The following is a 57,671-nucleotide window of genomic DNA, read 5'->3' on the forward strand; positions in this document are numbered from 1 at the left end:
TCTTCCTTAGCTTTTTATCAAATTACGGGTTGAATAGTGTGCGGACTGTATATTATTTAAAAAATAATATGATTATAAGGAATGAAATTTAATTTTAATAAAAAAAAATAGCCTATTTATAATTGTATTGGGATTTGGAATATGATTACAATAAAGGACAGGAAATCTGTTTTAAGTTGTGAATTGATCTCTGATGCCGGCAGAACAGGCCTGATCCTGCAGAAGCTATTCAGATGCTTTAAAATCGGTCTTAAATAAAGAAAGGATCACGTTTTAACGTAATCCCTGTATTTTGTTGTACTCAGAGCGGGAATCGAACCCGCACGACTTTTAAGGTCACAGGATTTTAAGTCCTGCGTGTCTACCAGTTCCACCATCTGAGCAGGTGTAAAACCTTTTAAAATTAAAAGCCTTCAATAAAGAAGGCTTTTAGAGCGAAAGACGAGATTCGAACTCGCGACCCCGACCTTGGCAAGGTCGTGCTCTACCAACTGAGCTACTTTCGCATTGGTATGGTAATTAAGTCCTGTATAGCTTTATACAGGTATTTTGTTGTACTCAGAGCGGGAATCGAACCCGCACGACTTTTAAGGTCACAGGATTTTAAGTCCTGCGTGTCTACCAGTTCCACCATCTGAGCAGGTGTTAACCTTTTAAATTAAGTTCCTGGTAAAGGAACTTAGAGCGAAAGACGAGATTCGAACTCGCGACCCCGACCTTGGCAAGGTCGTGCTCTACCAACTGAGCTACTTTCGCATTGGTTGTATTCAATCATCATCCGATGATGCCCTTTAGAACAACGTTTAAATGATTAACCTTGTTTCCGTTTGGGATTGCAAATATAAATACTTTTGTATTACTGTCAAGTTATTTTTTACAAAAAAAACCGATCTCAGCTTAAGTTATTGTCATTCAGTACTTCAGAAATTAAATTACTTTCAAATCCTTTCCCCAAAAGGTAGGTCATCAGCTTATATTTCCTTTTGTACTTATCTTTTTCCGTTAAAACAGCTGCTTTTTTTTCTGCGGCGGCGAGTATAACCTTCAGATATTCGTCGTAATCTATCGTATTTAAAGCTTTCATGATCATCTTATCCGGCACTTTCTTTAGCTTCAGCCCCTGTTTGATTTTAATCTTGCCCCATTTTTTGATGTTGAACTTACCGGAAACATAAGCATTGGCGAAACGCTCTTCATTCAGAAAGTTGTTTTGGATCAGTTCTGAGATTACATTTTCTACATCATCCTTCCACAGACCCCAGTCATACAGCTTATTTCTCACTTCCTGCTGTGAGCGTTCCTGGTAGGCGCAGTAACTTTCCGCTTTCACTAAAGCAGATCTCTTATCTAGGACAATAGGTTTAGATGGTTTTCGTTCCAAGGGCAGCTGATTTTTATTCCGTGCAAATATCCACAAACATCGGTACATATTGGTTAACTTATTAACTTTGCTGGCATAGCTAAATCATCCTGATCCATGAGCGAAAGGAATTATACCATTCAGCAGATCGCTGGAATCTTACACATCAACCTGCAAAATGCGAAGAGCACGACTATCATCAATAACCTGGTGATTGACAGCAGAAGCATTGCAGACCCTGAAGGCGCTTTATTTTTCGCCATACCTGCTCAGCGGAATGGGCATGAATTTATCAGGGAAGCCTATGAAACCGGCGTGAGGAACTTTGTGATCAGCGACCGGGATTACGCTGACCGCTATCCTGACGCTAATTTTTTACTGGTTCCTGACGTACTAAAAGCATTGCAGGCTATTGCTGCTTATAAACGTGCACAATTTAACAATGAAGTGATTGCAATCACCGGCAGTAATGGCAAAACTGTGGTAAAGGAATGGTTATATCAACTGCTGGCGGCAGATTTTAATATTGTAAGAAGCCCGAAGAGTTTTAATTCACAAATAGGTGTACCCTTGTCCGTATGGCAGATGGAGCCTGAGCATACACTCGGGATTTTTGAAGCCGGCATTTCTCGTCCGGAGGAGATGGCGCATTTGGAGCAGGTAATCAGACCCACAATCGGCATCCTGACTAATATAGGGGAAGCACATGCAGAAGGCTTCTCTTCAGCAAAGGAAAAGCTGCAGGAGAAACTGAAACTGTTTAAAGATACGCGGGTATTTATCTATTCGCCGGAATATACAGCTGGTATTGCTGCCAAAGATTTACCTGGCCAACAAAAGTTCTGCTGGAGTATGAACCAGAAAGCGGATCTTCAGATTCTATTTGTAGAACCTATAGAGGGCAAAAACTACATCAGGGCACTGTATAAGAATGAAGAGATAGAGTGTTTGATTCCTTTTCGCGACCGTGCATCGGTAGAAAACGGCATTATTTGCTGGGCCACCTTGCTGGCCATGGGTTATAGTGCTGACGAGGCCGATATCAGGCTGGAGAAGCTGACCACTGTAAATATGCGGCTGGAACTGAAAAATGGGATCAACCAATGTTCTGTAATTGATGATTCTTACAGTGCAGATATTTCTTCACTCGCTATCGCACTCGATTTTTTGAAATTGCAAAATCAGCATGTCATTAAAACCCTGATCCTATCAGATTTATATGAGACCGGAAAAAAGGATCAGGATCTCTATGCCGAAATTGCTTCCCTGCTGAAGCAAAAGCAGGTGAACAGGCTGATTGGAATTGGTCCGCATATCTCTGCATGCGCCGCTTCATTTGAGATTGAAGCCTCTTTTTATCAAAGTACGCAGGACTTTATCACGCATTTACCGGAAGTACACTTTGCTAATGAGACCATCCTTGTTAAAGGTGCGCGTAGATTTCAGTTTGAGAAGATAAGTAAATTGCTGACGCAGAAAGTGCATGATACGGTATTGGAAATTGACCTGAACGCTTTAGCGAGTAACCTGCGGTTTTATAAATCCAAGTTAAAACCCGGGGTGAAGGTAATGGCTATGGTGAAGGCTTTCTCCTATGGCAGCGGAAGTTTTGAGATTGCTAATTTATTGCAATATCATAAAGTGGATTACCTTGCTGTGGCTTATGCCGATGAAGGTATTGCGCTGAGAAAGGCCGGGATTTCACTGCCAATTATGGTCATGAGTCCGGAGCCATCTGCTTTTGAAGCCATCATCAAATATAAACTGGAACCTGAGTTATACAGTCTGGATATTGTTAAAGAGTTTATCGGGTTTTTACCGGAAACGGTAAGTGATTATCCTGTACATATTAAAATTGATACAGGCATGCACCGTCTTGGTTTTGAAGAACTTGATTTATCACTTTTATTGCCATTGCTTACAGACACCAAAAAACTAAAGATTGTATCTGCGTTCTCACATCTGGCGGCAAGTGAAGATGAAAATCATGATGAATTTACCAGGTATCAGGTAGAAAGGTTGCTGACTATGGTTGCACAGTTGAGAGAGACGCTGGGGTATGACTTTATCAGGCATATTTCGAATACCTCTGCTATTACACGCCATCCTGCTGCGCAACTGGACATGGTGAGAATAGGGATAGGGCTGTATGGTTTTGATTCGGGTTTGAAAGGCAACAGGGGATTACAAACGGTGGCTGTTTTAAAAACAACTATCACGCAAGTCAAAAACATTGGTCCCCTGGAAACTGTGGGTTATGGCAGGCGTGGCGTATTGCCCGAAGGAGGGAAAACCGCAACAGTTAAGATCGGTTATGCTGATGGTTATCGCCGTGCATTTGGTAATGGCGTGGGCAAGATGCTGGTGAATGGAAAGCTGGTGCCTACGGTAGGTTCTATTGCGATGGACATGTGTATGATCGATGTCACAGGTATGGATGTGAAATCTGGTGATGAAGTAGTTGTATTCGATCATCAGCTCACCATTGCGGCTTTGGCGACACAAATTGATACCATTCCGTATGAAATTCTGACTAATATTTCTCAAAGGGTTAAACGAGTCTATTTTTATGAGTAATTTTGTGTGATGAATAGAATTGGCAGAGCTTTACTGAACTATCTGATTAAAGGTTTACTGATTGTATTGCCTATCGCATTAAGTATTTACATCGTGATATGGGCAGTGACTACGGTAGACAGCTGGCTGAATGTGAACAATATTCTGGGTGTTGATCCAAGAACGGGAGCAAGCAGGAATATACCCGGATTGGGGCTGGCATTGGTGGTGACACTCATTTTGCTTGCAGGTATAGTCGTGACGAATTTCGTGACGGAGCCGATGTACAACTGGTTTAACCGCTGGATGAACAGACTACCGGGATTGAATTTCCTGTATTCGTCTATTAAAGATCTGGCGGAAGCCTTTGTAGGAGATGAGAAAAAGTTTAATCATCCTGTACTGGTAGAAGTAGAAGGGGATTTAAAGAAAATCGGTTTTCTGACTAAGGATGATCTGAATGCTATCGGTTTACCCGGTGAGGCAATTGTTTACTTCCCTTTTTCTTATTCTTTTGCCGGACAGGTTTGTGTGGTTAAAAAAGAAAAGATACAAACATTACATATGAGTGCTGCTGAAGCAATGAAATTAGTAGTGTCTGGTGGGGTAAGCCATATTTAACCCCACCAGTTGAATACTAAAAGTTAGGTTTCAATACATATTTATCATAGAATCTGAAGATATGCTCTGCTGCTTCTTCTGCAGTATCAGCAAGTCTGAACAGGTTCAGGTCTTCTGCATGAATATTATGCTCTTTTTCGAGCATGGTATTTTTAATCCATTCTACCAATCCTCCCCAGTAATCCTTACCAACAAGAACTATTGGGAAACGGGCAATTTTACCCGTCTGGATGAGGGTAATCGCTTCAAAAAGCTCATCCATGGTGCCCATGCCGCCGGGCAGTACTACGAACCCCTGTGAGTATTTCATAAACATTACTTTCCTCACAAAGAAATAATCAAACTCCAGTAATTTATTGTGGTCGATATATTTATTATGGAACTGTTCAAAAGGCAGATCAATATTTAAGCCTACAGATTTACCTCCATTGGTATGTGCACCTTTGTTCCCCGCTTCCATGATACCGGGGCCTCCGCCAGTAATTACACCATAACCACGGTCGGTCAGTAACTTCCCGCATTCTACAGCAATCTGATAATATTTATTGGTTTCTGCAGTTCTTGCTGAACCGAATATGGATACACAGGGACCAATTTTAGCCAGTTTCTCGAATCCATCTACAAACTCGGCCATGATCTTAAAGATGGACCAGGAGTCTGTTACTTTTATTTCCTGCCAGTTTTTGTTCTCAAAAGCACTTCTTATCTTTTCGTCGCTCGTCATTCTCTTCTAATTTATATTTAAAACCTGGTTTGGGTAACAGATGTTTTGCCAGTTACCCATAATAATACAAAGGTGATCAGCCCGTTTAATACGATCAGTTCAAAACCCAGCTCGTAACCGAACCAATTTACACTATTACTTTTGATGAAAAAAGACAATAGCGGGGAGGCGATACAGATATAGGGTACCAATTTATCCAGCACCGCCCTTTTGGTCAGCATCCCAAAGGTAAATAACCCTAATAATGGGCCATACGTATAAGTTGCAGCAATAAACATGGAATTCACTACCGAATCATCATTTATCACTTTAAATATCAGTATCACGATCACCATTAACACTGAAAAACCGATATGCACTAAATGTCGTTTGCTCACTAACTCTGGTGCATTCTGATCCTCCTTTTTGTCGAAATGCAGAAAATCCATACAAAAGGAAGTCGTCAGCGCCGTTAGTGCAGAATCAGTAGTTGCAAAGGTCGCCGCCGTAAGCCCAAGCATAAATATAATCCCGGGAATAACATTCAGGTGATTTAAAGCAATTTCAGGATACAGGTTATCAGGTGTTTTTAATGCTGCAACATTTATACCGTTTTTAGCAGCAAAAATATATAACAGCGCGCCTACACTGAGGAAAAATATATTCATTACGACAAAAACACCGGTAAATGTGAACATGTTCTTTTGCGCTTCACCAATAGTTTTCATACTGAGGTTCTTCTGCATCAGGTCCTGATCCAATCCTGTCATAGCTATAGTCACAAAGATCCCGCCCAGGAATTGTTTCAGGAAGTGCGATTTAGTACCCATAAAATCTTCCCAGAAGAATATTTTTGAATAACTGCTGTTTTTTACGGCTTCAAATGTGCCTGAAACATTCAGGTCTAATGCTTTTGAGATGAAAATGATTGATAAGACAACAGATAAAAGCAGGAAAACTGTTTGCAGTGTATCTGTGATGATAATCGTTTTCAATCCTCCCTTATGTGTATATAGCCAGATCAATACCAGGCAGATTACTATAGTGATCCAGAAGGGTACGTTCCATGCATCAAAGATAAAACGCTGTAAAACAATGGCTACCAGGAATAAGCGCAAGGAAGAGCCTATTGTTCTGGAAACAAGAAAGATTACAGCTCCTGTTTTATAGCTATGCGGTCCGAGCCTTCTTTCGAGATAAGTATAAATCGAAATCAGGTTCATCCTGTAATACAGCGGGAGCAGGACAGTTGCAATAATAATGAAACCAACTGCGTTACCTAGAACGAACTGGAAATATCCAAATTCACCTTTTCCTACGGCACCCGGCACAGATATAAATGTTACCCCGGAAAGCGCGGTTCCGATCATTCCGAAAGCCACCAGGTACCATTTTGAATTCCTGTTTGCAATAAAAAAGGAGGCGTTGTCTGAGGAATTCCTGGAAGTGAAATAAGCGACACCGACTAAGAGTGCAAAGTATCCCAATAAGAAGGATAAAAGGATGGCTGGAGTCATATTCAGGTAATGGTTTAGGAGCTAAATGTAAGAAAATGATATTTTAAAAATCAAATAACAGAAGATAAATATAAATTTGTAAGATGAACTTTTCTTCCAAGCTTCTAGAGGATGCTGTTAACGAATTTTCGAAACTACCTGGTGTGGGACAAAAGACCGCATTGCGTCTGGTGCTTCATTTACTGGGCAAAGAGCAGGAGGAAGTAGACATCTTTGGTCAGTCGGTCATCAGACTGAGAAGGGAAATCAAGCATTGCACCATCTGCCATAACATTTCAGATCATACGGTTTGTGAAATCTGTACTTCGCAGAAACGAGATAAAGAGATTATCTGTGTAGTAGAAGATACCAGGGACGTAATGGCGGTAGAAAACACTTCGCAATATTTTGGCGTGTACCATGTTTTGGGCGGATTGATTTCGCCGATGGATGGTATAGGCCCGTCCGACTTATACATTGATTCCCTGGTGCAGCGTGTAGCGACTACGCCTGTTAAAGAAGTGATTCTGGCATTAAGTGCTACAATGGAGGGGGACACGACACTTTTTTACCTGTATAAAAGGTTGAAAGAATTCCAGATACCGATCACAACGATTGCCCGGGGAATTGCTTTTGGTGGTGAACTGGAATATGCTGATGAGATTACCCTTGGCCGCTCTATCGTAACCAGGGTGCCTTATGTCAATTCAATAATCAAATAATCAGAATGGATTTCAAGAATAAAGTAGTCATTATTACCGGAGCATCTTCCGGTATAGGAAAAGCTTGTGCAGAAGAATTTGCCAGGCGCGGTGCAAACCTGGTATTAGGAGCAAGACAATTTGTGACTTTGTGTGAGGTTACGGCAGATCTTGAAAAAAAATACGGGATTAAAGCTTTGGCGGTACAGACGGACGTAACGAAAGAAAGCGACTGCGAAATGCTGGTTAAACAGGCAGTAATGACTTTTGAAAGGGTTGATGTACTGATCAATAACGCTGGTATCTCGATGCGTGCATTGTTCAATGAGCTGGATCTTTCGGTATTAAAAGACCTGATGGATGTAAATTTCTGGGGTACTGTTTATTGTACAAAATACGCTTTACCGGAAATCCTGAAAACCAAAGGTAGTGTTATTGGCGTATCTTCTATTGCAGGTTACAGAGGTTTGCCGGGAAGGACTGGTTATTCTGCTTCTAAATTTGCGATGAATGGGTTTATGGAGGCACTGCGGACTGAACTGCTGCATAGTGGCGTACATGTGATGGTAGCTTGTCCTGGTTTTACCACCTCTAATATCCGCGTTGCTGCATTGGCGAAAGACGGTTCTGCACACGGTGAAACGAGTATGGAAGAAGGTAAAATGATGTCGGCCGAAGAGGTTGCACGCCATATTACTGACGGAATTGCTGCCCGTAAGCGCACTTTAGTGATGACGGGACAAGGGAAACTAACAGTCTGGATCAATAAGCTGTTGCCTGCACTTGCTGATAAACTGGTATTTAATCACTTTACAAAGGAGAAGAATGCCTTAATAAAATAAGGAATGATCAATTTAAAAAACGTACTGATGCTATTTGCTTTTCTGGGACAAATATCTGTTTTATGTGCCGGGGTAAAAGTGGAGAAAAACATAAATTACACAGAAAAGAATGATGAAAGAAGGCAGCTGAACGTTTATTACCAGCAGGATAGGTCGCCCGCGGATGTGATCATATTTATCCACGGCGGATCCTGGAGCAGTGGCAAAAAAGACATTTACTGGTGGCTGGGCAGAAATATGGCCCGTAAAGGTGTGGTGACGGTAAATATTAATTACGGACTGGCACCTGAAAACCAGTTCGGACAAATGGGGGATGATTGTGCGCAGGCGGTAAAATGGGTACAAAAGCATATTGCTGCTTACGGTGGGAATCCTGAGCGGATCTTTTTAATGGGGCATTCTGCCGGCGGACATCTGGCAGAGCTGATCAATGATGATCCGCGTTATTTCAAAAAAGCCGGGATAGTTAATCCTGTTAAGGGTGTGATTCTTAACGATCCTTTTGGACTTGATATGGAAGAATATATGTCTGAAGCAGAGAAGGATGACAGCTATTTTGATTTCCTGAGAACTTTCAGCAAAGATCCGGCAGTGTGGGAGGAGGGATCGCCACTACATTATGTGCAGCACAGCAGAAATCCTCATCTGATTTTTTACGGTGCAAAAACTTATCCCGCTATCCGGATACAGTCGGCCAGGCTCCAGCAATTACTCACTGCACAAAAAGTACCCAGTACTTTACACATCATCAAAGGAAAAAAGCATGTAGGTATGATTACGCAGCTGATATTTGGCGGTAATCAGCTCTATGATTTTATCCTTGACTTCCTGAAGACAAATTAAATTCAGAAATATTTGCTGCTTTGCAAAAACAATTCCATATTTGCCAGACGATGATACAAACAAACGGACTTAATAATTGGTGGTGGCACAACGCAGCAGCGTAGTGTAACCCAATTGTGTACGTTTTATTTTTTATAAATAATATTGGAGGGTTGCTTTTAGAGCAACCTTTTTTGTTTTATACCCATGAAGAAAATTCTGAACCACTTATTCGAAAACAAATCATTTAGCAGGGAAGAAGCTCAGCGTATCTTAACCGCTATCGCTTCCGGAGAGTTCAACACTGCTCAGATTGCTGCATTTATAACCGCTTTTGGCATGCGTAACATTACTGTAGCCGAACTGCAGGGCTTTCGAGATGCGATGCTGCAGTTATGCGTAAAGGTAGACTTCTCTGATTTTGAGCTGGTAGATCTCTGTGGTACCGGGGGGGATGGAAAAGATACCTTTAATATCTCCACCTTAGCGTCTTTCGTAGTTGCCGGTGCGGGTTATAAGGTAGCCAAACATGGTAATTACGGTGTATCTTCCGGTTGCGGCTCGTCTAATGTGATGGAATACCTGGGCTACCAGTTTACCGGTGATCAGGATGTGTTGAAACGCAGTCTTGATAAAGCCGGAATCTGCTTTATCCATGCGCCTTTGTTTAACCCGGCTATGAAAATTGTGGCGCCTATCCGTAAGGACCTGGGCGTTAAAACGTTTTTCAATATGCTTGGTCCTATGGTCAATCCGGCGCAGCCGAAGAATCAGATTGTAGGTGTATTTAGCCTGGAACTGGCTCGTTTATATGCGTATTTGTACCAGGAAACTGATAAAAACTATACGATTTTGCATGCGGTGGATGGCTTTGACGAAGTTTCCCTGACCTGTGACGTGAAAACGTTCAGTAAAAAAGGAGAGGCACTGCTAAAGGTTTCCGATCTCGGTTTTCAGGAGATTGATGAACATGAGATTACAGGAGGAGATACAGTGGAGTCTTCTGCGAAAATATTTATGAATGTGCTGGAAGGGGTGGGGACTTATCCGCAAAATAATGTGGTTTTATGTAACGCTGCTTTAGCCATTCAGACTATTGCTCCGGAGCAGTCGTTTGCTGATTGTTATTATGAAGCAGAGACTTCCCTTATCGGCGGTAATGCATTACGAAGCTTCAAAAACCTGATTGGATGATCGCGAAATTGAAAATCTGTGGAATGAAAGATCCCCTGAATATAAGGGATGCAGTAGCGCTGAAACCGGATTACCTGGGTTTTATTTTTTACCCGGCTTCAAAACGGTTCATTGCCGACCTTGATCCTGTTGTGATACGACAGATTCCATTGCCGGTAAAAACTACAGGTGTATTTGTTAATGAGGAGCTGGATGTGGTGAAAAAAGCAATTGCAGATTACCAGTTAAAAGCGGTGCAACTGCATGGACAGGAAAGTCCGGATTACTGCAGGGCACTTTCAAATGATGCAGAGGTAATTAAAGCTTTCGGTATCGATGCTGCTTTTAATTTTGCATCATTGAAACCCTATGAAGATGCTGCAGATTATTTCCTGTTTGATACGCAGACGGCTGAACATGGTGGTTCCGGAAAAACTTTCAGCTGGCAATTGCTGGAGCAATATAAAATGGATAAGCCTTATTTTCTAAGTGGCGGAATTGGCCCGGAAAGTGTAGCCTCTTTGAAACAGCTTAGTGATCATCGTTTATATGCGATAGATGTAAACAGCAGGTTTGAAACTGTACCGGGATTTAAAAATATAGAAGAACTGACAAAATTTAAAAATCATACTATGAGTTATTTTGTAAATGAAAAAGGTTATTACGGTGATTTTGGCGGAGCATATATTCCGGAGATGCTTTATCCCAATGTAGAAGAGCTGAGAGAAAATTATCTCAAGATCATCAATGACGCAGATTTCCAGAAAGAATTTCATGCCTTACTTAAGGATTATGTAGGCAGGCCATCGCCACTGTACCTGGCAAAACGCTTGTCTGCTAGATACAATGCAAATATCTTCCTGAAAAGGGAGGATTTAAATCATACTGGTGCCCATAAGATCAACAACACCATCGGTCAGATTTTACTGGCAGAGCGATTGGGTAAAAAGAGAATTATTGCAGAAACCGGCGCTGGTCAGCATGGTGTGGCAACAGCGACCGTATGTGCGCTGCGTGGTCTTGAATGTGTGATCTATATGGGTGAAATTGATATTCACAGGCAGGCACCGAATGTAGCCAGGATGAAAATGCTGGGTGCAACGGTGGTTTCAGCTGTGTCTGGCAGTAAGACCCTGAAGGATGCTACCAATGAGGCGATGCGCGACTGGATCAATAATCCGGTGGATACGCACTATATCATTGGTTCTGTGGTGGGACCACATCCATATCCGGATATGGTTTCTATTTTTCAGTCAGTTATTTCTGAAGAAACCAAAAAACAATTGCTCGAGCAAACCGGTAATGATCAGCCCGACTATGTGCTGGCCTGTGTTGGTGGTGGAAGTAATGCAATGGGCATGTTTTATCATTTTATAGATGATGAAAAAGTAAAACTTGTTGCTGTGGAAGCGGCAGGAAAAGGCGTAAGCAGTGGCTTTTCGGCTGCAACGACTTATCTGGGCAAAGAAGGTGTGCTGCATGGGAGCAGAAGTATCCTGATGCAGACAGCAGACGGGCAGGTAGTAGAACCACATTCGGTATCTGCTGGTCTGGATTATCCAGGTATTGGTCCACAGCATGCACATTTATTCAAAACTACACGTGCTGAGTATGTCTCTATTACAGATGACGAATCCTTACAGGCAGGTTTATTATGCACGCAGCTGGAAGGAATAATTCCTGCGATAGAGAGTGCACATGCATTGGCACATTTAGAGAAAATGACTTTTACAGGCGGAGAAAACGTAGTTGTCTGTCTTTCGGGCAGGGGAGATAAGGACATGGATACTTATATGAAGTATTTCGGACTTTAAGGGCAACATTTTTTAATAGCAAATATCCATTAAACAGCAGATGAACAGGATTAATCAATTATTTCAGGAGAAAAAAAACAATATACTTTCTATTTATTATACCGCAGGTTACCCGGGTTTAGGTGATACAATTGCCATTGCTGAGGCATTGGAAAACGCAGGTGCTGATATTCTGGAGATAGGTTTTCCTTATTCAGATCCCGTGGCAGACGGACCAGTTATACAAGCCAGCAGTAAACAGGCGCTCGATCTTGGTATGGACTTAAATCTGCTTTTTGAGCAGCTGAAGGAGTTGCGCAAAAAGGTAACTATCCCCGTTTTACTGATGGGTTATGTGAATCCGGTATTGCAGTATGGTGTAGAAAGATTTTGCAAAGCCTGTGCTGAGGTTGGGATTGATGGCTGTATAGTGCCTGATCTGCCCATGGTTGAATATGAGGAGTTTTATAAAGATACTTTCCTGGAAAATGGCCTGAGCAATATCTTTTTGGTTACCCCACAAACATCAGTGGACCGTATCCATAAAATTGATGGTTTGAGCAATGGATTTATCTATTTGCTGTCTTCATCTGCAACAACGGGTCAGAACCTTCAGGTTTCAGATCAGACAGAAACCTATTTTTCCAGGATTGCCGCAATGAAACTAAATAATCCTACCATGATTGGATTTGGGATCAGCAGCAAGGAGACTTTCGATAAAGCCTGCCGTTATGCCAATGGCGGTATTATCGGTACTGCATTCGTTAAATCAATCGCGGAGGGAGATATTGTAGAAAATGTAAACGCTTTTATGCAAACTTTCAGGTCTTAATCTTTGTATATCTTAAAAACATAAAACCAAGAATTCCAGCGATCACAGAAGCACATAAGATGGCAAACTTAGCTTCTGTGATTTGCATTTCATCGCTGAAAGACAGCATAGAGATGAAAATCGACATTGTAAAACCTATCCCGGCAAGCATTCCCAGCCCGATGATATGCTTCCAGCCCGAGCCGGTCGGCAGTGCTCCGAACTTACATTTTACGGCCAGCCAGGAGAAAGCGGTAACCCCTATCGTTTTCCCGGCAAATAATCCCACAATAATTCCTGCACCTAAAGGAGAAAACAGGCCCGTCAGCATCTCCTTTTGAAAAGTGATATTCGTATTTGCCAGGGCGAAAAGTGGCATGATGAGATAGTTAACTGGAATATTAAGGGAATGCTCCAGTTTTTCTAAGGGAGAAAGCTCATCTGTATCGTTAGTAGGGATGGTAAATGCGACCAGCACACCAGCAATGGTGGCATGTATGCCTGAGTGGTGAATCAGGTACCAGAGCAGCACGCCTGGGATCAGGTAGGCAATGATCGCTTTTACCTTAAAATAATTCAGTACACATAGCAGTAAAAATACCCCTGCAGCCATCAGCAAATAATTGAAATGCACTTCAGAAGTATAAAAAACAGCGATCACCAATATCGCCCCCAGGTCATCCACTATAGCCAGTGCTGCAAGGAAAATCTTTAGTGATGCCGGGATCCTTTTACCCAACATAGCGATGATCGCCAGGGCGAAGGCAATATCAGTGGCCATCGGGATTCCCCAGCCTGTTGCGGTTTCTTTTCCATTGTTAAACAGGAGGTAGATGATAGCCGGTACCAGCATGCCACCTAAAGCGGCAATAACTGGCAATGCAGCTTGTTTTACAGATGATAACTCCCCTTCAATGAGTTCTCTTTTTATTTCAAGCCCTACCAGGAGAAAGAATATTGCCATTAAACCATCATTAATGAAGGCCGCTAAGGGGAAATCGATGGCTTTGCTGCCAATATTGAAATGGACGTTAGCTAAAAAAGAAGCAAAACTGGTACTATAACTTGTATTAGCGATGAAAAGCGATAGAGCTACACAGACTAATAAAATAATTCCACCCAGCTTGCCTGCATTGTAAAACGCTTTGAATACATTCAGATGAATCAGTTTTGGCATTATAAGTAGTTCTCCAGGATACCTTTTCCTTCACGGATAATTTCGAAGTCGCCCGAAGTACAATCTACAACAGTAGAAGCCTCATTGTCGCCATACCCGCCATCCACAACCATGTCTACCAGGTCCTGGTATTTTTCATAAATCAATTCCGGATCTGTAGAGTATTCGATTAGTTCATCATCATCTTTAATTGATGTGGATAGGATTGGATTACCCAGCACCCTCACAATTTCTCTGGCAATATTGTTATCAGGAACCCTGATACCTACCGTTTTTTTATTGGAGCTGAGTAATTTCGGAACGTTATTATTGGCGTTGAATATAAAAGTAAAGGGACCCGGCAAAGCTTTTTTGAGTAACCTGAATACTGTTGTGTCTATTGGTTTGATAAAATCAGCTATATGACTCAGATCCGAGCAAATAAAAGAAAAGTTTGCTTTCTCCGGTTTGATGCCTCTGATTTGGCAGATTTTTTCAATGGCCTTCTGATTGGTAATATCGCAACCCAATCCGTACACAGTATCAGTAGGATAAATGATTATTCCACCTTTTTTTAGTACGTCAGCTACCTGCTGAATGGTCTTCTCGTTAGGATTTTCCGGGTATATTTTAATAAGCATATGGTAAATTTACTAAAAAAATCAAACCCATAATTGATAATTGTCGTACTATTGATACGTATTTAGTAAATTGACAATATGAGAAAAGCATTTATTGCAATTGCCGCCTTCCTGGTGACGGCAATTCTGATGATCAGCCTGGCATGGCCACCATTTTTTTGGGCGTATATATTTGTAGGGCCCATCATAATTTTGGGTGTTTATGACCTGTACCAGCCTAAACACAGCATCGTAAGAAACTACCCTGTTATAGGCAGGTTGCGTTATTTTGCGGAAGATCTGCGACCAAAAGTTTACCAGTATTTTGTGGAGAGCGATATTAATGGTACACCCTTCAGCAGATTAAACCGCTCACTGATTTATCAAAGAGCTAAAAAAGATAATGATACTATTCCTTTTGGAACACAACTGGATGTTTATCAGAACGGATATGAATGGTTAAGCCATAGCATTGCTGCAATTAGTCACCATGATCTGGAAGAAGATCAGCGTGTACTCATTGGTGGTCCCGAATGTGCAAAACCTTATTCTGCCAGTATTTTTAATATATCTGCCATGAGTTTTGGCTCTTTGAGTCAGAATGCTATTCTCGCTTTAAACGGCGGTGCATTTATGGGGAACTTTGCTCATAATACCGGAGAGGGTGGAATTAGTGATTATCATGCACAGCCTAAGGGCGACCTGATCTGGCAGATTGGTACAGGTTATTTTGGCTGTCGTCATCACGATGGGACATTTAATTACGAAGCTTTCGGTGAGCGGGCTAAAGCTGAGCAGGTAAAGATGATCGAGATCAAATTATCTCAGGGCGCCAAGCCGGGGCACGGTGGGATGTTGCCAGCTAAAAAAGTAACACCCGAGGTGGCACGGATCAGGCTGGTAAAAGAAGGATATGACATCATTTCTCCTCCTGCACATTCTGCCTTTTCGACACCCCTGGAGTTAATTGCATTCGTGAAAAAACTCAGGGAGTTGTCGGGCGGCAAGCCAGTAGGCTTTAAGCTTTGTATTGGTCGTAAAAGTGAATTCTTCTCTATTTGTAAAGCCATGGTAGAAACCAATACTTATCCTGATTTTATCACTGTGGATGGGGGAGAGGGCGGAACCGGTGCGGCACCGCAGGAGTTTTCTAATGCTGTAGGTATGCCATTAAGAGAAGGTTTAGCCTTTGTATACGATGTACTGACTGGCTTCGATCTGAAAAAACATATTAAAATCATTGCATCCGGTAAAATATCCTCAGGTTTTGATCTCGTTAAGAATATCGCTTTAGGAGCAGATTTATGTAATTCTGCACGTGGGATGATGTTTGCTTTGGGTTGCATTCAGGCATTGGAGTGTAATAGCAATACCTGTCCTACCGGTGTGGCTACGCAAGATCAGAGTCTGATGAAAGGTTTAGTTGTAGACGATAAGAAGGTGCGTGTTTTTAACTACCACAGGCTTACGGTAGCCAGTGCCGTTGAATTATTGGGAGCTGCAGGTCTACGTCATACTTATCAGCTGACAAGGGCTTATATCAACAGAAGGACTGCAACGAATATGGTACAGTCCTACATGGAGACCTATCCTTACATCCCGGAAGGTAGTTTGTTACAGACGCCCTATCCTCTACGCTTTGAGTTAGGTATGGCCTTAAGTACGGCCAGTAGTTTTGCGCCTACAGATTATAAGGTTACTTCAATAGACTATGCACATGCTAATTCGTTCTCAGATACGTTTACCCAGCATAATTAATCATTATAAGCTATAAAATAATAAAGCCTTGCTGTACAGCAAGGCTTTATTATTTTATAGCTTATTCAGTACTTACTCTTTAAAACTCTGCATTTTTAGGGAAACGTGGGAATGCAATTACATCCCTGATGTTCGTCATACCCGTCACGAATAAAATGAGACGCTCAAAACCTAGTCCGAATCCTGCATGTGGTGCAGAGCCGAATTTCCTTGTATCTAAATACCACCAAAGTTCTTCCTCAGGAATATTCATTTCCTGCATACGCTGGGTAAGTTTGTCTAAACGTTCTTCTCTTTGTGCACCGCCAATCATTTCACCGATTCCTGGGAATAGCACGTCCATTGCAGCTACAGTTCTTCTTCCTTCTGCATCTGGTTCGTTCTGGCGCATGTAGAAGGCTTTAATATCCGCAGGATAATCTGTAAGGATTACCGGTTTTTTAAAGTGTTTTTCTACCAGGTAACGCTCATGTTCAGATTGAAGATCAGCACCCCATTCATTGATCAGGTATTTAAACTGTTTCTTTTGATTTGGTTTTGATGAACGCAGAATAGCGATAGCTTCTGTATAGGTGAGTCGCTGGAAATCGTTGTTCAGACAAAAGTTTAACTTGTCAATTAATGAAAGCTCACTACGCTCATTCTGAGGTTTTGTTTTTTCATCTTCCAGTAAACGGTTATTTAAAAACTCAATTTCTTCTTTACAGTTTGCAAGCGCGTAAGTGATGACATATTTCATCATGTCTTCTGCCAGCTGCATGTTGTCTTCCAGATCTGCAAAAGCAATTTCCGGTTCAACCATCCAGAATTCTGCAAGGTGACGTGTTGTATTTGAATTTTCCGCTCTGAAAGTGGGGCCGAAAGTATAAATCTGTCCAAATGCCATTGCTGCAAGTTCGCCTTCCAGCTGACCAGAAACAGTCAGGTTGGTCGCGCGGCCAAAGAAATCTTCAGAGAAGTCAACCTTACCATCTTCAGTTCTCGGTGTTTTATCAAAGTCCAGCGTAGTTACTTTAAACATTTCACCTGCACCTTCAGCATCAGATGCTGTAATCACAGGCGTATGCATGTATACGAAACCTCTATCGTTATAAAATTGATGTATCGCAAAAGCTAAAGCATGTCTTACTTTAAAAACAGCATTAAATGTATTGGTGCGGAAACGCAGGTGCGCAATTTCTCTTAAAAATTCCAGACTGTGCTTTTTGGGTTGCAAAGGGAATTTATCCGGGTCACTGTCCCCAAGAATTTCTATCGTGCTGGCCTTAACATCAACACGCTGACCTTTACCCAGAGATTCAACGATAGTTCCTGTAACAGCAATAGCAGCACCCGTAGTAATTCTTTTTAATAGTTCTTCTGGAGTATTGGCGAAATCGACAACGATCTGGATATTTCCCATACAGGATCCATCATTGAGTGCAATAAACTGGTTGTTGCGGAAAGTTCTTACCCAACCCATTACAGTAACTTCTCTATTGAAATCGATAGTCTCTAGCAGACTTTTTATTTTTTCTCTTTTAATCATGATTTTCTTGTGGAGCGCCCAAAAATAAGAAATTTCATCAGTAAATATTGGTTTTTTTCCGTGCCTTCTCAGATTTAAAAGATAATCAAGCCGTGCTACCTTAATCATTTATGTCGAGAATAATAAGCTGAATAGCTTTTCTTTTTAAGTATTTAATCTCATTTGAGGCTTCATATTGGTTGAAATTTATATTTAAATAGATTTATTTTTCATATTTAACGACTTTTAGCTCATTTAATATCATTTTTTCTGTTATTATTAATCGTCTATCTTATTTTAAAGATTTTTTTGTTCGTTTTTTACTGTTTTTAATTGTTTTATTGTGTTTTAATGAGTCTTATTTGATAATTATACCATATTTTTGTGATGAAAATAAATAAAAACATACAATAAGTATTGTTTTTGCAAAAAAATATCCATATGTTTGTATTGCTCGTTTAATTTATATTTGGTTTTAAAAATCCTCCGGTCACAAGCTGGAGGATTTTTAATTTTACAGCCTTCCTGAAAAATATGAGGCATAAAAAAATGCCGGCTGTAAACAACCGGCATTCTGTAAGAAAGATAATAATCTTATTATTCTATTAAGCTAAAACTTCAGTAACTAAAGCAGCAGCATCAGCCAGCGCTATAGCAGAGAAAACTTTCAGACCTGAGTTATCAATCAGTTCTTTTGCTTCAGCAGCATTAGTACCTTGTAAACGGCAGATAATAGGAACAGGGATATCACCAATTTCTTTATATGCATCAATTACACCTTGTGCAACGCGGTCACAACGAACAATACCACCGAAGATATTGATCAGGATAGCTTTCACATTCGGGTCTTTTAAGATGATGTTAAAACCAGCTTTAACAGTTTGTGCGTTTGCAGTTCCACCAACGTCAAGGAAGTTTGCCGGTTCGCCACCTGCAATTTTAATAATATCCATTGTTGCCATTGCTAAACCAGCACCGTTAACCATGCAGCCAACGTTTCCGTCTAATTTAACATAGTTTAGGTTAGATTCACTTGCTTCAACATCAGTTGGATCTTCTTCCAGTTTATCACGCATCGCTGCATAATCAGGATGACGGTATAGTGCATTTTCATCTAAATCAACCTTAGCATCTACAGCGATGATTTTGTCATCAGAAGTTTTCAATACAGGGTTAATTTCAAACATTGCAGAGTCAGTATTGTCGTATGCTTTATAAAGTGCAGTAACAAATTTCACCATGTCTTTGAAAGCAGCACCGCTTAAACCTAAGTTAAAAGCTACTTTACGTGCCTGAAAAGCCTGAAGACCAACTTTAGGATCAACTTCTTCTTTGAAAATTAAGTGCGGAGTATGTTCAGCAACTTCTTCAATGTCCATACCACCTTCAGTAGAATACATAATGATATTTCTACCAGTTGAGCGGTTTAATAGAACGCTGACATAGAATTCTTTTGTTTCAGAAGCACCTGGGTAATACACATCCTGTGCAACAAGAATCTTATTTACTTTTTTACCTTCCGGACCGGTTTGAGGAGTTACCAGTTGCATACCCAATATATCTGTAGCTCTTTGTTTAACCTCGTCAAGGTTCTTGGCAAGTTTTACACCACCGCCTTTACCTCTACCACCAGCATGGATTTGCGCTTTAATCACTACCCAGTCAGAGTTGTAGTCTGCTTTCATTTTTTTAGCAGCTTCTACAGCCTGCTCAACAGTTTCGGCAACTATGCCTTCTTGTACGGCAACACCAAAACTTTTAAGTATTTCTTTACCTTGATATTCGTGTATATTCATTTGCTGAAAAAATTTGATCCAAATCTACAATTTCAGATTGGTTTTAAAAACTTATTCATCTATTAATTCCGCTACAGAAGGGCTTATAATTTGGCTTAACATAAAATTAATTCCAAATTTTGTAAGTTTGCTTCATGCTAAAAGCCACAGGTATAAAAAAAGCTTATGGGAATCTGCCCATCTTGAAAGGGGTAGATTTTGAAGTCGCAAAAGGAGAGATTGTCAGCATCATCGGTGCTTCAGGAGCAGGTAAAAGTACCCTGTTGCATATATTAGGAACGCTTGACAAGCCTGATGCTGGTTCTGTAGAATTAAACGGGACAAAAGTTGATCGGCTTTCTGGTGAGTTATTAAGTATCTTCAGGAACCAGAATATCGGTTTTGTGTTCCAGTTTCATCACTTATTGCCAGAGTTCAGTGCGATAGAAAATATCTGTATTCCGGCTTTTATCGCTAAAAAAAGTAAAAAAGAGGCAGAATTGCGGGCTTTGGAGTTAATGGATTTGCTGGGTTTAAAAGATCGCGCATTACATAAGCCAAACCAATTGTCAGGCGGTGAGCAACAGCGGATTGCAGTCGCCCGAGCCTTAATTAATAATCCGGCGATCATTCTAGCAGATGAGCCATCAGGGAATCTGGATTCCGAGAATGCAGAATCACTCCATCAGTTTTTTATCACGTTAAGGGATAATTTTAAGCAAACATTCGTGATTGTTACCCACAATAAAGATTTGGCAGAGATTAGCGATAGGGTAGTCACAATGAAAGACGGTTTAATAGTTTAGAATAATGAATATACTGATTACAGGGGCAACCCGTCCCCAGTCGTTTAAAACGCTGAAGGCTTTTGAAGGAGACCGCGTGGTCATGGCTGATTATGGCGATGTGCCCTCATTTCCATCCGCTAAGTATTCCTTTATCAGTCTTGGCGAAAGAAATGATGATATTTTGGCGCATAATTTATTAAATGCCTGTCTTGATAACGATATAGATCACCTCATGCCTCTTTATAATTTTGAGATCAAAGCAGTAGCCAAAGCGGCTGTTTTATTCAGCGAATTTAATATTGAGGTGCTGCTGCCTGATATAGCTGTACTTTCCAAATACAACAGAGTTTATAATCCTGTGACGGAACATTATGTTGTTTATATCAAAGGTAAAGTCTTGTATTCTTCGGAGCCATGGGCCCCTAAACAAGAAGATATATTGAGTGGTGCTTTTTACATCAGACAGGAGAATGAAGAGGTGATTACCAATCTATTAACAGTTTATTAATGAGCAGTAACGAATACATCAATACTCATGAAGCGTTCATCTTTGAGCTGGATGATGTTTTATATCCTGAAAAAGATTACCTGCTGCAGGTATATTATTTGTTTGCCCAGTTTATGGAGTATACAGAGCAGACAGATGGTGCACAAATGATCCATTTTATGCAGGACACCTACACAAGAGACGGTGAAGCTGGATTATTTGCGAAAACTGCCGTTCATTTTAACCTTCCTGAAAAGTACCAGTCCAATTATGATCTGTTGCATCAGAATGCTAGACTGCCCCTTAAATTATTGCTGTTTGGTTCTGTACTTTCTTTTATGCAGGAAATTATAGCAGCAGGGAAGCGACTGTTCCTGTTAACGAATGGAGATCCTGAGATGCAGCTGAACAAAATTAAACAACTGGAATGGAACGGTATAGAACAACATATCGCAGTTTATTTTACAGAAGAAATAGCTAAAGGTTCAACGCCCCAAGCCATAGAGGTGATTGTCAATTTCAATAGTCTTAATCCGGAGAAAGTCATATTTATTGGGAAACACGGTCAGGATGCAGCAAAAGCATTTAGCAAGGGTATTAATTTTTTGCCGATTGATAAACTATTACTACTTTAATTGCGTAATTACCAATACCATACACCTCACATCACATGAAGTCAACTGTTAAAAATATAGGCAAGCTCGCTGCGGCGCTGTGCCTGCTCGGTATTGTATCCAGCTCTTGTAAAAAGAGTAAGGCTGAAATTACGCCCGATGAATCCACTTCGAGAGCAGCGGCAACTCCTGAAGGTACGCGTGCGCAGCTTACTCAGGATTCTATTTTTCTATATGCTAAGGAAGTTTATCTCTGGAATACATCCCTGCCCGAATACGCAGCTTTCAATCCCAGAAAATATGCTGTTACGCCCACTGGTTTTGATCAGGAACTATTCGATCTTACACAATACAGCCCAAAAAATTCAGCTACAGGTAGTCCTTACGAATTTCCATTAAATGGAAGTACTATAGATGCAAAGTATTCCTATATAGATGATATTTCTACCCATAATGTGCTTGCCGCAGCAAATAATGAAAAAAGTAGCGTGGATCTTGAAGGTATTGGTGACGATCTGGGATTAAAAATAGGTGCTTATGGGCCAGCAAATACAGAGGCTTACACCATTTTGGTACAGGCAGTTTTTCAGGGCTCACCAGCTGCGCTGAAAAATTTAACCAGAGGATGTACTATATCTACTATCAATGGGCAGGCTTATGGCGCTAATTTTACCAATGAAATTAATGCTGTCAATAATGCGCTTAATGCTTCTTCGATAACACTTGGAGGTTTATTAAAAGATGGCGTGACTCCGTTTAATGTGACGCTGACAAAGACGACCTACAGAAGCAGTCCTATATATAATAGCCAGGTTTTAGCTGTTAGTGGTGTTAAGGTTGGATACCTGGCCTATGCGCGCTTTTCTAGTATGGACAATTCGAAAGCAGGATTTGATGCCGCCTTTGCAGCTTTTGCTGCCCAGGGTGTTACTAAATTGGTAATTGATCTGCGTTATAATGGGGGTGGTTATGTGAACACTGCTGAATATCTCATCAACCTGATCTTGTCTTCTTCTCAAAATGGGAAAGTGATGTTTAAGGAGCGATATAATACATTGATGCAAACCGGTATGGCTGCTATCATGAAAAACCAGCCGTTATTTAATAGTGATGGTACTTTCCAAAAATCTACTACAGGCCGTGTGCTTAATTATAGCGATCTGGCTAAGGACTATTTTAGTGAAGCTAAGCAAACTACCAACATCAGTAAGGCTGGCCCGTTAAATGGTGTGACAGATGTTGCTTTTATTGTAACCAGAAACACGGCTTCTGCAAGTGAACTGGTGATCAATAGTTTGAAGCCTTATGTTAACGTTAAAATTGCCGGAACAAAATCTTACGGTAAACCAGTCGGCTTTTTTCCTATAACCATAGACTACAAGATAGATGCTTCATCTAAGAAAGAAACGGGCTACGATGTATATTATTCCATGTTTCAGACTACAAATGCGACAGGTGCGGGAGACTATTTCGATGGATTTACCCCTGACCTGAGTGTTACCGGTGATGATGCATCGCATGATTTCGGAGATTTGAAAGAGAATAACCTGGCGAAAGCATTATCGCTCATTGTGCCCGCTGCACCGACTGCAACCGCCAGTACCATGTCGATTCAAGGTAAAAGAGTAAGTGCTACTTCCGTATCCGTTAAGAGTACGGTTGGTGGAAAAGAATTCAATGGGATGATTACAGACAAACCGAGATTGAAACAATAGCATTAAAACAAGCAAAAGGGGCTGTCTTTCAAATGAAAAACAGCCCCTTTTGCTTTTGTTTATTTTTTCATCTGGATTCTGTCTCGCGGCATCGCGAGTTCGAAGGTGAGGTTTTTATCTATATTATCAGTAATCTCCAGGATCGCATTTGCTGAATTGATAAAGAAGGTCTGATTGATGTTTTCAAATTTATCAGACTCCTTGTGATAGTCTTTATGGTCTTCTACACCAAAATAGATGAAAGGGATGTTCTTTGCGTTAAAGGCCGACTGATCGCTTTGATCTGTCCAGTCATCTATCCCCAGTTTAGGATTGTCATGACCAAAAATAATGTTTAAGTCGGTGTTTGTAGTGGTAATATACTTTTTCAGCTGTGGATTTCTGTAAGTACCAGTTGCATATAATTCTCCTTTATCATTATGACTGATCATATCCAGATTGATATTTAGTTTGATCCTTTTGATATCGATTGGTAAATGATCTACAAAATAAGCCGATCCTTTTCTTCCGAATTCTTCTGCATCAAACGCAGCAAAAATAAGGGTATAGTCAGGTTTATTTTTAGCGAAATGTGCGGCGATTTTAAGTATTCCTGCTACGCCGGAAGCATTGTCGTCTGCCCCGTTAAAGATCTGGCCGTTAATGATACCTAAATGATCATAATGGGCAGAGATCACAATTACTTTATCAGTTTGCCCCGGTATGTAGCCAATTACATTTTTTCCATTGATGTTGGGGTCATCTACTCCCGGAAAGGTAAATGCCTGCTGATAACTATTCAATAAAGGAAATGATTTCAGTCCTATTTCCCTGAATCTTTTGGTGATGTAATTCCTGGCTAATTCTGCTCCTTTTGTGCCTGTTTTTCTGCCTTCATATGTATCAGAAGACAATGTTTTTATATCTTTTAGTAATTGATCAGACTGAGATGGCAGATTTGATGTTTTTACCGCATTGCAGCCAAATGTTAACGCCAGGGGTAATAGCAGATATAATTTCATATCAGGTGTTTAGATTAGCAGGTGTGTTAATAGTATAGTCAGCCTAATATATTGCAAATAAATGACACTGCCTAGTGTTTGTATAAAAAATGATATCTCTCCTAAATGTTTATTGATTTCTTTAATTAACAGACCAGCCTATATACATATGCGCGACAGGCAAGGGTATCGTAGCGAATAGGAGATAGTACCGCAGCAGTAACATGCCGTTGCTAATTCACCCTTTCTTCAGTTTAATAGGAGAATAGGAAGAAAGGGTGAACAAATTATTAGTAGTAAGTTAACCTTACCACACCGGCCAGCTTTTTTGCCAGACGAATTACCTGTCTCGTATAACCATACTCATTGTCATACCAGGTGTAAATTACCACAGACTTATTGTCTCTTGCCATAATTGTTGCGGGGCCGTCTATAATAGATGCATGGCTATTTCCGATCAGGTCGGTACTCACCAGTTCATTTGAAATTGAAAACTCTATCTGTTCTGACAGGTCTCCGAATAGTGAAGCTTGTTTAAGCACCTCAGTTACCTCTTCCCTGGAACTTACTTTATTCAATGAAATGTTTAGAATTGCCAGAGAAACATTAGGTGTAGGAACGCGTACTGCATTTCCCGTAAGCCTGCCACCGAGGTGGGGAATAACTTTAGCAACAGCCTTATCAGCACCAGTTTCCGTAATCACCAGGTTTAAAGCTGCAGAACGGCCGCGGCGATACTTTTTATGATAATTGTCCAGAAGGTTCTGGTCGTTAGTATAGGAATGTATAGTCTCAATATGTCCTTTTTCAATACCAAAAGCCTCGTCTAGAACTTTTAGTACAGGCACAATGGCATTGGTAGTGCAGGAAGCATTTGAAAGTATATTTTCTATATTGAAATCTATACCTGTATCGTTTATGCCAGCTACCACATTGGGAATATCCCCTTTAGCAGGCGCTGTCAATAATACTTTAGAAATTCCTTTTGCAGAGAGATGCCTGCTTAATCCTTCTCTATCGCGGAATACTCCTGTATTATCAACTAATAATGCATTGTATATACCAAAAGCAGTATAATCCACTTCTTCAGGATGATTTGCAGTGATGAAATAAATGGTCTGACCGTTTATAATCAGCGCTTTATTTGTAAAATCTTCAATGATAATTCCATTAAAAGGACCATGAACCGAGTCTGTACGAAGCAGTTCTGCACGTTTAATCAGTTCCTCGTCGCTATACGTTCTGGTGACGATTGCCCGCAAGCGGAGTTGTTCGCCTTTACCTGCCTGAAGAATCAATTCGCGTGCAGCTAATCGGCCGATTCTTCCGAATCCATATAGCACTACATCATTAGGTGTAAGAGAGATTTTGTCCTTACCGATATGCTGACTGAGTTTGCTGACTACAAAATCGTGCATCGTCGCGTACTCATTATTTCCATCCAGCCATTCAGCAGAGAGTCTGCCGATATCAATTCTTGACGGTGCAAGATTACACTTCGCCATTTCTGTGGCAATTTCCAGCGTCAGATAAATATTGATGTCTTTACCGCTTACCTCTTTGGCATATTGGTGATGTGCAAGGATTTCGCTACTGCCGATATCAAACAGTGGTTTGCGGAATAGTACAAGTTCTACAGATCTGTCAAACCATAACTGGCCGACAACATTGAGCAACTCGACTGCTTTTTTCTCTTTTTCAATCCAGTTCTGAAATTCAGATTGGTACTTGTGAAGCATATTCGGATGTATTTGGTTAGAATGCCACAAAAGTAAAAAAGATCGGGTAAAACCCAATCTTTTTGTATTTGAATATTTAAGCTGAGAATTAGCCTAAGTAAGATTTTAATATTTTACTACGCGAAGTGTGGCGCAGACGTTGTAGTGCTTTATCCTTAATCTGACGTACACGTTCACGTGTAAGGTTGAACTTTTCGCCAATTTCCTCAAGTGAAAGCGGATGGTTAGTACTCAAACCGAAGAATAGAACGATAATTTCGCGTTCACGTTCAGTTAAAGTAGACAATGATCTTTTTATTTCTTCAGAAAGGGATTCGTTAATTAAGCTGCTATCAGTATTCGGCTCATGATTCTCCAATACATCCAGCAATGTGTTTTCTTCACCCTGTACGAATGGAGCATCCATAGATACGTGCCTGCCAGAATTACTTAGCGTGTCAGATATCTTATCAACCGTAGTTTCTAATATATCTGCCAATTCTTCAGGAGAAGGTTCGCGCTCAAATTCCTGCTCTAATTTAGAGAAAGCCTTACTGATTTTACTTAATGAACCAACCTGATTTAATGGAAGACGTACAATACGACTTTGTTCTGCAATAGCCTGTAAAATCGACTGACGTATCCACCATACAGCATAAGAGATAAATTTGAAACCTTTGGTCTCATCAAAGCGTTTTGCAGCTTTAATTAATCCAAGATTTCCCTCATTAATCAAATCACCTAAAGTTAATCCCTGATTCTGGTATTGTTTTGCTACTGAAACCACAAAACGTAAATTCGTTTTTGTTAAACGTTCCAGAGCAGCCTGATCACCTTCGCGTATTTTTCTTGCCAGTATTACTTCTTCTTCCGCGGTGATTAGATCTACTTTACCAATCTCGTGAAGATATTTGTCTAAAGATTGACTCTCGCGATTGGTTATGGATTGGGTGATTTTGAGTTGTCTCATTTATGTGCTTTGGTGCTCGTTATGTGTTAAGAGCGTGCAAAAGTAAGGATTAAAAGGCAATTTAAAATATAAATTCCTGAAAATGTTACGGTTTACACGCGTTATTTATACGTAAAATATCTAGCAAAAATTATTCCAAAGTACTTTTGACAGTATAAATGTTATCTATTGACAAAGGTGCATTATTTATTGTTTATCAATCATAATTACTTGTTTTATAATAATAAACCGTTTATGTTTGTATTATAATAATTGTTTTTGCATGACATTTATCATTAGCATGGAATGGAATTTAAAAAGTTATCAGGACACCTTTGTTTGATATATTGAACAGTAAATAACAGCTACAAATGTCGATTATTGTAAATTTAGATGTAATGCTTGCCCGGCGGAAAATGTCCTTAACTGAACTAAGTCAGCAAGTTGGTATCACACTATCTAATCTATCTGTGCTAAAAACAGGCAAGGCGAAAGCGATTCGTTTTGATACCCTTGCAGCTATTTGTCAGGCCTTGAACTGCCAGCCTGGTGAAATCCTCGAATACTCTGCTTAGAAATTCATCCTTATACCTAAACCGAGGTGAAAAATATCCCCGATTGGGGTGGATGTCCTGTTTTCATACCAGCTGATTAAATAAAGATCGTTTGTATTTGATTCTGCATACAAGCTGATTGACTTGATTTTGCTGGTCTTATCGCCCAATATCTTTAACTCTGAACTCAGGCCTATGTGCTCTCTGAGGGCGGGCGACCAGAAATAGTAGCCTTTTTCATAGCGTTTCTCATCGAAGTTAAGTCCAAACTGTTTTCCAAAAGTATAAGAGAAGAAAAATACGGGGTTAAGCGGATGGAATATCAGCTTATCTTTGATATGTATTGCAAAAGGTTTGTATTCAAATTTAACCGCAGCAATATGTAGCTGACCTCCCTTAACTTCGGGCACATAACCATAGTGGAAGCTCAAAGTTGTTTTCTCTTTCAGCATATTATAGCCGGCCCCTATACTCATGTAACCTATACTACCTGCATATTGAATTCCAACCTGATCAGGTGTCAGTGTTTTTAAAAGCTTGCTTTGTGAGAATGCCGATGCTGATAAAAATATGAATAGTATTAAAATATTAAAAGCCTTCTGCTTGTGCATGGAGTTGTCCGTTAGAAATATCAATTATTGTATAAGCTCTGTTAACTATGGCATTGGTAATGATAAAAGGTATGCCCGTATCATTCTTTCTGTAAATTACATCAGGGGAGTGCTGGTGCGAATGAATGGAGGCAAGCATCCCTGGTGTTGTATTGAACAGGTCTTCATAGGGTTGCTCAAGGTTTTTGTCAAAGTCTCCGTCAGTTGGGGGGACATGTGATAGAGCAACTATATTATTGATTCCATTTTCCATTTTCAGGTTATCCCTCAGCCAGGCAAGATCAGGGATAGTGCCGTCAAATCCATGTTCTCTGCTGTTGGAATCGTGACATACAAACTTTACTCCTCCATAGTTGAAAGTGAAGTTGGTTTGACCAAACATCCTTTTATACACATCATATCCATTTGCGAGCTGGTCATGGTTACCTATAACTGAAATAAAAGGGACCCTGAGTCCGGAATAGATTTTATAGATTCCCTGAAATTCGAGCAGCAGACCAAAATCGGAAATATCACCATTAAGGATGACAAAATCTATATCATTGCGGGAATTGATATGATCAACAAATAACTGTGCTTCGTTATATTTTCGTTGTGTATCACCGGATACAGCTATTCTTATTGCTGAACCCGCTACCTTTTCCGGTAGCGTACTGATCTCTTTAGCATTTACGTCAGTAGGAGAATCGGCGTTGAATTTTTGGTTGGGGCTGAATTCATTTACGTTACAGCTAGATAATAACACTGCAACCAGGCAGGCAAGGAAAGTACTTTTCATGGTATTTTTTATAACACCACAAAGATAAAAAAGTTCTAAAGGCTGACTTTTTTTATAAGTCAGTCAGATGTAATGTTTCCTTTAATTTTACTCCTTTTTCTGTCATTTCTACCGTACAGCAGTCGTTTACCGCATCATGCTCCAAATAAAGAATGTACTTTTTGGCAGCAGCTTCCTCCAGAAAAGCCTTTTTTTCTTTTAAAGTCTGCAATGGAAACATATCATATGCCATGACATAGGGTAAGGGGATGTGACCTGTAGAAGGTAGCAAATCTGCCGCATAAATGATCGTATTTCCCTTATATTGAATCTGAGGTAACATCATCGCATCCGTGTGGCCGAAAGCATAACGCACATTAAAACCAGGCATGAATTCTGCACCCTCTGTAGCGTCGACAAATTTTAGCTGACCACTTTCCTGGATAGGCAGGATATTATCTTTCAAAAACGAAGCTTTCTCCCTGGCATTTGGTTCTATTGCCCATTCCCAGTGTTTTTCATTGCTCCAGTATGCTGCATTTTTGAATGCGGGAACCAGTTTGTCGCCTTCCCTTATAATCGCTCCGCCACAATGATCAAAATGTAAGTGCGTCAAAAATACATCAGTGATGTCATTGCTGTTAAAGCCTTTTGCGGCAAGTGACTTTTCCAGTGTATCATCTCCATGCAGGTAATAGTGACTTAAAAACTTATCATCCTGTTTATCACCGATACCTGTATCAATAAGGATGAGTCTCTCGCCATCTTCAATTAGCAGACAACGCATTGCCCATGTACACATATTATTTGCATCTGCCGGATTACTTTTCTGCCAGATTGTTTTAGGCACTACGCCAAACATTGCGCCACCATCCAGTTTAAATAAGCCTGTTTCAATAGTATGTAAATTCATTTTTGAAGATTTTGATCTGCTGTAAAATTAAAAAACCTGCTGAGGAATCAGCAGGTTTACCATAAATAAGTTTTTGTTTACCTTACAAGTGGATTACTTCACCATATGCATCAGCAGTGGCTTCCATAATTGCTTCACTCATTGTAGGGTGGGGGTGAACCGCTTTCAGCATTTCATGACCCGTAGTTTCCAATTTACGTGCTACAACGATCTCAGCAATCATTTCTGTTACGTTTGCACCGATCATATGTGCGCCTAACAGTTCGCCATATTTAGCGTCATAGATCATTTTGATGAAACCATCCTTTGCACCTGCAGCACTGGCTTTACCAGAAGCTGAAAAAGGGAATTTACCGATTTTCAATTCATATCCGGCTGCTTTAGCCGCTTTTTCAGTATAACCTACAGAAGCGATTTCAGGCGTGCAGTAAGTACATCCGGGGATATTGTTATAATCTAAAGGTTCAGGGTTGTGACCTGCTATTTTCTCTACGCAGATAATGCCTTCCGCAGAAGCAACGTGTGCTAAAGCTTGTCCGCCTACGATATCACCGATAGCATAATAACCTTTAACATTGGTATTGTAGAATGGATCTACCACAACTTTACCTTTTTCAGTTTTGATGCCTGTTTCTTCCAGACCAATATTTTCAAGGTTAGCAACAACACCAGCGGCAGAAAGAACGATGTCACATTCTATCGTTTGCATACCTGATGCAGTTTTCACCTGAACTTTACAGCCGTTACCGGAAGTATCAACAGATTCTACACTTGAGGACGTCATTACTTCGATACCAACTTTTTTAAAGCTGCGCAATAATTGTTTTGAGATGTCTTCATCTTCTACTGGTACGATAGTATCCAGGAATTCTACCACAGTAACTTTGGTTCCCATGGTCGCATAGAAATAAGCAAATTCTACACCTATAGCTCCAGAACCAACGATAACCATTGATTTAGGTTGCTCAGGTAAAACCATTGCCTGTCTGTAACCAATTACTTTTTTACCATCTTGTTTTACACTTGGCAATTCTTTCGAACGGCCGCCTGTAGCTAATATGATACTGGTTGCAGTCAATTCTTTCTGAGAACCATCTGCACCTTTAATTTCGACTTTGTTTCCTGGTTTAGCTTTACCAGTACCCATAATCACGTCAATTTTGTTTTTCTTCATTAAAAACTGAACGCCCTTACTCATACCATCAGCTACACCACGACTGCGTTTAATGACAGCGGCGAAATCAGCTTCAGCCGGAGCGGTTTTGATACCGTATTCAGCTGCATGATTAATGTATTCAAATACCTGAGCACTTTTTAATAAAGCTTTAGTTGGTATACAACCCCAGTTAAGGCATATTCCGCCTAAAGATTCACGTTCTACAATTGCAGTTTTTAAACCTAATTGTGAAGCTCTGATTGCTGCAACGTATCCGCCTGGACCGCTACCTATTATAATCACATCGTAGTTCATATCTTTTTAAAGGAAAATTAACTTAGTAAAGCCCAAAATTAAAAAAAATGTTCGTTAAAACTGCGAATTAGATTTTTGTGCCATTCTTTTATTGAAATATGATTTAGCAATGTTAAAATCAATTAAAGCATTGAGTCGTCATTCTTTCTAATAATTATCTGGTGAACTGTGGGTTAACCTTATATTATTATTGTAAAATGTGGATAAATACTTGGGATTATTAACGATTTCTTAACATTGAAAGCTAAAACGTTGCAATATTAATATCTACTTTTGTGGCTAATTAACTATTACAGTCACTAAACGGCTATCGTTTACAACAAAACAACAAATTAATCAAAAAGCATGAAGAAAAGTCTACTATTTAAAATTGTAGTATTAGTTTTCGCGTTCATCGGATCATTTATCTCCGTAAATGCACAGATTACAACATCTACAATGACTGGTATGGTTACAGAATCTACCGGTTCACTTCCAGGAGCGAGCGTTAAAGCTATTCACGTACCTACAGGAACAAAATACACCGTAACAACAAATGCAGAAGGTCGTTTTACCATTCCAAACATGCGCTCTGGCGGTCCTTACAGTGTTGAAGTTACTTTTATTGGTTATCAGCCACAAAAAGTTGAGGGTATCTACATTAAACTTGGAGAATCTTATCAATTCAATGCTAAATTAAATGATGGTTCTAATCAGTTAGAAGAGATTGTTGTTGCTGGTAAACAAGATAAAACGTTTAACAGTAAACATATTGGTGCGGCAACTAACGTAAGCAAAGAACAATTGCAAAATTTGCCTTCATTATCACGTTCTCTACAAGACTTTACACGTTTAACTCCGCAAGCGAATGGTAACTCTTTTGGTGGTGTGAGTAACAAATTCAATAATATCTCTATTGATGGTGCTGTAAATAATGATGTATTTGGTTTGACTTCAAATGGTGCTCCGGGTGGTCAGGCTGCTACTCAACCTATTTCTTTGGATGCTATTTCTGAATTACAGATTGTTGTTGCTCCATTTGATGTTACTAACGGTAACTCAGTTGGTGGTGGTATAAATGCCGTAACCCGTTCAGGTTCAAATACTGTAGAAGGTTCAGCCTACTTCTTTGGAAGAAATCAGAATACTGTTGGAAAAAGTGTTGACGGTTTAAACACTAAAGCAAGTGATTTCTATAACACTACATATGGTGTGAGATTAGGTGCTCCAATTATTAAAGATAAATTATTTGTTTTTGTGAGTGCTGAGCTTGGAAGGATTAAAACGCCTACATTATTTAATGTTGGTGAAGGTAGTCCTCTTTCATTGGCGGATGCACAGACTATAGCAACGACTATTCAGTCACGTTATGGTTATGATGTAGGCGGTTATGGTGAGACCAGTCAACAAACAAACAGTGATAAGTTATTTGCGCGTATTGATTGGAATATAAACGATAAAAACCAGTTGACTATCCGCCATAACTACATCAATGCATTTGATGATAAATTAACAAGAACTGCAGCAAGATTTGATTTTGCTAATACGGGTTACCGTTTTACTGATAAACAGAACAATACTGTTTTAGAGTTAAGAAGTTCAATTTCTCCTACTTTATCTAATAATTTGATTATTGGTTATTCAAGAATCAGAGACAGAAGGAAATTTAATGGTGACTTGTTCCCGCAGATCAGAATTAATAGTATTGGTGGAAATCCGTCGAATACTGCCTATCTTGGATCTGAAGCCAGTTCAACCGCCAATGAGTTAGATCAGGATGTTTTTGAATTTACTGATAATTTCAAAATATTAGCTGGTAACCATACATTCACAGTAGGTACTCACAATGAATTCTTTAAATTCAGAAACTTGTTTTTAAATAACTTCGCAGGAAGTTACACTTATTCGAACTTAAATGATTTCGTAACTAATGCAAAGCCAAACGTTGCAACATCTACCTACTCAATTGTTCCCGGAGAAACAAGACCTTCTGCTGCTTTCAGTGCTGCACAACTTGGATTCTATTTCCAGGATGAGATCGAAGCTTTTAAAGGTTTTAAATTGGTTGCTGGGTTACGTGTTGATGTGCCTTTAATGTTTGATAACCCTCCTGCAAATCCATTAGTTCCTGAGTCTTTCCCAGGTTATACAACTGATCAGGCTCCTTCAGGTCAAATCATGGTATCTCCTCGTTTGAGCTTTAACTGGGATTTAACGGGAACAAGATCTATACAAGCAAGGGGTGGTATAGCCTTATTAACTAGTCGTGCTCCATTTGTGTGGTTGTCTAACCAATACACAAATAATGGTATGGTAAGTGCTCAGGTTAATGCTACTAATAATACTGGTACTTTCATTGCTGATCCTTCCAATCAACAAGCTGCGGGTGGAACGGTAACAAGAACTTACGAGCTTAACCTTGTAAATAATAACCTGAAATTACCGCAGACTTTGAAAAGCAATCTTGCTTTTGACTTCAAATTGCCAGGCGGTATCTTAGCTACAGCTGAAGGTATCTACTCTAAAACAGTAAACAATATTGTTTACCGTAACATTAACCTAAAACCATCTACTGCTACTATTCCTGCTGGTTTAAGTGGAGGTGCTGACAACAGACCACTATATGCATATCCAACAAATAAGGTGAATTCTACTTTCACAAACGTTCTGCTATTAGATAATACTAATCGTGGTAGAGCTTATACTTTATCTGGGCAGTTGTCGAAAACATTTGATTTCGGGCTGAGTGTATTTGGTGCTTATACCTATGGAAAATCTGATGATGTCAACTCAGGAGCAAGTAGTACAGCATTATCAAACTTCCAGTTTGTTCAGATTGTAGACAATCCAAATGATCCTGCTTTGGCTTACTCAAACTTTGATGTTCGCCATAGAGTGATTGGTAGTTTAAATTATGTAGTTAGATATGGCAAACAGAAAGCTTCTGCTACAACTTTCTCTCTGTTCTATGTAGGTAAATCAGGATCTCCATATACTTACTTATATAATGGTGACTTAAATCAAGATGGTGCAAACCAGAATGATTTATTATTTGTGCCTCGTAGTCTAAATGATATCAGATTGGCAGTAATACCTGCTGTTGCGCCAAGCGCATCTAATCCGGCCGGTTCTCCTGCGGTATCTATTGCTGATCAATGGACAGCTTTAGATAATTATATCAACAGCGATCCTTACCTGAGCAAAATGCGTGGTCAGTATACCGAGCGTAATGGTGCAAGAATGCCATGGGAACATCAGTTTGATGTAAGAATTATGCAAGATTTAGGAACAGTTTTCAAAGGTTCCAAAAACGCACTTCAATTATCTGTAGATGTTATCAACGTTGGTAACTTACTCAACAAATCATGGGGTAAAACTTATTTTGTAGGTAATAACGCTTCAACACTTGTTACTTACAACCATGCTAATAATGGTGCCGGTACTTATAACTTCAAAGCTCCGACTGAAGGAACTGCTTATAGTTTCAATACATTTTCTTCAAGATGGCAAGCACAAATTGGTGTTAGATACTTATTCAACTAAGTTATAATAACCAATTTTTAAAAAGGTCCTGCGGAAATTCGCAGGACCTTTTTTTTGCTTAATCCATAACAGAAATGTGACACGCATCACCTTTTTGTCATATTGACTTAAACACTATTTTCGTCAGTTTATTTTCTGTTTATTTGTACCGAATGAACGTTCAATTAGAAGATACATGCGGAAAAAGAGAGGCTGTTTTAAACAGTACGCTCTCCCTATTGCGTAAGCATGGTTTCCATGGTACGCCAATGAGCCAGATTGCAAAACATGCAAGCGTGGCAGCTGGTACAATTTATCACTATTTTGAATCCAAGGATGCGCTGATCTTAGAACTGTACGTTCACGTTAAGAACAAGCTGGCGCTGGCAGTAATGGCAGGAGATGATGAGCATCAAACTTACAAGGAGCGGTTCTTCAACTGCATGCTGAATCAGTACAATTTTTATATTGAAAATGAAGATTCTCTCGTTTTTCTGGAACAATATGTGAATTCACCTTATGCTAACCAGCACCCCGAAATTGATAGCCAACTGTTTGTAGATAAAGTGATTAGTTTTTTTAAATATGGCATAGAAAATGCTTATTTCAAAAATATTGATTCCCGCTTATTGGCGCCTACAATAAAAGGCACATTAGTGGCTGCAGCTTACTTTCAATTGTCACAGCATATGGTCTTTTCAAAAGATGATATCATAGAAGTGATTAATGTGATCTGGGATGGTATAAAGAAACAATAATAAATATGCAAACTCAATACCCTTAATATATATATGAAAATTTCCAATTTAGTTTTAACGATGCTCTCCTGTGTATCGGTCCTTCTGCCAGGATCTTTATATGCACAGACTACAGTAAGGGAGCAGCTCACGCTAAGCAATGCTACTTTACAGGAATGCATTGATTATGCTTTGAGTAACAAACCGGGCGTACGACAATCAGTTATTGATGAAGAAATCGGCGAAAGAGATATTAAATCGGCCCTGTCAGGCTGGTTACCTCAGATCAACGGTAATGGTACCTTCAATCATAATTTCAAGCAGCAGACGCAGGTGCTCACAACAAATGGTGTAAGCTCTTTCCTTACATTTGGTGCCAAGAATACTTCAGCGTTTGTTTTGCAGGCTGACCAGCAGTTTTTAAATGCAGGTTTGATACAGGCATCTAAAACGGCAAAATACTTCAGACAGCAGTATAAGCAGAACACGGAGAATGTTAAAATCAACACTGTTGTTGATGTAAGCAAGGCTTTCTATGACATCTTAACCAGCAAAGAGCAACTGAACATCATTGCTGAAAATATAACGCGACTTGAAAAACAGTTCAAAGATGCAAATGCACAGTATGAGGCTGGTTTGGTTGATAAAACAGATTTTCAAAGGGCACAAATCAGCCTGAGCAATTCAAAAGCAGATTTGAAGAGAACTACTGAACTGTTAAAATACAAATATGCTTACTTAAGGGAACTGATCGGTTATACTGCCAATAAAGAGTTTGGATTGTCTTATAACAAAGATGATATGGAGAATGAAGTATCAGTTGACACGAACCAGATGGTAGCCTATCAGGATCGTGTTGAATACCGTTTACTGGAAACTCAAAGACAGTTGCAACGTATCAATACCAGTTATAATAAATGGTCTTATGTGCCAAGTCTTTCTGGCTTCTATAATTATGGCTTCAATTACCAGAATCAGGAATTGGGCTCTTTGTATGACCGGAACTTTCCGAGTTCGGTCATCGGACTAAAACTTACGGTCCCTATTTTTCTTGGTGGAAAACGTACTCAGGAAATCAAAAAAGCACAACTGCAGGAACGAAGAGTTGAATTAGATATTGAAAATACCAAAAATCAGATCAATACGCAATACGAGCAGGCAATGGCTACTTATAAAGCTAATCTGAACGATTTAAATACTTCAAAGGCCAATGTTGAAATTTCAAAACAAGTATATAATACGATCAAACTTCAATATGATGAAGGTATCAAAACATATCTTGATCTGACTACAGCAGAAACTGACCTTCGTACCACCCAAATTAATTATCTCAATTCCCTTTACAGTTTGCTGTCATCAAAATTAGACGTTAAACAAGCATTAGGAACAATCACAGTAAACCCATAACCCGCCATGAACATTAATTATATAAAATTCGGAATCGCTATTATCAGCGCTACAACTTTAGCTTCCTGCGGAGGACAACAGGCACCTCAGCAAGGTCCCCCTCCAGCTACTCCTGTAACTACTTATACGGTGGCAGACCAGCCAGTAACAACGGTAGATTCTTATCCCGGTGTTGTAGTTGCATTAAATGAAGTTGAATTACGTGCTCAGGTTGGCGGATATGTAACTGCTATTTATGTTAAAGATGGTCAGTCTGTAACTAAAGGCCAGAAATTATATGAAATTGACCGTACAAAATATCAGGCTGCTTATAATGCAGCGAAAGCTGATGTGAATGTAGCTAAAGCTAATCGGGATAAGACTAAAAAAGATGCAGATCGTTATACTAAATTAGCTGAACAGGACGCTGTGGCTAAACAACGTGTTGATTATGCTTTAACAGATTTGGCAAATGCGGAATCTCAGGTGGCTGCAGCACAAGCTTCACTTGCTTCTGCCGCTAATGATTTACAGCGTGCTACAGTAGTTTCTCCGTTAACTGGAACGATTGGTATTTCTCAGATCAGATTAGGTGCATTCGCATCTCCGGGAACTACGGTTTTGAACACGGTTTCTACAAACAATCCGATTGCCGTAGATATTCCTGTTAGCCAGGCTGATATTCAACGTTTTGTTAGATTACAAAATGATCCTTCAGCTGTTAAGGATTCTTTGTTCAGCATTCAATTGCAGGACAATAGTATTTACAGACGTCAGGGGCGCATTGTAGCAATTGACCGTGCTGTTGATCCGCAAACAGGTACGATTAAAATAAGAATCAGTTACCCGAATGAAGGTGGTAAACTCATTTCAGGAATGAATGTAAACCTGAAAGTGTTGAATAAAGAGATCGGCAATCAACTGGTTATTCCTTATAAAGCAGTTACTGAACAGCTGGGTGAATTCAACGTATTTGTTGTTGGCGATAGCAGTAAAGCTGTACCAAGAGTAATCAAAGTAGGTAAACAGGTTGATCAGAATATTGTAGTAACAACAGGCTTGAAAAAAGGTGAAGTTATTGTGGTTGAAGGTGTACAGAACGTAAGACCGGGTGCAGTTGTACAGGCAGGATCTGTAGAAGCAGCAAACGGACAGCAGCCAGCAGCGGCAGCAGCAAAGAAATAGTTATTATAAGAAATTCAAACATATGATTTCAGACGTATTTATAAAACGACCAGTCACGGCGATCGTTATTTCCATATTAATCGTACTGATTGGGGCAATTGTGATTACCACGCTGCCTATCAGTCAGTACCCAAGTATTGCACCGCCTACAGTTACCGTTACGGGAACGTATACTGGTGCTGATGCGCAAACTGTAGAACAAACGGTAACCACACAGGTGGAAAGTCAGATCAACGGTACACCTGGGATGAAGTATTTACAATCCAACAGTACTTCTGATGGACGTTCGGCCATTACGGTTACTTTTGATGTAGGTACCAATATTGATATTGCTGCGCTTGATGTGCAGAACAGGGTAGGTATTGCCGAGCCTGGATTGCCGGAGGCAGTAAGGCGTTTAGGTATCACCACTAAAAAAGCAAATAATGATATCTTAATGGTAATTGGTTTGTATTCTCCAAATGGAACATACGACCAGAAATTTATTTCCAACTATATCAATTTATATGTTAAGGATGCCTTATTAAGGATTAAAGGGGTAGGGGATGTTCAGGCATTTGGTCAGCCCTTCAGTATGCGGATCTGGTTGGATGCAGGTAAACTGGCAAGATTGGGTTTAACACCAGCTGATGTATCCACAGCAATTACAGAACAGAATTCACGTATTCCGGGTGGTAGTGTTGGTGGTCCCCCACAACAGAGCTCTCAGACATTTGAGTTCTCTGTAGTAATGGATGGTGATTTAAACACTGAAGAGCAGTTTAGAAACATTGTGATCAAAACTGGTGAAACTGGTGCTCCTGTATATTTAAAGGATGTTGCAAGGGTAGCTTTAGGTGAATTCTCTTATGCTACAACATCTAAAGTAAATGGTAAAGTTGCATCATTGATGGCAATTAACCAGACTCCGGGTGGTAATGCGGTAGAAACTGCAGCAGGTATTGATGCGGCTATGGCTGATTTGAAAAAATCATTTCCTAAAGATCTTGATTTTAAAGTAGGTTATGAAACAGTTTCCATTGTAAAAGTATCAATCAACGAGGTAATTCATACCTTGGTTGAAGCATTGATCCTGGTAACAATTGTGGTGTTCTTCTTCCTTCAAAGCTGGAGGGCAACATTAATTCCGGTACTGGCTATTCCTGTATCTATTATCGGTACGTTTATTTTCTTCACATTACTAGGCTTCTCCATCAACGTACTAACGATGTTTGGTTTTGTACTGGCCATTGGTATTGTGGTGGATGATGCGATTGTGGTGGTAGAGGCCGTCCAGCATTATATGGACCATGAAGGGCTATCAGCTCCTGATGCAACACGCAAAGCAATGAAAGATATTACTGCTCCGGTTATCGCGATTGCGTTAATCTTAGCGGCAGTGTTTATTCCGGTAGGATTTATACCAGGTATGGTGGGCCAGCTGTATCAGCAGTTTGCAATTACCATTGCTGTTTCTGTATTGATCTCTGCATTTATTGCATTATCACTTACACCGGCATTGTGTTCGTTGCTGTTAACACCAATGAATCTGAGCAAAGATTCAAAAGGATTGAACAAGTTCTTCTTTAAATTTAATACCTGGTTTGCCAGGGTTACTGAAAAGTATTCCAACGGCGTAAGATGGGCTTTGAAAAAGGCACCACTGGTGATGATCATTCTTGCATGTATCTATGTGGGTACAGTGGGGCTGTTCATTAAAAAACCTTCAGGATTTATTCCGAATGAGGATGCTGGTATCTTTATTATGGGTGCTACCTTACCGGAAGGTGCTTCGGCTGCACGTACGGATGCATTTATCAAAAGGATTACAGAAACTATTCAGAAACAAAATCCGGAAATCTTAAATATCACCTCGATTGGTGGTATCAATATCCTGAACAGATCATTTAAATCTAATGCGGCAACATTCTTTGTGCAGCTGAAAAATTGGGATGACCGTGAGGCGGATGTAGCTACTGTTCTGGCTAAGGTATCAGGAACGTTTGCTGGCGATAAAGACGGAAGTGTACTTGCAGTAACGCCGCCACCAATCCCGGGACTGGGTATCAGTGGTGGATTCTCCATGCAGATTCAGGAGAAACAAACTGGTGATATCAAAAAATTTGAAGGTGTAGTGGGTAAATTCCTTGCCGCAGCAAATCAACGTCCGGAGATAGGCATGGCTTATACTTTGTTTAATGCGAGAACCCCAAATTATCAGCTTCATGTAGACCGCGACCAGGTGAAAAAGATGGGTGTATCTATTGGCGCTGTTTACAGCACAATTTCTGCCTATCTTGGAAGTAGCTATGTGAACGATTTTACCAAATACGGTAGAAGTTTCCGCGTGGTTACCCAGGCAGATACCAATTTCCGTAGCAGTATTGACAATCTGAACCAGATTTATGTAAAGAATAACGCAGGTACACCAGTGCCGTTAAGTGCATTTGTGTCTTATAAAATGACGGAGAATGCGTCAATCATCAACCACTATAATCTATTCAGGTCTATCGAGATCGGTGGATCTGCAAAACCGGGTAAAAGTTCCGGGGATGCATTGCAGGCGCTGCGTGAAGTAGCTGCGCAAACACTTCCGCCAGGTTATACTTATAATTTCTCCGGATTAAGTTTAGAGGAAACTGAAGCAGGTAACAGTACCACACTTATCTTCGGTCTGATCATTGTTTTTGTATTCCTGCTGCTTGCAGCTTTATACGAAAGCTGGTCTGTACCTTTCTCCATTCTACTGGCTGTACCACTTGGATTATTTGGTGCGATTTTAGCGCTGATCTTCCTGCCAAAACTGGATAATAATATTTATGCCCAGGTTGGTTTGATTACACTGATCGGACTCTCTGCCAAAAATGCGATTCTGATTGTAGAGTTTGCGAAAGAACGGGTAGACTGGGGTATGGGATTGATTCCTTCCACTATTGAGGCGGTGAAATTGAGGTTAAGACCCATTATCATGACATCCTTAGCGTTTATTCTGGGTGTAATTCCATTGATCATTTCACATGGTGCGGGTGCAGTTTCAAGGATGACGATTGGATGGACGGTAGCTGCGGGTATGCTCTCTGCTACCATTCTCGCCTTGTTTATTGTTCCGGTATTGTATGTACTGATTACTAAACTTGCTTATGGTAGTAAAAAATTAGCTGAACTGGAAGCTAACTATAAGCCGGAAGAGCATGCGGATACATTACATGCTGATTAGTAGATAGCGGATAATAGACTTTTTATATCATAAGAAGAGCCTGAATCATGAGGAATGATCAGGCTCTTTTTTGTTTTTACAGTTCCTTACGTCAGGTAACAATTTTGGTTCTCTTCACTCCTTTCGGGAGTAAAATGGGGTTTTTAGCCATCTTTTTGGTATATTTGCATTGTTATTAATTTAAACCTCGCTGTTCTACGCCATCGTTGCGTTCATTCTTTAATAGAAAACAGCACAATATCTGTTTAAATACCTAGGGGATTCGCTCCCTGATTTTTCCAACTACTAATGTTTTTATTTAAAGCATTTTATCTCATGCGACAATGGAGTCAGCATGTGAAAATTTTATTATGGTAAAAAAGCTACAGCTATTAAGCTGTTTAGTGCTATTTATTGTTTTTCCGCTAATCCTGGTGGCACAAGACTCAACATCAGCAAAGGAGGATACTATTCCTATACGAATAGCTCCTGATAATCCCACATTGAAAATAGGCGGTGCGCTGCGGTTTAACTATAACCTTTCCACCTGGAAAAAAGAACAAGTAACAAGAGGGGGCGATTTTGGCCTCGATATGTTCAGAATCAATGCAGATGCCTCCAATAAAAAACTCGATTTTCATGCAGAATATCGTTTCTACGCCAAATCTTCTGGCGGGAGTTTCCTGAAAGACGGATATATAACTTACAATTTTAACGACAGTACTTATCTGCAGGCAGGACTTATTCAAAATCCTTTTGGCAATACAACCTATAATTCTCATAACTGGTTCTTTAATCTGCCTTATTATTTGGGTTTTGAGGATAAGTTTTCGATGGGCTTCAAATTACATCAGCAACGCCAAAAATGGAGTTATGATCTGGCTTTTTTCAAGAATGCGATGGAACTCGACTTCGGTGGTAAAACTGCAATTGATCCTTCAAGGTACTCTTATGACGTTGCGGGCAGGAACAAAGAGGTGAACCAGGTTAATATCAAAACAGAGTACCAGCTTTCTGATGATAAAAAAATAGGTGTTTCAGGAATGCGGGGAGGAGTATATAATATTCCGACAGGCAGAATGGGCGCCCGATGGGCGGCAGCAATACATACAGATCTGAATTTTGGAAAGCTGAATGTTAAGCTTCAATCGATGTATTATCAATATAACCTGGCAGATTCTTCTCAATATAAAGGGGTAGTAGAATTAGGTGCTTATGGTGCAACTTATGAAGTTGCCCAACGTGCTTATCTACATACTGCATCATTTGCGTATACGCAGCCTGTAAAATTAGGACCAATAAGTTCACTTACTTTCTATGAGAATTTTTCCTATATGGATAAACCTCAGCAATGTTATACGGATACGCAAATGAACGTAGCGGGATGTATGGTCAGCGCCGGCAATCTGGTATCTTATATTGACTGGGCGGCTGGTAACAATCAGCCATGGCTGGGACCTGAATGGCAAAATGGTCTGTCTTCCGGTAACCCAGATTCCCATTGGCATAGTCGCTTTAACATCAACTTCGGCTATTATTTTTAAACACAACACACAAATGAATATGTCTAAACTTAAAATAGAAGACCTTACTCTGATCTTTGGTAAAGAAAAAGAGGAGGCGCTGTCCCTGTTAAAGAAGGGGAAAAGTAAAGCAGAAATACTGAAAGAAACAGGTTGTACGGTAGCTGTTAAAAATGCTTCTTTTAACATTGAAAAAGGTGAATTTTTCGTAATAATGGGCTTATCTGGTAGTGGAAAATCTAGTTTGCTAAGATGCCTGAACAGACTAATTGAACCTACTTCTGGAAATGTAATCTTGAATGACGTAAATATTACGATTTTGGGGGATGATGAACTGCAGCAGGTGAGGCGGAAGGAGATGGCAATGGTATTCCAGAACTTTGGACTACTACCACATAGATCAGTGCTGGAAAACGTAGCATTTGGGCTGGAACTGCAAAATGTTCCGCTTGAAGACAGGGAACAAAAATCCAGGGAAGTAATTGAGCTGGTCAGTCTTCAGGGATATGAGAATCAACATACAGCATCTCTTTCGGGTGGAATGCAGCAAAGGGTAGGACTAGCAAGGGCATTGGCGAATGATCCGGAGATCTTACTGATGGATGAAGCCTTTTCCGCATTGGATCCGCTGATCCGTACACAGATGCAGGATGAATTGATTGACCTGCAGAAAACCATGCAGAAAACTATTGTTTTTATTACGCATGATCTGGATGAGGCGATTCGCCTGGGTGACCGTATTGCGATTATGAAAGATGGTGAAGTGATACAGGTTGGTACGCCGGAAGATATTCTGACTAATCCTGCTACAGATTATGTTTCATCTTTTGTAGAAAAAGTCGACCGTAAATCTATCATTACAGCGGCGAGTCTGATGTTTGATAAACCGACAGTAGCCATCTTTAAAAAAGATGGTGTGGAGGGGAGTTTACGTAAAATGCGGACTTCAGGTCTTGTCTCTCTGCCAGCAGTTTCTGTGGATAAGCATTTTCTGGGATTTGTTTATTTGAAAGATATTCTTGAAATCAAAGCGCAGGGACATCAGACTATTGAAAAGGCAATCATTACAGATGTGCCGGTAGCTTATCCTGAAACCACAGTAGAACAGATGTTGCCTTTTATTGCAGAAAATGGCAGGGCCGTGCCTGTGGTAGATAGAACGACCAATAAATTACTGGGGATCGTAGCACAAACTTCACTATTAATTGAGACAACTGGTGCGTCATGGGAAAATGTGACAGGAAACACGATTGATAACCTTCAAAAAGAAATAATATAATGATACATATAGGACCTTATATAGAACAATTTATAAACTGGCTAACGCAAAATTTCGGAACGTTTTTTAACATCGTAAAAATTGTAGTGGAAAGCGTGGTTAACTCCGTGGAGTGGGTATTATTATTCCCTCCATTTTATGTAATAATTGCACTGATTGCTTTCCTTGCGTGGAAAAGAACAGGATGGGGAGTTACGCTGCTCACCTTGTTTGGTATGACACTGATCTGGGGTATGGGCTATTGGGATCAAACCATGGCTACCCTGGCTTTAATTCTTTCAGCAGCTTTTATCGCGCTTCTTATGGGAGTTCCATTGGGCATCTGGGCAGCCAAAAAACCGTTGGCTGGTAAAATAATGCGACCGATACTGGATCTGATGCAAACTATGCCGGCTTTTGTTTATCTGATACCTGCGGTATTGTTTTTCGGACTGGGAAAGGTACCGGGCGCTTTTGCTACGGTAATATTTGCGATGCCTCCAGCAGTCCGTTTAACAACGCTTGGAATTAGTCAGGTGCCAAAATCTATCGTAGAAGCTACCCGCTCATTTGGTGCGACGCCGAAACAACTGCTTTTTAAAGTTGAGCTGCCCCTGGCTTTGCCAACTATCCTGGCTGGTGTAAATCAAACGATTATGATGGCACTTTCTATGGTCGTTATCTCTGCAATGATTGCAGCCGGTGGACTTGGTGAAGTGGTGCTTAAAGGAATAACACAATTGAAAATAGGTGTTGGTTTTGAAGGCGGGATTGCGGTTGTTATACTGGCAATTATTCTGGATCGTATCACACAGTCTTTTGGTACAGTTAAAAAAATCAATGCTTAATAAATTACAAAATTAAAATCGAATCAAATGAAAAAAATAATCAGTAACCTGTTTATAGCAGTAACAGTATTAATGATCAGTTCATGTGGCAATACAACAAGTCAGAAAAAGGTAACCATTGCTTATGTAAACTGGGCTGAAGGTGTAGCAATGACTCAGTTGTCGAAAGTACTACTGGAAAAAGAGGGGTATACCGTTGAACTGAAAAACGCAGATGTGGCACCTGTTTTCGCAGCTGTGGCCGGGGGTGATGCGGATGTCTTTCTGGATACCTGGATGCCGGTGACACATAAGGAATATATGGAGAAATTTGGTGATAGACTGGAGGTACTGGGAACTAATTTTCAAAATGCCCGTATTGGATTTGTGGTTCCTGAATATGTCAATATCAACAGTATTGAAGAACTAAATGCCAATGCAGCACTTTTTGGGGCTAAGATTGTTGGGATTGATGCGGGAGCAGGTGTGATGAACAAAGCTGAAAACGCGATCAAGGATTATGGTTTAAAGCTCGAATTGCAGTCAGCCAGTGAAGCAGCAATGCTGGCCGTATTGAAGAAAAGCGTAGATGCAAAACAACCTGTGGTAGTGACCGGCTGGGCACCTCATTATATGTTCAGCAATTACAAACTGAAATTTCTGAAGGATCCTAAAAAGGTTTTTGGTGATGTGGAAAATATACAGACTGTCGCCAACAAGAAATTTGTTGCTGCACACCATGAAGTGGCTGAGTTCTTCAAAAACTTCCAGTTGGATGATATACAGTTGGGATCTCTAATGGCTGAATTGGAAGGTGCAGCTAACGAGAAGATGGGAGTGATCAAATGGATTGATGATCATCCGGAGCTTGCAACAAGATTAAGCTCATTTCTAAAAACTGCGGCAAAATAACAATAAGCAGCACAAAAAGGGCGTATCATTTAAAATTATGATACGCCCTTCATTGTATAATATTATTTTACAGTTACTTATTCGTAATTGAAGCTTCCTTTTTCGCTATTGATGGTTACCTGTTTTTTAGCTGAGTTTTTCACCCTGCCAATAATCTTAGCATCGATATTGAAGCTTTTAGAAATAGCAATGATATCTGCTGCAATTTCTTCGGATACATACAGTTCCATTCTATGACCCATATTAAATACCTTGTACATCTCTTTCCACTCAGTGCCGGATTGCTCCTGTATCAGTTCAAACAATGGTGGAACAGGGAACAGGTTATCTTTTATAACATGAATGTTATCGTTGATAAAGTGAAGTACTTTGGTTTGAGCACCACCGCTGCAATGTACCAGTCCGTGAATCTGATTGCGGTGTTTCTCTAACACTTTTTTAATCACAGGTGCATAGGTACGGGTAGGGGAAAGTACCAGTTTTCCAATTGTGATTTCCGTTTGTTCGTCTATTTTTATTGTATCTGTCAGTTTTTTACCACCTGAAAATACAAGATCAAAAGGTACGGCAGGATCAAAACTTTCAGGATACTTATCGGCTACTGATTTATCAAAAACATCATGACGGGCGGATGTTAATCCATTAGAGCCCATACCTCCGTTATACTCTGTCTCATAAGTAGCCTGACCTGAAGAAGAAAGGCCAACAATCACGTCACCAGCCTCGATAGTGTGGTTGCTGATCACTTCATCACGTTTCATGCGACAGGTAACGGTAGAATCTACGATTATCGTGCGTACAAGATCACCCACGTCAGCTGTCTCTCCGCCGGTTGAATAAATAGAAATTCCCATCTCACGTAATTCAGCAAGAATTTCCTCTGTACCATTGATAATGGCTGCAATAACCTCTCCGGTAATCAGATTTTTGTTTCTGCCTATGGTTGACGATAACAGGATATGGTCTGTAGCACCTACACAGATCAGATCGTCCAGGTTCATGATAATGGCATCCTGTGCAATACCTTTCCAAACACTTAGGTCGCCCGTCTCTTTCCAGTAAACATAAGCTAAAGACGATTTTGTACCTGCACCATCTGCATGCATAATATTGCAGAACTCTTCATCATTTCCTAATATATCAGGAATGATTTTGCAAAATGCCTGTGGGAAAATGCCTTTATCTATATTCTTGATGGCTTGGTGCACATCTTCTTTCGAGGCAGAAACGCCGCGCTGGTTGTACCTGTTATCACTCATATTGCTGCAAAGATAAAAAAAAACCTCTGCCTTTTAGGGCAGAGGTTATATCAATTATCAGATGATTTCTTATTTTAAAAATAGTAATTCTCTGAATTTTGGTAAAGGCCAAACGTTGTCGTCAACAATCTGCTCCAATTTATCAGCATGGTAACGGATAGTTTCAAACTGAGATTTAACTTTCTCATCGTAAGAGATCGCTTTTTCTCTGTGATCTTCAACACCGTTAGCAACTTTTCGCTCTTCCAGCATGGAGTCTACACTAGCTTTCATCACACCTAAATGCTCAGAAATTTTGTTTACAATTGCTAATGGAGTAGCCATTACTTCTTTAGATAAACCAACTTCTTTCAGGCTTTTCAGGTTATCCAATAATGTATTCTGGTAGTCGATAACTGCCGGTATAATCATTGTATTTGCTACTTCACCGATTACTCTTGCTTCGATCTGTAGTTTTTTGTAATAACTTTCTAATAAGATCTCATGGCGGGCATGAAGCTCACGTTTAGAGAAGATGTTATTTTTCTCAAATAAATCCAGAGATTTATCTGAAACATAAGCATCAATAGCTACCGGTGTAGTTTTGATGTTTGCAAGGCCACGTTTAGTAGCTTCATCTTCCCACTCCTGGCTATAACCGTTACCTTCAAAACGGATGTCTTTTGACTCTTTAATGTATTTTTTGATGATCGTTAAAAGAGCGATATCTTTTTTCTCTCCTTTTTTGATCAGCTTATCAACTTCAGCTTTGAATTTGATCAATTGATCTGCCATGATTGTATTCAATACAGTCATTGGTGCAGATGAATTTGCAGAAGAACCAACTGCACGCAATTCAAATTTGTTACCTGTAAAGGCAAAAGGTGAAGTACGGTTACGGTCAGTATTATCTAATAAGATTTGCGGGATTTTAGGGATACCTAACCACAATGCATTATCTTCTTTGATTTTTTTGCTGATTCTTGAGTGCTCGATTTCGTCAAGTACTTCGTTTAACTGCTCACCTAAGAAGATAGAGATGATTGCCGGCGGAGCTTCATTGGCACCCAGACGGTGATCGTTGCTTACTGAAGCAATACTCGCTCTTAATAAATCTGCATGCTCGTGTACAGCTTTAATCGTATTTACGAAGAAAGCAAGGAACATCAGGTTGTTTTTAGGAGTTTTTCCCGGAGCTAATAAGTTTTTGCCTGTGTTGGTAATCAGTGACCAGTTATTGTGTTTACCAGATCCATTGATACCAGCGTATGGTTTTTCATGCAATAACACTTTGAAATGATGTCTGCGGGCAACTTTCTCCATCACATCCATTAACAATTGATTGTGGTCAATTGCAAGGTTGATTTCTTCATAGATAGGAGCACATTCAAATTGTAATGGTGCTACCTCATTGTGACGGGTTTTCAAAGGAATACCCAATTTCAATGCCTCGTTCTCAAAATCTACCATGAAAGTGAAAACACGCTCAGGAATAGATCCGAAATAATGATCATCTAATTGTTGTCCTTTAGCAGACATATGACCAAACAGCGTACGACCTGTTAACATTAAATCAGGACGTGCATTGTATAATGCAAGGTCAACCAGGAAATATTCCTGCTCAATACCCAACGATGCAGTTACTTTATTGATTCCTTTATCGAAATACTGACAAACGTCTACAGCAGCCTTATCTAAAGCATTTAATGCTTTTAGTAAAGGTGCTTTATAATCCAAGGCTTCACCTGTATAAGCTACAAATACTGTAGGGATACACAATGTTTTACCTGCTTTACTTTCCATGATAAATGCCGGAGAAGAAGGATCCCATGCCGTATATCCACGTGCTTCAAATGTATTTCTGATACCTCCATTTGGGAAACTTGATGCATCTGGCTCCTGCTGAACTAATGCACTACCTGCAAATTTCTCAATCGCACCATCACCACTAGGCTCAAAAAAAGAATCGTGTTTTTCAGCAGTAGAACCTGTTAAAGGCTGAAACCAGTGCGTATAATGCGTTGCACCTTTTGACATCGCCCAATGTTTCATGGCCGTAGCGATCTGGTTTGCGTCATCTGAATTGATTAATTCCCCTTGCTCAATAGCAGAGATTAATTTTTCATACACTTCCTTTGATAAGAAATCTTTCATTTTCTTCTTATCAAACACATTCGAACCAAAAAACTCAGAAATTTTAGCAGATGGTGCCTTAACTTCTGGTGAAACTCTGGTTTGTGCTTCTTTTAATGCGATTGTTCTTAAGCTTTTCATTCGTTTCTTTAAATTTGATCAAAAATAGAATATTTATAATAAACTATTCAATAATTCGCGGGAAAAAAATAAATATGTATAAATTTTTGATGTGTATTTGTTTACATTTTTTTATGTTAAATCAGAATTAACAAATCGTTTATTCTCCGGGATTTTAAATTTATCGCTTTGGTGGCTTAACAGGCTCGATTTATTTAATCAGAAAGCTTATGGAATTCATTCATTTCAGACATCATGAATGTGAAATAAACTTCAAAGCTATGCTAAATTCCTCGTCAGATCTTTACAAATCAGAGTGGCTCGATCTTGTTTTTAAAAACAGAAACAAATCTTATGGAGCCTATTTATTAAGGGCGGAATCTGCCGGTATCACTACCAGAGCATTTCTTATTGCAGCACCAATATTCATTATGCTGTTTGCCGGACCAATGATTTACAGTCGTTTACATCCAGAGGTGACTGCTACATCTGTAGAAATGGATCCCGTAACTGCAGTTGCGCCACCAGAAGTTCATGAACCTCCTGTGAAAAAGATAGAACCACCTGCGCCAGAGAAGGCAGAGCAGAAAGTGAAGTCTTTTAAAATGGTAGCGAATATTAAAGTGGTGGACAAGCCGGAAATTGATGAAACCATGCCGGATCTCAAAGACCTTAAGGATGCAGTGGTTGGGCAGGTGACACAGGATGGAATTGCGACTAAGGCATCTGTAGCTCCAGCGGTTGGGGATGGAAACGGAAGCGGTATTGGAACAGCACCTGCAACTGATAATACCGTATATGATGGTAGCACTATCGAAAAGTATCCGGAGTTTGAAGGTGGTATGGCCGCCTGGTCAAAATTCATTCAGCGCAATTTAAGGTATCCCTCTGTTGCTGCAGAGGAAGGGATACAGGGCAAGGTATTTGTTAGTTTTGTGGTGGAAATTGATGGCTCTGTTACTGCGGTATCAATTATCAGGGGAATTGGAGGGGGCTGTGATGAAGAAGCTATGCGCGTGATCAAAAAGTCGCCAAAATGGAGACCCGGACAACAGAACAAGCAGAATGTAAGAGTACGTTATACGATGCCATTATCATTCGTATTAGGCCAGTAATACGGTAAAGGTCGCCTTTTGTATACTATTAACTTATATTTGTCTTCCTACTTTTTAATAAAAAAAAGATATTATGTTTAATAAGATTCATCATGTTGCCGTTATATGCTCAGATTATGAAGTCAGTAAAAATTTCTATGTCAATATTTTGGGGTTGCAGGTAGTGCAGGAAGTGTACAGGGCAGAACGTAAGTCATATAAGCTGGATCTAACAGTGAATGGTATTTATCAGATTGAGTTATTCTCTTTCGAAAATCCGCCTGCACGACCTTCAAGACCAGAGTCGGCCGGATTAAGGCACCTTGCTTTTGAGGTTGGTAATGTAACTGTTGCTGCCTCATTGCTAAATAGCAGAGGAGTGGTCACAGAACCTGTAAGGACTGATGAATATACGGGTAAACGTTTCACATTTTTTGCTGATCCGGATGGTTTGCCTTTAGAAATTTACGAAGCTTAAAGATGAGCAGCGTTTTCAAATTCAAGAAGTTTGAGGTCGATCAGACCGGTTGCGCAATGAAAATAAATACCGATGGCGTCCTTTTGGGCGCCATTGTTAGTCACGCTGCACCTACACATATTTTAGATATAGGTACAGGAACAGGAGTGATCGCTTTAATGCTGGCACAGAGATATCCACAGGCAAATATCGATGCTGTAGAAATTGACGATTTAGCGGCGGCGGCGGCGGAGAGCAATCGCGTCAATACTGCTTTTTCTGAGAGAATAACAATACATCATACGGCAATTGAAAAGTATGATACGGATATCAAATATCAGTTAATTGTGTCGAACCCCCCTTATTTCATCAACGATTTAAAAAGTGCAGACAAAAGAAAAGAACTGGCCAGGCATGCAGATGAAGATTTCTTTCAACTCCTGTTGCAAAAAGTAGGTGGCATGCTTGCCGTCGACGGGGTTTTATGGCTGGTACTGCCAGTGAAACAAGCAGAAAAGGTTATTGTGAATGCGGTATTGTTTAAATTATTCCCTTCCAAAATTATCCGTGTGTATTCAGACCATACCAAAACAGCATTCAGGCATATCATTTGCCTCGGTTTTAAATCCGGAACCGTTCTGCACGAAGATTTTTATATTTATGAATCACAGGCTGTGTACACTTGCCAATATAAAGATGCATTGAAGGATTTTTTGCTGGCATTTTAATTTTAGATTTTATGAAAAAAATAGGATTGATTTCCGATACACATAGTTTTCTCGATGATGCTGTTTTCAGGCATTTTGATTCCTGCGACGAAATATGGCATGCAGGAGATTTTGGTGATGGTGTTACAGATCGGCTAGCTGCATTTAAACCGCTAAAAGGTGTATATGGTAATATTGATGGCAAAGAAATCCGCGCGGAGTTTCCGGAACATCTTCGTTTCAACTGCGAAGAGGTAGATGTTTGGATGACACATATTGGCGGTTATCCCGGTAAATATGCATCTAATATAAAGGGTGAAATATACACTAACCCTCCAAAGCTTTTTATCACCGGGCACTCTCATATTTTAAAGGTGATGTTTGATCCGAAAATCAGCTGTTTGCATATAAACCCCGGTGCAGCAGGTAAATCGGGCTGGCATAAAGTTAAAACATTAATTCGCTTTTGTATTTCGGAAGAAAAAATACATACCTTAGAGGTCATCGAATTGGGTGATAGATAACGTATTAAATACACTAAGTAAATATGTCAGGTATAAAAACATTAGGTCAGTTTATAATTGAGAAACAAGCAGATTTCTCTTATGCTAAGGGTGAACTTTCAAGATTATTGAGAGATATTGGGATCGCTTCCAAAATAGTAAACCGTGAAGTCAATAAAGCCGGACTGGTGGATATACTCGGTGATGCAGGAACGGTGAATATCCAGGGAGAGGGCCAGAAGAAACTGGATATATTCGCTAACACGCAATTTATCTCTGCATTAACCAGCGGTGGTGAATGTTGTATTGTCGCCACAGAAGAGGAAGATGACTTTGTACCTATCGATTCTCCGGTGTCTAAGAATGCAAAATACATTGTGTGTATCGATCCGCTTGACGGTTCTTCCAATATTGATGTGAATGTCGCGGTAGGGACGATATTCTCTATTTACAGAAGGAAATCAACTGAGGGTATGGCTACTTTATCAGACGTGCTGCAGAAGGGTACGGAGCAGGTGGCTGCGGGTTATGTGATCTATGGATCTTCTACCATGCTGGTTTATACCACAGGGAAGGGAGTGAATGGCTTCACGCTTGATCCATCCATCGGTGAATTTTGTCTATCGCATCCGAATATGAAGATGCCGGATGATGGCAGCATCTATTCTATTAATGAAGGGAATTATGTGCATTTTCCTGAAGGGGTAAAAAAATATATTAAATATGCCCAGGTGCATGATGCCGCAAGTAACAGGCCTTATACTTCAAGGTATATAGGCTCTATGGTAGCAGATATCCATCGAAATTTAATAAAGGGAGGGATTTATATGTATCCTACTACTGCAAGTTCTCCTAATGGGAAATTAAGGCTTTTATATGAATGTAATCCTATGGCTTTTATTATTGAACAGGCTGGCGGCATTGCTTCAGATGGTTTCAGAAGAATTCTGGATATCGAACCAGTGGAACTTCACCAAAGGTCGTCTATCTTTATTGGCTCTTCAAAAATGGTAAAAATGGCCGAAGAAATGATGGCAAAACAAGAAGTACCAGTCCTATAAAAGCGTATTTTTATTTTTCTCTGCCTCAAACTCAAAATCAATTTCCAGGCTATTCCTGTTTCTGGATGCAGCTACGGCCAATACGTCACAACGTTCATTCTCGGGATGGTCGTTGTGACCTTTGATCCAGATGAATTTAACCTCATGTAATTTATAGACGGTAAGGAATCGTATCCAGAGATCTTTGTTTTTTTTATCCTTGAAACCTTTCTTTACCCATCCGAATACCCATTTTTTCTCTACTGAGTCTACCACGTATTTTGAATCTGAGTAGATGGTTACCTGCGCACCGGGTTTTTTGATCGTGTTGAGTCCTACTATCACTGCAAGTAACTCCATGCGGTTATTGGTAGTAAGGCGAAAGCCTCCGCTCAGCTCTTTATAATGTGCCCCTGAACGTAATATTACGCCGTAACCTCCCGGTCCTGGATTGCCGCTTGCTGCGCCATCGGTATAAATCTCAATCATAACGCGCCTTTTTTGTGTTTAAACAAAAAAAGCACCCGTTACCAGGTGCTTTTAATTTTCAATCTTTACTGATTTAAAATGGGGTGGAATATGGGGCTCGAACCCACGACCCTCGGTACCACAAACCGATGCTCTAACCAACTGAGCTAAAACCACCATGTTTTTCAGTTTGACAAAAGTACGCTTTTTAATATTCTATGCAAATCTTTTTGATGAAGAATTTGAAATATTATTTTAAATAATTAATAAACAGCTTATTGGAGTTTGATTTTTTTTTCTGCCGACCCGAAAAAAAGTAAATGCATTGCAATTTATTCACCGATGGCTGATCAATTCACCTCAGAATTGCCAAAAATAGAGGCTGAAGGATCAATCAGAGTACATAATCTTTTCTTAGGCAAAGCAAACAGGTTAAACAAAATGGCTGATATTTCTGAAATTGTTCAAAACTTATGCAAGTTGAACGTAAAAAAGAGTGTTCAAACTTTCTATATGTAAAAAAAGAATATTACATTTGGGCTTACCCTTTAGGGGGTATGTTTTTCATAGGTAGATGTAGGGCCGAAAATTTATTTTCGGCCCTTTTTTGTATATACAGGTTATGTATCTTTACGAAGTCTATGAAAAAGAAGAAAATCATTGTTGCGGTAACAGGTGCGAGCGGATCTATCTATGCGAAGTTATTGCTGGATAACCTGCAGAAATTGGCTGATCAGGTGGAAAAAGTGGGGGTGGTCATGTCAGATAACGCCAAAGAAGTCTGGCGTTTCGAATTGGAGAACACTGATTATGAGCAATATTCTTTTGATTTCTATCAAAAAATGGATTTCAATGCTCCTTTCGCCTCAGGCTCAGCAAAGTTTGATACCATGATTATCATCCCCTGTTCCATGGGAACATTAGGCAGAATTGCACATGGCATCTCTAATGATTTAATTTCCAGAGCGGCTGATGTCATTCTTAAAGAACGCAGGAAGCTGATTGCTGTGGTCAGGGATACTCCTTTTAGTCTGATCCATATCAATAATATGAAGACCGTGACTGAAGCCGGTGGGATTATCTGTCCGGCTAATCCTTCTTTTTACAGTATTCCCAAAAGTATTGAAGAAGTGGCGCAGACGGTTGTTAGCCGTGTGATCGACCTGGCAGGCCTTGAGCAGGATAGCTATAGATGGAATGAAGAGAATTCATAGAATTTTACATTCCTTAAATGCTTGCTGTTAAATTCAAGCAATAAAAAAGTTATCTTTGCAGGCTTATCTATAATAGCCTTTTAGCGTCAAATAACAATGAAGAAAGTAGCATTCTATACCTTAGGTTGTAAGTTGAATTTTTCGGAGACTTCAACAATCGGTCGTCTTTTTACTGATGCAGGTTATGCTGTGGTAGATTTTACTGATGCTGCGGATGTTTATGTGATCAATACCTGCTCAGTCACTGAGCATGCTGATAAGAAATGCCGTAAGGTAGTTAAAGAGGCGTTAAAGTATGCACCAAATGCTTATATCACTATTGTAGGTTGTTATGCACAGCTGAAACCTGTGGAAATTGCTGAAATTGAAGGTGTGGATATGGTTTTAGGCGCAGCAGAGAAATTCCGAATTGTGGAATTTATATCAGATCTGACCAAACAGCCGAAAGCTGTTATTCATCAGCAGAATATTGAAAAAGTAAATCATAATTTTATTGCCGCCTATTCTATTGGCGATCGGACCCGGACTTTTTTAAAGGTTCAGGATGGTTGTGATTACCCTTGTACTTATTGTACTATTCCTTTAGCCAGAGGTGGAAGTCGTAGTGACACCATTGAGAACGTGGTTAACCGTGCAAAACAGATTGCAGAAAGCGGGGTGAAAGAAATTGTGCTGACAGGGGTTAACCTGGGCGACTTCGGTATCCGTAATGGGGAGCGCGAGGATAAATTTTTTGACCTTGTTAAAGCACTGGATGAAGTGGAGGGAATCGAAAGGATCCGTATTTCTTCAATTGAGCCCAACTTACTAAGCAATGAAATTATTAGTTTCGTTGCTGCTTCAAAACGTTTTGTGCCTCATTTTCATATTCCTTTACAATCCGGTTCAAATAAAATTCTCGGACTGATGAAGAGGAGATATCAACGGGAATTATATACTGAGCGCGTTGCCACTATTAAAGCATTGATTCCGAACTGCTGTATCGGTGTAGATGTAATTGTTGGTTTCCCTGGTGAAACACATGAAGACTTTTTAGATACTTACCAGTTCCTGAATGAGCTGGATATTTCCTATCTGCACGTGTTTACCTATTCTGAACGTGAGCAGACCGCTGCAGCTGAAATGGCAGGTGTAGTTGCGGGCAGCGCGAGAGCTGACCGCAGTAAAATGCTGCACATTTTATCTGACAAAAAGAGACGCGCATTTTACCAGTCACAAATCGGATCGGTAGGTGAGGTCTTATTTGAAGACGATCAGAAGAATGGTTTTATGCATGGTTTTACTAAAAACTATGTTAAAGTTAAAGCTAAATACGATCCTGTAATGGTCAACGAGATCAAGATAGTGAAATTGCTTCATCTTGACGCAGATGGTGAAGTAGAAGTTATGGAAACAGATGAAGTTTTAGTACATTAATCTTATATTCGCAAGAAAATAATGTATGTTTCCTACCGTTTCCCATTTTCTTGAATATCTTTTCGGTATTCAGATTCCACTCCCTTTTAATACTTTTGGTGTATTTGTAGCTTTGGCTTTTATTGCCGGATACTGGGCTTTTACAAAGGAGCTTAAACGTAAGGAAGCACTCGGATTATTACATCCCGTAAAAAAAACAACTACAATAGGCTTGCCTCCAAAACCAATTGAACTGGTTTACAATGGTGTATTTGGCTTCTTGATAGGTTATAAATTAGTTTACGCCTTATTAAATTATAAGTTATTTGTCAGTGATGCACAGACAGTGCTGCTGTCCACTTCAGGAAGTTTACTGGGAGGGCTATTTTTTGCCGGCCTGTTTGCTTACTGGGACTATAAGGAAAAGAATAAATACAAACTTGCTCAGCCCAAACATGTCGTGGTTACAGAACACCCTTACGAATTGATGGGCAATATGATTGTCTGGGCAGCCGTATGGGGCTTCCTTGGAGCCAAGATATTTGATAATCTGGAGCATTGGGATTCTTTTGTGAAAGATCCGATAGGCGGATTACTTTCCTTTAGTGGACTCACTTTTTATGGCGGTTTGATCTGTGGTGGTGCCGCGGTATTGTACATTGCGAGGAAAAATGGGATTAAACCTTTACATATGCTTGATGTTGGCGGACCAGGGATGATGCTTGCCTATAGCGTAGGAAGAATTGGCTGTCATATGTCGGGCGATGGTGACTGGGGTATTGTAAACCTGAATCCTAAACCTTTCAGCTTTCTGCCGGATTGGTTATGGGCATATACCTATCCCAATAACGTGGCCATGGAAGGTGTAGCAATACCAGGATGTACAGGGAAATTCTGTTCTGTATTGCCTTTACCTGTTTATCCGACGCCGCTGTATGAGGTAATTGTATGTTTTGTTTTATTTCTAATCCTTTGGCGCATCCGTCATCAGGTTAAATTGCCGGGGATGTTATTTGGTATATATTTAATGATGAACGGGATGGAGAGATTTTTCATAGAGCTGATCAGGGTTAACACAAGGTACCATGTTGCGGGCATTTCATTTACTCAGGCGGAGATGATATCTTCACTGTTATTCATTTGTGGCCTGCTCCTTGTTGTGTTTTCATTGAAAAATAAAGAAAAACACGCGAATTACTAAATATCCTAAATTTGAATTACGAATTATTATGTGACCAGGTCATCGCAATCACGCGGCTGACAGGGAATTTTATTAGAAAAGAATCGATGCGCTTTAATGCAGATTCTATTGAATTCAAAGGGCTAAATGATTTGGTCTCTTACGTAGATAAAACAGCAGAAGCACAATTAGTTGATAACTTATCCCAGCTGATTCCGGATGCCGGATTCATCACAGAAGAAGATACGCCTAATAGCATCGGTAAAACCTATACATGGATTATCGATCCACTGGATGGTACTACAAATTTTATTCATGGTGTGCCAACCTATTCCATTAGCATCGCGCTTTATGAAGAAGGGAAACC

Annotated in this window: 49 protein-coding genes, 5 tRNA genes and 1 pseudogene (1 of these 55 only partly in view); 33 read left to right on the forward strand and 22 right to left on the reverse strand. The window is 40.0% G+C overall.

What is annotated here, in order from left to right; translation table 11 throughout:
• Window positions 1-298: 298 nt before the first annotated feature.
• The 5 genes from OQX62_RS12345 to OQX62_RS12365 form a co-directional block, all read right to left on the reverse strand.
• A tRNA-Leu gene (locus OQX62_RS12345) sits at window positions 299-383 on the reverse strand.
• 50 nt (window positions 384-433) lie between these two features.
• Window positions 434-506 (reverse strand) — tRNA-Gly (locus OQX62_RS12350).
• Window positions 507-555: 49 nt separating this feature from the next.
• Window positions 556-640, reverse strand: a tRNA-Leu gene (locus OQX62_RS12355).
• A 43-nt stretch (window positions 641-683) separates the two neighbouring features.
• Window positions 684-756 (reverse strand) — tRNA-Gly (locus OQX62_RS12360).
• Between the two features lie 136 nt (window positions 757-892).
• Window positions 893-1,381 carry a regulatory protein RecX gene (locus tag OQX62_RS12365; RefSeq protein ID WP_265831844.1) on the reverse strand — a complete coding sequence of 163 codons (489 nt, stop codon included), beginning with the start codon at window positions 1,379-1,381 and terminating at the stop codon, window positions 893-895.
• A 96-nt stretch (window positions 1,382-1,477) separates the two neighbouring features.
• Here OQX62_RS12365 and OQX62_RS12370 point away from each other — a divergent pair, with 96 nt between their 5' ends.
• Window positions 1,478-3,937, forward strand: a complete 2,460-nt coding sequence (locus OQX62_RS12370; RefSeq protein ID WP_265831845.1) for a bifunctional UDP-N-acetylmuramoyl-tripeptide:D-alanyl-D-alanine ligase/alanine racemase — start codon at window positions 1,478-1,480, stop codon at window positions 3,935-3,937.
• A 9-nt stretch (window positions 3,938-3,946) separates the two neighbouring features.
• Window positions 3,947-4,537, forward strand: a complete 591-nt coding sequence (locus OQX62_RS12375; RefSeq protein ID WP_265831846.1) for a DUF502 domain-containing protein — start codon at window positions 3,947-3,949, stop codon at window positions 4,535-4,537.
• 16 nt (window positions 4,538-4,553) lie between these two features.
• Here the strand turns inward: OQX62_RS12375 and OQX62_RS12380 are convergent, their stop codons facing one another.
• The gene (locus OQX62_RS12380; RefSeq protein ID WP_265831847.1) at window positions 4,554-5,261 is read right to left on the reverse strand and encodes a TIGR00730 family Rossman fold protein; all 708 of its coding nucleotides are present in this window, start codon (window positions 5,259-5,261) and stop codon (window positions 4,554-4,556) included.
• Window positions 5,262-5,278: 17 nt separating this feature from the next.
• Entirely contained in the window at window positions 5,279-6,757 is a 1,479-nt protein-coding gene (locus OQX62_RS12385; protein ID WP_265831848.1) for a sodium:solute symporter, read from the reverse strand.
• A gap of 83 nt (window positions 6,758-6,840) precedes the next feature.
• On the opposite strand from OQX62_RS12385, the gene recR reads away from it, so the two are divergent.
• From recR to trpA, 7 genes and pseudogenes are all read left to right on the forward strand, one after another.
• On the forward strand, window positions 6,841-7,458 hold the full coding sequence (gene recR / locus OQX62_RS12390; RefSeq protein ID WP_265831849.1) for a recombination mediator RecR: 618 nt from the start codon (window positions 6,841-6,843) through the stop codon (window positions 7,456-7,458).
• A 5-nt stretch (window positions 7,459-7,463) separates the two neighbouring features.
• A complete protein-coding gene (locus OQX62_RS12395; protein ID WP_265831850.1) occupies window positions 7,464-8,279 on the forward strand; it encodes an SDR family oxidoreductase in 816 nt (271 codons plus the stop codon).
• A 3-nt stretch (window positions 8,280-8,282) separates the two neighbouring features.
• Window positions 8,283-9,122: an alpha/beta hydrolase gene (locus OQX62_RS12400; RefSeq protein ID WP_265831851.1), complete on the forward strand. Its 840-nt coding sequence runs from the start codon at window positions 8,283-8,285 to the stop codon at window positions 9,120-9,122.
• A gap of 186 nt (window positions 9,123-9,308) precedes the next feature.
• Window positions 9,309-10,295, forward strand: coding sequence for an anthranilate phosphoribosyltransferase (gene trpD, locus OQX62_RS12405; RefSeq protein ID WP_265831852.1), 987 nt, complete (start codon window positions 9,309-9,311; stop codon window positions 10,293-10,295).
• A gap of 23 nt (window positions 10,296-10,318) precedes the next feature.
• Window positions 10,319-10,882, forward strand: a pseudogene (locus tag OQX62_RS25110) (phosphoribosylanthranilate isomerase); the annotation flags it as partial.
• 24 nt (window positions 10,883-10,906) lie between these two features.
• Window positions 10,907-12,088 (forward strand): tryptophan synthase subunit beta, encoded by a 1,182-nt coding sequence (gene trpB, locus OQX62_RS12415; protein ID WP_265832175.1) that lies wholly within the window; start codon window positions 10,907-10,909, stop codon window positions 12,086-12,088.
• Between the two features lie 40 nt (window positions 12,089-12,128).
• The gene (trpA, locus tag OQX62_RS12420; protein WP_265831853.1) at window positions 12,129-12,899 is read left to right on the forward strand and encodes a tryptophan synthase subunit alpha; all 771 of its coding nucleotides are present in this window, start codon (window positions 12,129-12,131) and stop codon (window positions 12,897-12,899) included.
• On the opposite strand, the gene nhaA is transcribed toward trpA, so the two are convergent.
• Complete coding sequence (gene nhaA, locus OQX62_RS12425; RefSeq protein ID WP_265831854.1) at window positions 12,889-14,055, reverse strand: Na+/H+ antiporter NhaA; 1,167 nt, start codon at window positions 14,053-14,055, stop codon at window positions 12,889-12,891. The two genes, trpA and nhaA, sit on opposite strands and share 11 nt — an antisense overlap.
• Window positions 14,055-14,675 carry an L-threonylcarbamoyladenylate synthase gene (locus tag OQX62_RS12430; RefSeq protein ID WP_265831855.1) on the reverse strand — a complete coding sequence of 207 codons (621 nt, stop codon included), beginning with the start codon at window positions 14,673-14,675 and terminating at the stop codon, window positions 14,055-14,057. Before OQX62_RS12430 ends, nhaA begins: the two co-directional genes overlap by 1 nt.
• Window positions 14,676-14,753: 78 nt before the next feature.
• Here OQX62_RS12430 and OQX62_RS12435 point away from each other — a divergent pair, with 78 nt between their 5' ends.
• Complete coding sequence (locus OQX62_RS12435) at window positions 14,754-16,412, forward strand: FMN-binding glutamate synthase family protein (protein WP_265831856.1); 1,659 nt, start codon at window positions 14,754-14,756, stop codon at window positions 16,410-16,412.
• Between the two features lie 79 nt (window positions 16,413-16,491).
• Here the strand turns inward: OQX62_RS12435 and asnS are convergent, their stop codons facing one another.
• A complete protein-coding gene (gene asnS, locus OQX62_RS12440) occupies window positions 16,492-17,940 on the reverse strand; it encodes an asparagine--tRNA ligase (RefSeq protein ID WP_265831857.1) in 1,449 nt (482 codons plus the stop codon).
• Window positions 17,941-18,524: 584 nt separating this feature from the next.
• The gene (gene sucC, locus OQX62_RS12445; protein WP_265831858.1) at window positions 18,525-19,715 is read right to left on the reverse strand and encodes an ADP-forming succinate--CoA ligase subunit beta; all 1,191 of its coding nucleotides are present in this window, start codon (window positions 19,713-19,715) and stop codon (window positions 18,525-18,527) included.
• A 134-nt stretch (window positions 19,716-19,849) separates the two neighbouring features.
• On the opposite strand from sucC, the gene OQX62_RS12450 reads away from it, so the two are divergent.
• From OQX62_RS12450 to OQX62_RS12465, 4 genes are read left to right on the forward strand one after another with little or no spacing between them, the layout of a single operon-like run.
• Window positions 19,850-20,500, forward strand: coding sequence for an ABC transporter ATP-binding protein (locus OQX62_RS12450; protein ID WP_265831859.1), 651 nt, complete (start codon window positions 19,850-19,852; stop codon window positions 20,498-20,500).
• 4 nt (window positions 20,501-20,504) lie between these two features.
• Complete coding sequence (locus OQX62_RS12455) at window positions 20,505-20,990, forward strand: hypothetical protein (protein WP_265831860.1); 486 nt, start codon at window positions 20,505-20,507, stop codon at window positions 20,988-20,990.
• On the forward strand, window positions 20,990-21,604 hold the full coding sequence (locus OQX62_RS12460) for an HAD family hydrolase (RefSeq protein WP_265831861.1): 615 nt from the start codon (window positions 20,990-20,992) through the stop codon (window positions 21,602-21,604). The genes OQX62_RS12455 and OQX62_RS12460 overlap by 1 nt, the downstream gene beginning before the upstream one ends.
• A gap of 35 nt (window positions 21,605-21,639) precedes the next feature.
• Window positions 21,640-23,298, forward strand: coding sequence for a S41 family peptidase (locus OQX62_RS12465; protein WP_265831862.1), 1,659 nt, complete (start codon window positions 21,640-21,642; stop codon window positions 23,296-23,298).
• 59 nt (window positions 23,299-23,357) lie between these two features.
• Here OQX62_RS12465 and OQX62_RS12470 read toward each other — a convergent pair whose 3' ends face one another.
• From OQX62_RS12470 to OQX62_RS12480, 3 genes are all read right to left on the reverse strand, one after another.
• Window positions 23,358-24,299, reverse strand: a complete 942-nt coding sequence (locus OQX62_RS12470; RefSeq protein WP_265831863.1) for a M20/M25/M40 family metallo-hydrolase — start codon at window positions 24,297-24,299, stop codon at window positions 23,358-23,360.
• A 269-nt stretch (window positions 24,300-24,568) separates the two neighbouring features.
• Window positions 24,569-26,017 carry a glyceraldehyde-3-phosphate dehydrogenase gene (locus OQX62_RS12475; protein ID WP_265831864.1) on the reverse strand — a complete coding sequence of 483 codons (1,449 nt, stop codon included), beginning with the start codon at window positions 26,015-26,017 and terminating at the stop codon, window positions 24,569-24,571.
• Between the two features lie 88 nt (window positions 26,018-26,105).
• Window positions 26,106-26,966, reverse strand: a complete 861-nt coding sequence (locus tag OQX62_RS12480; RefSeq protein ID WP_062547391.1) for a sigma-70 family RNA polymerase sigma factor — start codon at window positions 26,964-26,966, stop codon at window positions 26,106-26,108.
• 350 nt (window positions 26,967-27,316) lie between these two features.
• On the opposite strand from OQX62_RS12480, the gene OQX62_RS12485 reads away from it, so the two are divergent.
• On the forward strand, window positions 27,317-27,520 hold the full coding sequence (locus OQX62_RS12485) for a helix-turn-helix domain-containing protein (RefSeq protein WP_265831865.1): 204 nt from the start codon (window positions 27,317-27,319) through the stop codon (window positions 27,518-27,520).
• Here OQX62_RS12485 and OQX62_RS12490 read toward each other — a convergent pair.
• The 4 genes from OQX62_RS12490 to lpdA form a co-directional block, all read right to left on the reverse strand.
• Complete coding sequence (locus OQX62_RS12490) at window positions 27,517-28,110, reverse strand: hypothetical protein (protein ID WP_265831866.1); 594 nt, start codon at window positions 28,108-28,110, stop codon at window positions 27,517-27,519. The genes OQX62_RS12485 and OQX62_RS12490 overlap by 4 nt on opposite strands.
• Window positions 28,088-28,888: a metallophosphoesterase family protein gene (locus OQX62_RS12495; protein WP_265831867.1), complete on the reverse strand. Its 801-nt coding sequence runs from the start codon at window positions 28,886-28,888 to the stop codon at window positions 28,088-28,090. Before OQX62_RS12495 ends, OQX62_RS12490 begins: the two co-directional genes overlap by 23 nt.
• Before the next feature lie 52 nt (window positions 28,889-28,940).
• The gene (locus OQX62_RS12500) at window positions 28,941-29,780 is read right to left on the reverse strand and encodes an MBL fold metallo-hydrolase (RefSeq protein WP_265831868.1); all 840 of its coding nucleotides are present in this window, start codon (window positions 29,778-29,780) and stop codon (window positions 28,941-28,943) included.
• An 82-nt stretch (window positions 29,781-29,862) separates the two neighbouring features.
• Entirely contained in the window at window positions 29,863-31,251 is a 1,389-nt protein-coding gene (gene lpdA, locus OQX62_RS12505) for a dihydrolipoyl dehydrogenase (RefSeq protein ID WP_265831869.1), read from the reverse strand.
• Window positions 31,252-31,596: 345 nt separating this feature from the next.
• Between lpdA and OQX62_RS12510 the strand changes: the two genes are divergently transcribed.
• The 9 genes from OQX62_RS12510 to OQX62_RS12550 all read left to right on the forward strand — a co-directional run bounded on the left by OQX62_RS12510 (window position 31,597) and on the right by OQX62_RS12550 (window position 45,755).
• Window positions 31,597-34,773, forward strand: coding sequence for a TonB-dependent receptor (locus tag OQX62_RS12510; protein WP_265831870.1), 3,177 nt, complete (start codon window positions 31,597-31,599; stop codon window positions 34,771-34,773).
• Between the two features lie 152 nt (window positions 34,774-34,925).
• Window positions 34,926-35,510 (forward strand): TetR/AcrR family transcriptional regulator, encoded by a 585-nt coding sequence (locus tag OQX62_RS12515; protein ID WP_265831871.1) that lies wholly within the window; start codon window positions 34,926-34,928, stop codon window positions 35,508-35,510.
• A 33-nt stretch (window positions 35,511-35,543) separates the two neighbouring features.
• Window positions 35,544-36,896 (forward strand): TolC family protein, encoded by a 1,353-nt coding sequence (locus OQX62_RS12520; RefSeq protein WP_265831872.1) that lies wholly within the window; start codon window positions 35,544-35,546, stop codon window positions 36,894-36,896.
• A gap of 6 nt (window positions 36,897-36,902) precedes the next feature.
• Window positions 36,903-38,060, forward strand: a complete 1,158-nt coding sequence (locus tag OQX62_RS12525; protein ID WP_265831873.1) for an efflux RND transporter periplasmic adaptor subunit — start codon at window positions 36,903-36,905, stop codon at window positions 38,058-38,060.
• A gap of 22 nt (window positions 38,061-38,082) precedes the next feature.
• The gene (locus OQX62_RS12530; RefSeq protein WP_265831874.1) at window positions 38,083-41,256 is read left to right on the forward strand and encodes an efflux RND transporter permease subunit; all 3,174 of its coding nucleotides are present in this window, start codon (window positions 38,083-38,085) and stop codon (window positions 41,254-41,256) included.
• 350 nt (window positions 41,257-41,606) lie between these two features.
• Window positions 41,607-42,779: a hypothetical protein gene (locus tag OQX62_RS12535; RefSeq protein WP_265831875.1), complete on the forward strand. Its 1,173-nt coding sequence runs from the start codon at window positions 41,607-41,609 to the stop codon at window positions 42,777-42,779.
• Between the two features lie 19 nt (window positions 42,780-42,798).
• On the forward strand, window positions 42,799-44,037 hold the full coding sequence (locus OQX62_RS12540; RefSeq protein ID WP_265831876.1) for a quaternary amine ABC transporter ATP-binding protein: 1,239 nt from the start codon (window positions 42,799-42,801) through the stop codon (window positions 44,035-44,037).
• On the forward strand, window positions 44,037-44,864 hold the full coding sequence (locus OQX62_RS12545) for an ABC transporter permease (RefSeq protein WP_265831877.1): 828 nt from the start codon (window positions 44,037-44,039) through the stop codon (window positions 44,862-44,864). Before OQX62_RS12540 ends, OQX62_RS12545 begins: the two co-directional genes overlap by 1 nt.
• 27 nt (window positions 44,865-44,891) lie before the next feature.
• Entirely contained in the window at window positions 44,892-45,755 is an 864-nt protein-coding gene (locus tag OQX62_RS12550) for a glycine betaine ABC transporter substrate-binding protein (protein ID WP_265831878.1), read from the forward strand.
• A 77-nt stretch (window positions 45,756-45,832) separates the two neighbouring features.
• Here the strand turns inward: OQX62_RS12550 and OQX62_RS12555 are convergent, their stop codons facing one another.
• Together OQX62_RS12555 and OQX62_RS12560 are read right to left on the reverse strand one after the other, a co-directional pair.
• Window positions 45,833-47,014, reverse strand: coding sequence for an AIR synthase related protein (locus OQX62_RS12555; protein WP_265831879.1), 1,182 nt, complete (start codon window positions 47,012-47,014; stop codon window positions 45,833-45,835).
• Between the two features lie 69 nt (window positions 47,015-47,083).
• Entirely contained in the window at window positions 47,084-49,267 is a 2,184-nt protein-coding gene (locus OQX62_RS12560) for a glutamine synthetase III (RefSeq protein WP_265831880.1), read from the reverse strand.
• Window positions 49,268-49,476: 209 nt separating this feature from the next.
• On the opposite strand from OQX62_RS12560, the gene OQX62_RS12565 reads away from it, so the two are divergent.
• From OQX62_RS12565 to fbp, 5 genes are all read left to right on the forward strand, one after another.
• The gene (locus OQX62_RS12565; RefSeq protein ID WP_265831881.1) at window positions 49,477-50,361 is read left to right on the forward strand and encodes an energy transducer TonB; all 885 of its coding nucleotides are present in this window, start codon (window positions 49,477-49,479) and stop codon (window positions 50,359-50,361) included.
• Between the two features lie 73 nt (window positions 50,362-50,434).
• Complete coding sequence (locus OQX62_RS12570; RefSeq protein ID WP_265831882.1) at window positions 50,435-50,818, forward strand: VOC family protein; 384 nt, start codon at window positions 50,435-50,437, stop codon at window positions 50,816-50,818.
• A 2-nt stretch (window positions 50,819-50,820) separates the two neighbouring features.
• Window positions 50,821-51,525, forward strand: a complete 705-nt coding sequence (locus OQX62_RS12575; RefSeq protein ID WP_265831883.1) for a tRNA1(Val) (adenine(37)-N6)-methyltransferase — start codon at window positions 50,821-50,823, stop codon at window positions 51,523-51,525.
• An 11-nt stretch (window positions 51,526-51,536) separates the two neighbouring features.
• Window positions 51,537-52,028: a metallophosphoesterase family protein gene (locus OQX62_RS12580; protein ID WP_265831884.1), complete on the forward strand. Its 492-nt coding sequence runs from the start codon at window positions 51,537-51,539 to the stop codon at window positions 52,026-52,028.
• Window positions 52,029-52,051: 23 nt separating this feature from the next.
• Window positions 52,052-53,068, forward strand: a complete 1,017-nt coding sequence (gene fbp / locus OQX62_RS12585; RefSeq protein ID WP_265831885.1) for a class 1 fructose-bisphosphatase — start codon at window positions 52,052-52,054, stop codon at window positions 53,066-53,068.
• Here fbp and rnhA read toward each other — a convergent pair.
• Together rnhA and OQX62_RS12595 are read right to left on the reverse strand one after the other, a co-directional pair.
• Entirely contained in the window at window positions 53,063-53,536 is a 474-nt protein-coding gene (gene rnhA, locus OQX62_RS12590; RefSeq protein WP_265831886.1) for a ribonuclease HI, read from the reverse strand. The genes fbp and rnhA overlap by 6 nt on opposite strands.
• Before the next feature lie 79 nt (window positions 53,537-53,615).
• Window positions 53,616-53,692, reverse strand: a tRNA-His gene (locus OQX62_RS12595).
• Window positions 53,693-54,156: 464 nt separating this feature from the next.
• Here OQX62_RS12595 and OQX62_RS12600 point away from each other — a divergent pair.
• The 4 genes from OQX62_RS12600 to OQX62_RS12615 form a co-directional block, all read left to right on the forward strand.
• Window positions 54,157-54,729, forward strand: a complete 573-nt coding sequence (locus tag OQX62_RS12600; RefSeq protein ID WP_265831887.1) for a UbiX family flavin prenyltransferase — start codon at window positions 54,157-54,159, stop codon at window positions 54,727-54,729.
• Window positions 54,730-54,825: 96 nt separating this feature from the next.
• Window positions 54,826-56,145: a tRNA (N(6)-L-threonylcarbamoyladenosine(37)-C(2))-methylthiotransferase MtaB gene (gene mtaB / locus OQX62_RS12605; RefSeq protein ID WP_265831888.1), complete on the forward strand. Its 1,320-nt coding sequence runs from the start codon at window positions 54,826-54,828 to the stop codon at window positions 56,143-56,145.
• 25 nt (window positions 56,146-56,170) lie between these two features.
• Window positions 56,171-57,325 carry a prolipoprotein diacylglyceryl transferase gene (locus OQX62_RS12610; RefSeq protein ID WP_265831889.1) on the forward strand — a complete coding sequence of 385 codons (1,155 nt, stop codon included), beginning with the start codon at window positions 56,171-56,173 and terminating at the stop codon, window positions 57,323-57,325.
• A gap of 11 nt (window positions 57,326-57,336) precedes the next feature.
• Window positions 57,337-57,671, forward strand: the 5' portion of a protein-coding gene (locus OQX62_RS12615) for an inositol monophosphatase family protein (RefSeq protein ID WP_265831890.1). The gene runs 457 nt beyond the window's last position; the window shows 335 of its 792 coding nt (coding positions 1-335); the start codon lies at window positions 57,337-57,339; its stop codon lies off the right edge, out of view.

It is taken from the genome of Pedobacter sp. MR2016-24, assembly GCF_026239655.1.
In the GTDB taxonomy this organism is placed as follows: domain Bacteria; phylum Bacteroidota; class Bacteroidia; order Sphingobacteriales; family Sphingobacteriaceae; genus Pedobacter.

Bases quoted from the DNA above. Each gene is read 5' to 3' on its own strand.
- OQX62_RS12535 (WP_265831875.1), top strand. From the start codon at position 41,607: ATGGTAAAAAAGCTACAGCTATTAAGCTGTTTAGTGCTATTTATTGTT.
- OQX62_RS12385 (WP_265831848.1), bottom strand. From the start codon at position 6,757: ATGACTCCAGCCATCCTTTTATCCTTCTTATTGGGATACTTTGCACTC.
- OQX62_RS12555 (WP_265831879.1), bottom strand. From the start codon at position 47,014: ATGAGTGATAACAGGTACAACCAGCGCGGCGTTTCTGCCTCGAAAGAA.
- OQX62_RS12380 (WP_265831847.1), bottom strand. From the start codon at position 5,261: ATGACGAGCGACGAAAAGATAAGAAGTGCTTTTGAGAACAAAAACTGG.
- OQX62_RS12550 (WP_265831878.1), top strand. From the start codon at position 44,892: ATGAAAAAAATAATCAGTAACCTGTTTATAGCAGTAACAGTATTAATG.
- OQX62_RS12375 (WP_265831846.1), top strand. From the start codon at position 3,947: ATGAATAGAATTGGCAGAGCTTTACTGAACTATCTGATTAAAGGTTTA.
- OQX62_RS12475 (WP_265831864.1), bottom strand. From the start codon at position 26,017: ATGCTTCACAAGTACCAATCTGAATTTCAGAACTGGATTGAAAAAGAG.
- OQX62_RS12430 (WP_265831855.1), bottom strand. From the start codon at position 14,675: ATGCTTATTAAAATATACCCGGAAAATCCTAACGAGAAGACCATTCAG.
- OQX62_RS12565 (WP_265831881.1), top strand. From the start codon at position 49,477: ATGGAATTCATTCATTTCAGACATCATGAATGTGAAATAAACTTCAAA.
- trpB (WP_265832175.1), top strand. From the start codon at position 10,907: ATGAGTTATTTTGTAAATGAAAAAGGTTATTACGGTGATTTTGGCGGA.
- OQX62_RS12610 (WP_265831889.1), top strand. From the start codon at position 56,171: ATGTTTCCTACCGTTTCCCATTTTCTTGAATATCTTTTCGGTATTCAG.
- OQX62_RS12465 (WP_265831862.1), top strand. From the start codon at position 21,640: ATGAAGTCAACTGTTAAAAATATAGGCAAGCTCGCTGCGGCGCTGTGC.
- OQX62_RS12500 (WP_265831868.1), bottom strand. From the start codon at position 29,780: ATGAATTTACATACTATTGAAACAGGCTTATTTAAACTGGATGGTGGC.
- OQX62_RS12520 (WP_265831872.1), top strand. From the start codon at position 35,544: ATGAAAATTTCCAATTTAGTTTTAACGATGCTCTCCTGTGTATCGGTC.
- OQX62_RS12530 (WP_265831874.1), top strand. From the start codon at position 38,083: ATGATTTCAGACGTATTTATAAAACGACCAGTCACGGCGATCGTTATT.
- OQX62_RS12570 (WP_265831882.1), top strand. From the start codon at position 50,435: ATGTTTAATAAGATTCATCATGTTGCCGTTATATGCTCAGATTATGAA.
- trpD (WP_265831852.1), top strand. From the start codon at position 9,309: ATGAAGAAAATTCTGAACCACTTATTCGAAAACAAATCATTTAGCAGG.
- OQX62_RS12545 (WP_265831877.1), top strand. From the start codon at position 44,037: ATGATACATATAGGACCTTATATAGAACAATTTATAAACTGGCTAACG.
- sucC (WP_265831858.1), bottom strand. From the start codon at position 19,715: ATGAATATACACGAATATCAAGGTAAAGAAATACTTAAAAGTTTTGGT.
- OQX62_RS12560 (WP_265831880.1), bottom strand. From the start codon at position 49,267: ATGAAAAGCTTAAGAACAATCGCATTAAAAGAAGCACAAACCAGAGTT.
- OQX62_RS12400 (WP_265831851.1), top strand. From the start codon at position 8,283: ATGATCAATTTAAAAAACGTACTGATGCTATTTGCTTTTCTGGGACAA.
- OQX62_RS12395 (WP_265831850.1), top strand. From the start codon at position 7,464: ATGGATTTCAAGAATAAAGTAGTCATTATTACCGGAGCATCTTCCGGT.
- asnS (WP_265831857.1), bottom strand. From the start codon at position 17,940: ATGATTAAAAGAGAAAAAATAAAAAGTCTGCTAGAGACTATCGATTTC.
- OQX62_RS12575 (WP_265831883.1), top strand. From the start codon at position 50,821: ATGAGCAGCGTTTTCAAATTCAAGAAGTTTGAGGTCGATCAGACCGGT.
- OQX62_RS12370 (WP_265831845.1), top strand. From the start codon at position 1,478: ATGAGCGAAAGGAATTATACCATTCAGCAGATCGCTGGAATCTTACAC.
- OQX62_RS12515 (WP_265831871.1), top strand. From the start codon at position 34,926: ATGAACGTTCAATTAGAAGATACATGCGGAAAAAGAGAGGCTGTTTTA.
- OQX62_RS12485 (WP_265831865.1), top strand. From the start codon at position 27,317: ATGTCGATTATTGTAAATTTAGATGTAATGCTTGCCCGGCGGAAAATG.
- lpdA (WP_265831869.1), bottom strand. From the start codon at position 31,251: ATGAACTACGATGTGATTATAATAGGTAGCGGTCCAGGCGGATACGTT.
- OQX62_RS12490 (WP_265831866.1), bottom strand. From the start codon at position 28,110: ATGCACAAGCAGAAGGCTTTTAATATTTTAATACTATTCATATTTTTA.
- OQX62_RS12480 (WP_062547391.1), bottom strand. From the start codon at position 26,966: ATGAGACAACTCAAAATCACCCAATCCATAACCAATCGCGAGAGTCAA.
- recR (WP_265831849.1), top strand. From the start codon at position 6,841: ATGAACTTTTCTTCCAAGCTTCTAGAGGATGCTGTTAACGAATTTTCG.
- OQX62_RS12540 (WP_265831876.1), top strand. From the start codon at position 42,799: ATGTCTAAACTTAAAATAGAAGACCTTACTCTGATCTTTGGTAAAGAA.
- trpA (WP_265831853.1), top strand. From the start codon at position 12,129: ATGAACAGGATTAATCAATTATTTCAGGAGAAAAAAAACAATATACTT.
- OQX62_RS12495 (WP_265831867.1), bottom strand. From the start codon at position 28,888: ATGAAAAGTACTTTCCTTGCCTGCCTGGTTGCAGTGTTATTATCTAGC.
- OQX62_RS12580 (WP_265831884.1), top strand. From the start codon at position 51,537: ATGAAAAAAATAGGATTGATTTCCGATACACATAGTTTTCTCGATGAT.
- OQX62_RS12525 (WP_265831873.1), top strand. From the start codon at position 36,903: ATGAACATTAATTATATAAAATTCGGAATCGCTATTATCAGCGCTACA.
- OQX62_RS12435 (WP_265831856.1), top strand. From the start codon at position 14,754: ATGAGAAAAGCATTTATTGCAATTGCCGCCTTCCTGGTGACGGCAATT.
- fbp (WP_265831885.1), top strand. From the start codon at position 52,052: ATGTCAGGTATAAAAACATTAGGTCAGTTTATAATTGAGAAACAAGCA.
- OQX62_RS12470 (WP_265831863.1), bottom strand. From the start codon at position 24,299: ATGAAATTATATCTGCTATTACCCCTGGCGTTAACATTTGGCTGCAAT.
- OQX62_RS12450 (WP_265831859.1), top strand. From the start codon at position 19,850: ATGCTAAAAGCCACAGGTATAAAAAAAGCTTATGGGAATCTGCCCATC.
- rnhA (WP_265831886.1), bottom strand. From the start codon at position 53,536: ATGATTGAGATTTATACCGATGGCGCAGCAAGCGGCAATCCAGGACCG.
- mtaB (WP_265831888.1), top strand. From the start codon at position 54,826: ATGAAGAAAGTAGCATTCTATACCTTAGGTTGTAAGTTGAATTTTTCG.
- nhaA (WP_265831854.1), bottom strand. From the start codon at position 14,055: ATGCCAAAACTGATTCATCTGAATGTATTCAAAGCGTTTTACAATGCA.
- OQX62_RS12460 (WP_265831861.1), top strand. From the start codon at position 20,990: ATGAGCAGTAACGAATACATCAATACTCATGAAGCGTTCATCTTTGAG.
- OQX62_RS12600 (WP_265831887.1), top strand. From the start codon at position 54,157: ATGAAAAAGAAGAAAATCATTGTTGCGGTAACAGGTGCGAGCGGATCT.
- OQX62_RS12455 (WP_265831860.1), top strand. From the start codon at position 20,505: ATGAATATACTGATTACAGGGGCAACCCGTCCCCAGTCGTTTAAAACG.
- OQX62_RS12510 (WP_265831870.1), top strand. From the start codon at position 31,597: ATGAAGAAAAGTCTACTATTTAAAATTGTAGTATTAGTTTTCGCGTTC.